This window comes from candidate division WOR-3 bacterium (genome assembly GCA_016934535.1).
Lineage (GTDB): Bacteria > SDB-A > SDB-A > SDB-A > SDB-A > JAFGIG01.
In genome coordinates, this window is the sequence record JAFGSQ010000024.1 from 57,672 (window position 1) to 115,342 (window position 57,671).

Here is a 57,671-nt window from a genome sequence, read left to right on the forward strand (position 1 = left end):
GCTCTTTTTCGGCTGATCTCTCCGGTGTGGGTAAGCTATTTCTAGTGGCGACAATGATAATGGGCAGACTCGGTCCTCTGACTTTCGGAGCCGCTCTCGTCAAAAGAACGAAATCGAAGAACATAAATTTCGTTAAAGGATTCATGCCGATAGGCTGAACCGGATTTTTTATCTATCAAAAAATTATGTGTTGAAATTGATATATCTTGCTATTAGAATAGACGCTATGGATAATGCAGGGAATTACAAGTATTTCGGTGTAATTGGAATAGGGCGTTTCGGATTTTCAATTGCCGAAAGCCTTGTTCGCAATGGCGCGAGGGTTATCGCTCTCGACAAAAGCGAGGAATCGTTGACTCCTCTTCAGAATCTCGCCGAAGCCGTAGTCATCGGCGACGCCACCGACCAGAAAACGCTCATGGAATCGGGATTTCAATACACGGACATAGTCATCGTCAGTTTCGCGCAGGAACTGGCCACCAGCATTTTAACGACCATGCTTTTGAAAGAAATTGGCGTCAAAAAAATAATCGCAAAAGCAAGAAACTTCACTCACGAAAAAATACTCAAGAAAATCGGTGCCGACGAAGTGGTTCTTCCGGAAATAGATTCCGGCCGGAGACTCGCGAACAAACTATCATCTCCGGGTTTTCAGGAGATCATAGAATTCACTCCGGGTTACTCCATTGTAGACGTAAGGACACCTAAATCTTTCATCGGCAAAACCATAAAAGAACTAGGTCTTCGAAACAATTACAACGTCAATGTCCTGGCGGTCAAAAAACCCGACAAATCGACAAACATTTCGCCGGATCCCGAAACCGTCTTCGATAAAAACGATACCGTGACGCTTTTGGGCAAGGACGAAGATTTACAGAGCTTCTCGAGGATATAATGCCGAAAACAAACAAAGTTCTTGTTGTAGACGACGAAGAAACACTGGCATCTTTCCTTTCAAAGATAATCGAAAACGACCCTCTTCTCGATTGCCAGGTCAAAACCGTCTTTACGGGAGAAGACGCTCTTGAAGTGATAAAAACATTCAAACCCGATATAGTCGTTTGCGACATAAAACTTCCTAAAATGAACGGTATAGAAGTCCTTTCAAAAGCCAAATCAATAGATCCCCAGATTTATTTTGTCATGATGACGGGTTTCACGTCAGTGGATTCAGCCATTGCTTCCCTCCGGGAAGGAGCTTACGATTACATAAACAAACCTTTCGACGCAAACGAAATGAAAGTCGTTGTCAGAAACGCCCTCGATCAGCGAAGATTCAAGGCCGAAAAAGAATGGCTCCTGAAGGAACTGCAGGAACGCAACGAAACACTGGTCAGGCAGAAGAATCTTCTCGAAACAAATCTCGAAATCAGAATAGAAGAGCTGAATAAACTACAGAAACTCTCCAACATCCTCAGTGAAAGCTTCGGTATCGCTTCGCTGATAAAGGTCATTCCTAAAATCCTCGCCATGACCCTAGACGCCGACGGAGCTTTTCTTTCCTGGTTCAGTGAATTCGACAACACTCTGACGGTCAGAAACGCCCATCAAACCGAAGAAGCGTTCCCAAAAGGCATGAATCTGGACCTTTCTTCTCCTCCTTTCGACATCATTTTTAAGGAAAAACAGTCCCCCGTGGTTGTTTTTGACTACTCTCCCGGATCCGGCAGAAAAATTTCAGTTCTCGCCGTCGCTCAGCTTCTTGGCGCGGACAAACCCTTCGGACTCGTCGGCGTCTTATACAACGAAAAGAAGGTCGATACGGACATGAAATTTATTTCTCTCGTATCCACGGCATCGAGCATTATATCTCTCTCAATAAAGAATTCTCAGTTCTTTGAGACGATCAAGAAAAAAGATCTCGAAATCATGTCCTTTGTTCTGTCGCTGACGGAGACTTTCGGCATCAGTAAAAACTTTCAGCAGAAATCGGCAAACATTGCCGTAGACATAGCGCGAGAACTTTCGGTCGACGAAAAATGTCTCCGTCAGCTCAGATACGCAACGCTTTTCATGCTGTTCGGCATTTCCATTCCGGGTCTTTCAAATCTCAATCAGGCGACAGACAAATTAATAGGCCTGATATCCAATCTTGAATTTCTGTCCGAACCTCTCAGCTACATACTTCTCTGCCAGGAAAACTTCGACGGAACCGGAAAAAATAAAATTAAAGGGAGTTCCATACCGGAGACTGGAAGAATATTGCGTGTGGTTTCCGATTTCGTCCTCTACATGAAAAGATACACTATGGAAAAATCAATTTCGGCAATCAAAGACGGTGCCGGAAGATTTTACGACCCGAAAATTGTAAACATGTTCGTATCGCAAATATCCAATACAAAGTTATCCGAAAATCTCAATGCATAAAAAAATCAGGGAACCATCCGTCGCCGGCCAGTTTTACCCTGGTGACAAACCGTCGCTGGAAAAAACTCTCTCCGAGATTTTCTCCGGCGCAGGCTCCTCCAGACAAAAGGGCAAAGTTTTGGGTCTCGTCCTGCCGCACGCGGGTTATCCTTTTTCAGGTTCGACAACGGCCAAGGCAGTAGACGAGATAAATCCCAAGGAATACAAAAATCCTTCCGTTATCATTCTCGCTCCTTGCCACCGATTCGCATCCAAAAAAGCTTCCGTGTTCAGCTCCGGCTCGTGGAAAACTCCGTTAGGTCTGGTATCCGTGGACGAAACGCTCGCTCAATCTCTTCTGGAAAACGCTTCAATTTTTGACGACAGTGAACTCCCGCATCTTACCGAACACAGCATAGAAGTCCAATTGCCTTTTTTTCAGCACATATTTAAAAATCAATTCAGCTTGGTTCCTGTCGCCGTTGGTAATCAATCTCCTGAATTCTGCGCGGCTTTAGGTGAAACGTTGCAGCCTTTCGCCGGAGAGGACAGAATATTGGTAGCCAGCAGTGACCTTTATCACGGCTATTCGCTTTCTGAATGCCTGAACAGCGATTCAGAACTGATCCAGGCAATTTCAGAATACAATCTGACTCTCGTCTCTGAAATACTGGCGAGGGGCACAAAAGCTTCCGAGCACGCCGGTTGCGGCATAGGCCCGATTTTAGCTGTGATGAAAGCTCTCGAAAGCTCAAAACAAGAGATATTTCTTGCCGGAAAGGCAAATTCGGCAGAATCGCCTTTTTCTTCGGCGGGATACGTCGTCGGCTACTCCTCTTTTGTAATAAAATGAACGAATACAGTTTTCTCTGTTCCAAAGAACAGACAATTCTTCTGAAAGCGGCGAGAGCCACGCTGGAAGCTTCCGCGCAGGGTGAATCAATACCCGCCTTTCCCGAACCGTTGGGGGAGCTTTCTGAAAAGAGGGGCATTTTCGTCACTTTACGCAAAAATGGCGAACTCAGGGGCTGTATAGGATACGTAATCGGCGTCGCTCCTCTCAATAAGGCAGTTGTTGAAATGACTTTGGCAGCATCGCGGGAAGACCCCAGATTTCATCCTGTTACTAAAGAGGAGACAGACTCCATTGAAATTGAAATATCAGTTTTGACCCCGCCTGAAATAATCTCAGACCCCGGCGATGTGACTGTCGGCAAAGACGGATTGATAATAAAAAAAGGACTTCGTCAGGGGCTGCTTCTCCCTCAAGTAGCCGTAGAATGGTGCTGGGACAGAGAAACCTTCCTCGATCACGCCTGTATGAAAGCCGGACTCCCTGCCAAATCATGGAAATCTCCCGGCGTCGAAATTTTCAAATTCAGCGCTCAGGTTTTCAGTGAATCCGGTAATTGACAGGAGAAACCAAAAATGCATCGTCCGGGTTCGTTTTGATGCCTTCTGAAATCATACGGCGAACCAGCTCGCTGTTACCTGTCCTTTGAGCAATATAAGCTCCGAGCAACCATGCGCTCGAAGATCCAACGTTTACTTCACGGTATTTTTTCAGGTAAAAGACTGCCATATCCACCTTCTCCTCCTGAAGAAAAAGGCGTGATTTTTCATAACACGTCAAATCGTAGCTGTCGTTTCCTGTTAAATAAAGCGTGTAGCAGTCGCCTCCAACCACAAATGGTCTCAGCACGAGAGCGCTGCGCGAAAGATAATCCGAAAGACCAGATGAATCAAAACTGCCGACAATCACGTGTGTCACTCCGTATTCTTCGATAAGACCGCTGTCGATCATCCATTCAAACGCGGCCAAAGATTTAATCTCTGTTCCAAGTGTGAGAGCCGGCGCCAGAGAACCGGCAATGAGAGCTTTTTCTCCGGTTATGGATTCAATTTCAAATGACGCGCCTTTTGCAGATCGCATCGGAGACAACAGCCACGAAAAGAGCCGGCAGTTGTCGCAGAAAATATGAAGAAGGCATATCAATGCTATCAAATACGGCATGAACCTAACAGACTTTCTGTTTGAATAGCGCGTCAAAATAACAATTGCCCCCGACATGGCTATTGACACTATCAGAAGAGGTAATTTTACAATCCTGAGAGAAAAGGCCATGAACTGATACGAAAAAAAAAGTGAAAACAGTAAAACAGGAACCGTGCATAGTTTACCTTTCGATATCCCCTCTTCCCGATGCTCCCCGAATGAGGAAACCAGAATAGCCGCAACATAAACGAAATAGAGAAGAAATCTCGCCGGCCTGTACGAGCTGAATACGGCGTAAAACGATATGAGAGATGCTATCCAGCACAAGGTCAGAAACTGCATGTCACCTATCCGTTTTTGTCGGGAAATGAAAGCAGCCGCCAAAAATCCCGAAAATATGACGAACGGAGTTGAAAAAGTCAGGTCGGGCATTCCCGTCCCCAAAAGTCTGTAAAAAAACAGATAAACGTCCGTTTTTTGATTTTCGGCGACGGATCTCAATCCTGACAGAAAATATGAATTGAACATTTCTTTAAACGGTAAATACAGGAAAACAAACCAAAGAGCTGCGACGACAGTCAGGCCTGCTGAATAATTTATGAGCGATTTTTTGTCTTTAACAGCTAAATAAACAAGCGCGGCGGGCAAAAAACTTACGGCGTGTATTTTAGCAAATAAAAAAGCGGCGGAGGTGAAAATTCCCGCCAATAAATATTTTTTATTTACCAGAAAAAGTACTGCAAACATCAAAACACAAGTTGAAGCATTTTCGGCCACCGGCGTCCTGCCGTATATTGCCAGAGGGTATGAAAACAATACGAAACAGGACGCGACGAAGCCCCTCATCGTCTTTCTGAAAGTAAGAAATATTGCAAGCGCTGACAGCAGACTGAAAGACAAACCCGGTAAAACTGCTGAAAAAGAGTTTGTACCTGCTATTTTGTATAATAAAAATGATACAAACCCGTTAACCGGCGAAAAAAGAAATCCTGAAAAAGGCGGTTTTTCAACGTAAGGATAAATTCGTCCGAACTGCGCCAAATTCCGCGAGTCCAGAGTATAAGCCTGCCCGTCCGAGTATACAGCCCTGCTTTCGTGGGGTATCCCGGGAGCCAGGAAAGGCGGAGGGTCGGCGTCCGCCTTGAATGTTTTAGGAAAAACCGATATGACGGACACCGCCAAAAAAAGGAAACACGGCAGTGCCCGGTCGATGTTTTTTCCGCCGAAAAACCTCAATAAGAATTTCTTCTATTTAAGTTCAAAAGAGACGGATATACTTGAATAGACACTTACCTGACCCGGGGCTATCGGGCTCTGATCTGCCCTTACATCGTTGCCGTAATAAGCATAATTTTGCGAATTCGACGCCCAGTTCATACCCCATGAATTTGCAGCGTTCCACGACCAGTAGTTCGTCTGGTTTTCATAAATATATATAGCGTCACCGATTTGACATCCAAGTTCTCTCGCTATCAATTCAGCTTTTTCCTTCGCCGCTCTGATTGCTTCTGTCCTCGCCTGATTTCTCAGTTCTATAATCCTTGAAGTCTGGAAATCGATGCCGTGAATGTAATTCACTTCAGCTTCGAGTGCCAGAGATAACACCGCGTCGAGTTTTGAAACGTCTTTGAGAGTGGCAACTATCGTTTTTCTCGCGAAATATCCGTAAACGGTTTGTTGGTCGTAATAATCATAGTTCGGTTCAACGCTGAGATAGTTGGTCTGAATGTCTCTTTCGCTGATGCCTGAGTTTTTGAGTGCACTTATCAGGTTTCTGACAACGGCGTCATTTTCGTTTTTTGCCGACCTGAGATTTTCTCCCTGAGTCTCAACTCCGAAAGTTATCACCACTTCATCGGGTTCGACGTCTATCTGGGCGTTGCCCGTGACTGTTATCGTTCTCTGATATTGATTTTCCTGAGCCGTCAACGAAACGGCCGCAATCAGAAAGACTGCAAGAATCATTTTTTTCATTTTTCCTCCTTTTTTTCTACTTCTGCATCGCTTTTTGAATACTGTTTAAAGCATTCTCCAAAATCCCGGCGGAACACGCAAAGTTCAAACGCTTGAATTTTCCGCATCGCGAACTGAATTTTCTTCCCGGATCGAGAGCGACTTTTGCTTTGTTTATGAGCAGATCGTCGAGCTCCGATTCCGAAAAACCTGTCTTTTCGAAATCTATCCACGCCAGATAAGTTGCCTCCGGGGAATAGACAAAAGCATTATCCATTTTTGTGTTGACGAAATCCACGACCTTTTCTCTGTTTGCCGAAAGGTACTTTCTGGCGTAATTGTACCAGCCGTCCGATCGTGAATAAGCCGCTTCAAATGCGGTCGTTCCGAAAATGCTCGAGATGTTGAGACCCAAAGTATAAATCTGTTTTGCCAATCTTTCTCTGAAATCCGGATTTTCAGTAATCGCGGCGGATTCCTGAAGACCAGCGATGTTGAAAGTCTTTGCCGGTGAAATAAGAGTCACAGAATTCATCGAGTGTTCCTGCGACAATGAAGCCAGCGGAATGTGCCGGAAACCTTCGTAAACGAGATCACAATGTATTTCGTCTGATAATATTATGACGCCGTATTTCCGGCACATTTTCGACATTTCCCGAAGTTCGTTTTCCGTCCAGACCCTTCCGACAGGATTGTGGGGGCTGCAAAGAATGAATATCTTCGCTCCCTCCCTGCATAATCTTTCAAAACCTATAAAATCGGGCGTGTATCTGCCGTCTTCTCCCCTCTCAAGATCGTTTGTCAGCAGTTTTCTTCCGTTTAGTTCTACGACTTCGTAGAACGGATGGTAAACGGGAGGCTGAATAATCACTCCGTCTCCCGGTTCAGAAAATTCTCTTATGCAAAGACTCAACGTGGTTATCAGAGAAGGACTGCGCAGGCACCATCCGGGATCGGGCGCCCAGTTGTGCCTTCTTTCAAGCCAGTTGCAAAGAGATATAAAATGACTTTCAGATCTTAATGTGTATCCGTAAACAGGATGTTTAGCTCTTTCGGTCAAGGATTTAGCAATTTCGTCACAGCACGGCAGATCCATGTCGGCTACCCAGAGAGGCAAAAGCCCCGGTTTTCCGAACAGCTTTTCGGCGTAATCCCACTTGTATGAGCCCGTGTTGCTTCTTTCAACAGGTTCGTCGAAATTGATCATCTGATCTCTATTCCGTCCAGGTATTCGTCGTAATACATAATTGTATTTCCGTTTCCGTTTATGTTTCCGAGGTCGATTCTGAAAATGGATAAAGCGCCGCCCAGATCCATTATGCCGAACGACCCTTGACCAGGATTGATAACCACTTCTGTTTCGAGCCAGTCGTCCTTACCGACAGATTTTGCGGCGTATATCATGGCTTCGTCAATCCCTCCTATCTCGTCAGCTAGTCCTATATCCACGGCGTCTTGTCCCGACCATACCCTCCCCCTGGCAATGACGTTCAGTGAATCAAAAGACAGCTCTCTCTCGGCGGCGACTTTGAGAACGAAATTTTCGTAAAAATCTCTGACCTCTTCCTTGTGTAACATCTTTTGCTCTTCGGTCATCGGAACTAATCCCGACCACATGAAGGCGTTTTCCGACGTGGAAACAGTGTCAAAAGTGACGCCTATGTTTTCCAGCATTCCTCCGAACGATACTTTGAGGCTTACTACGCCAATTGATCCGGTCAGTGTTCCGGCATCGCAGAATATCCTGTCGGCTCCGCAGGATATATAATATCCTCCGCTGCCGGCGACACCTCCCATGGAAATTATGAACGGTTTTTCCCGAGCGCACAAATAAACTTCTCTCCAAATCAGATCGGAAGCGAGAGCGTCTCCTCCGGGTGAATTCACTCTCATAACAACCGCTTTAATATCATCGTTCAATCTTGCCGATCTGATGATTCTGACAAGGGTTTCCGATCCGAGAACTTTCCCTCCTATAACAGGCAGCGGATTCACGCCGCTTTCACCCGTATTGATGGCTCCGTCAGCGATTATCAAAGCTATTCTCGGTTTGTATTCCCAACTTTCTTCTCTGTATTGAATACCCGCAAGACATACAGCGTCGACGAATCTCCCTCCGAAATCATCTTTCAACATTTCGGTAAATTCGTCTTCGTATAAAAGACCGTCTACAAGACCAGCCTCCAAAGCCTTTCTCGCGCTGAACGATCCCCTTTCAACAATAGAAAGAACTGAATCAGAAATAATGTTCCTTGATGTCACGATTGCTGTTTCGTACAGCCCCCAATTGTCGTTGATGATTTCAGTGTACTGTTCCCTGCAGGCTTCTGACATCCTTTCGTTGACGAAGACTTCGCCTGCGGATTTGTATTCTCCTATGTATTCTACGTCGGCCGTCAAATGATATTTCTCGAAACCCCTCGCTAAAAACGGAAAAGCTATGCCTAATCCGTTTATCTGTATGTAGCCTTCCGGATATATGTATACCTGGTCCGCCGCACATGCCATGTAATAACTCAGATCGTCATAATACCTCGCGTAGGCAATAACCTTGGTCCCTTTCATTTTGTAAAGCTCAACCAAAGCTATTATCTCCTCTGTCTGGGCAATATCGAGCGTATAGCCGTCGAGTTTCATGACAATGCAGGAAGGCGGTTTTCCTTCGAGCCCTTTTCTGAGGGATTCAACCAGCGTCCAGAACCTCTCTTTTTTCGGCATGAAAAACAAAAAAGATACCGGGTCTTCCGGGTATTCTCTCCCCAGGTCAAGTCTTATATTTGGCGCCGGCAGAGGGAGAATCGAGTACTGATTCCTCGAGTCGAGTCTGACGTATGAGAATCCGCCTGAAATCCTCTCATCCTCGTCCATTAATTGCGAAGTCCCCGCAGTGACGTTTCCGAAAGAAGTTTCAAAACCCAGCGAAAATGTTTCGTCGCGATCGTAAAAAGCGGACAATCTCAATCCCCTGACAGGCTCGACGAGAATTCCCGCTGAAAACGGGATGCTGTCCGATTCGGTATCTTTTTCATAAATGCCTCCGGCCGCAAGGGTGAATCTTTCATTGCCTCCGAAAGGCCTTAGCGCCGCTCCGAACCTGTAAGAAGGATCATATTGATCTTCCGTGGAAAAGACGTCATTCACTGTCGCTCCCAGGGAAATCCATTTTTGCGGTCTCGACAGGAACCCAATGTCTATGTGGTTTTCTCCCTCGCTGTTCCGGAAAGTGGTTCCGGCCATGAGTCTGTAACGGCTCAATATTCCGGTTCCGTATGAGACATGGTATTCTCTGCCGACGTCACCCCAGCAGCCGCCACCTGAAAGGCTTCCGGCTCTCAGATAGAAATCACCGTAATTCTTGACTGCAGAATCTGTGTTCGCGACGTCGAACCTGAAAGTCGCCCCTTTTTGGGCGGCGAGTCCGGCAGGATTAACAAGACCTGCGTCGGGACCGTCCGGAACAGCTGTGAAAGGCAGATAAAAATTCTCCCCGAACAACGATGCCACAATCATAATAAACGTCAAAAGCATTTTTTCTCCTTAATCATTGGTTTGTTTCTGCGGCGCCGATCTGTTTTCTCCGATCTCAGAAATATCGAGACGACCCCAGTGCTTTTCGTGCAGTTTCTTCGCTTCATCCATTTCATATTCTGAATTGCCGTAAAGGTATATGTGTGAGCAGATTTTTTCGCTGATTTTTTCAATTCTGATGTTGAATTTTTCGAAAATTTCTTTCCGTAAATAAAGGGTGCTGAGCGACCTGAAAAGACCGGTGAATATCTCATCCCCGGAAATAACAAGCCTATCACCTCTTTTAAGATTGAAATGAATCTTATCGACGGCTTTGAGTACCGACTTGACGAAATTTTTCACATCTTTGAATTTCTCCTGCGCGATTGTCTTGTCTGCTTCGAGGTTTTTTAGGATTTCTATGAGAAGAGCGAGCTCATCTCCTGAAAATTCAATGTCCTTCTCGTTCAACGTGACCTTTATTGGCATTTTTGGATTTTCCTTTCACTGTTGACTCTGTGTACCATTCAACTTCAGTTTATTTTTATCATTTTTGACGTCGCATAAAAAGTCCCGGCTTCGAATCTGTAAAAGTAAAGACCGGGGGCAAGTTTCCATCCGTCGTACACAACTGTATGCCTGCCAGGGGACATATTTTCCCGCGAAATCACTTCGTCCACTTTCTGGCCCGTTGCATTGAAAATCTCTATACTGACCAAAGACTCCTGCGGCAAATCGAAGGAAAAAGATGTGAAGGAGCAAAAAGGATCCGGATAATTCCGGAAGACTTTGAATTGAGAGAAAGGAACAGGAACCGGGTTTTCTACTTGAGTTGGTCCTTCGCCGGTCGAAAAGCAGAAAACCTGTCCGTTGTCGAGGCCGACGAGTATTTCGTCGCCCGGTATTCCGTCTATGGAACCCATGTTTTCTACAGTGTAAATCCTGCTTGGAAGATCATCGTAATATATCAGTGAATCCCCTGCTCCGGAGTAAATGTAGATCCTTCCCGACTGGTCGCCTGCAAGAGCTTCGTGGATTCCGTCGCCGTCTATGTCGGATATAGCAACGACTCCGTAACTCCTGTAATCCTGAGTCGGCATGAACCAGACAGTCGAACCGTCCTTGCCTTCGAGGCAGAATATTCCGGAAGCTGAAGAAAAATTCGCGACGAGTATGTCGTCATAGCCGTTTTGATTGACGTCAGGTATCATTTCGATCTGGATCACTCCTGCCGTTCCGGCTCCAATTGACTGGTGCCACACCAGCGCTCCCGTTTCGCCGTCTATCCTGTAAATGTCGCTCCAGTAATTCGCTACGATCACGTCAGGTGTGCTGTCGGGAATACCGAGTTCGAGCAGTTCTTTGGCGCCGGATGCAGTTTGATTGAATTCCCACAAAAATGAACCGTCCGCGCCGTTGAGAGCTCTTACAAATTTTGTCGAACCATCACCTCCAAATCCGGCTACAACTTCAGGCAAGCTGTCTCCGTTCACATCATCTATGGATATTACCGAATATCCCGAAGACAATCCCGCTATGTTAATGTAATGGCGCCACAAACTGTCACCCGTGCTGCCATTAAAAAGGAAGACAGATTTATATCCGTTGCCGTCCTGATTAGAGCTCGCCACTGCGGCCACGTCCGTAATTCCGTCGCCGTTAAAATCCCTCCTCGCGTCGACGGCGCCGAATCCTCCCAGGTAAGGATTGTAATCGTCGCCGAACGACCAAATAACACTGCCGTCGTCGCCCGATAAGGCGTAGACGTGTTCGTTGCCGCCGTCCGTGCATATTACGACATCACAGATGCCGTCGCTGTTGAGGTCTCCCGTCATCCGGACGGCTTTTTGAGCCGAGAACATTCCGTTCAGGCTGATGGATCCGGTGTTGTTGTCGTCAACTCCGGTGTTAAAAGACCACAATGTGTCTGCGTAACCTGAGCTTGCGCCGTTTAGGCAAATGGTCCAGTAATTCTCCGTGCAGGCTATTACGTCAGAAACCCCGTCCCCGTTTACGTCGTCTATCCTTTTCAATCCTTCGACCTTTTTGTCGTTATAACTCGTGTATGGATTGTCTGGTATTAGAAACTGCCAGAACATGTAGCCCAGTAAGTAATTTTCTGACAGACATTCTCCGTCAAAGGCTAAACCGTAAGGATAGTCGGGGGCCGGGATTGTTTTAACAACTCCTCTGCCGCCGTTTAATGATAAAAGTACTAAAAACGCCAGTAACATGATTCCTCCTTGCGTTTATTTTGCATATAATATAAAACATTTTACATCATAAACAGCTCATTTCAAAATGCGGTAAAGGTAGAAATTGAAAATTCTTGCGGTAAGGACCGATGGGCTCGGCGATCTCATACTTACTCTGCCGGCTTTCGAAGCGCTTAAAAAAGCGTTTCCATGCTCCAAAATCGACGCTCTCGTAAGAGACGATTTATGCGTGTTAACAGAAAATTTCCCTTTCCTGGATAAAACTGTTCCTCTTTCCTCAGCATTCGACAGATCTTTAAAAGAAACAAAATACGACTTTTCCGTCATGTTCCACTTTGACGCAAAAACAGCCTTTCGAATATTTAAAACATCAAAAAAAAGATACGGCAGATTTTCCAAGCCATTTTCTTTCATCATTTTGAACAAAGGGCTCAGGCAGAAACGATCGCACGCAGAAAAAAATGAAGTCCAGTACAACATTGACCTGGTAAGACACGCCCTCGATTCCCCTTTCGACGAAGAACCGAAGCCGCGCGTTTATTTCAATTTGAAAGAGACGCCTCTCCCTTTTGACGATTATGTTGTGATTTCGCCTCAGATGAAAGGCAGCGCCAGGAATTTCGACGATTCAGTATATGAAAAAGCTGCCTTGATTCTGCGGGACATGGACGAAAATGTCGTTTTGACAGGCTCTGAATCCTGCGGGACATCCGATAATCTTAAAAAAATTCTAGGAAAAAAATGCTGCGATCTGACCGGAAAAACATGCCTGCGCGAGCTCGGATATGTCCTTGCAAAATCAAAACTCGTCATTGCCCCGAGCACAGGCACATTGCATCTTGCAAACAGTCTCGGAAAAAATGTTTTTTCTGTCTACCCAAGCTTCGGTTCCACCTCTTTCAAGAGATGGCACCCGTGGAAATACAACGGGATAATTCTGACGTGCGATAAAAATAATTGTCCCACGCTTACGGTTCCGGAAAAAACACTGACGGAATCTCTGAAAAGGCTGTTAGAATAAAAAACGGCCGCCTCAAACAGGCGGCCATTTCATTTCACGCCAGATTATTATTTTAATCTGTCTGCCAGAGTATCAAAATGTGCTTATGTTTTCCGGGATCTTCCCAAACCACCGGTTTGCCGTCTGCCCCGAAAGAAATCATGCAATATCTCGGAGGCAGGATGAAAACAGCCACATCGCCAGGATTTGACGTTCTGTTAGCGATCCAAGAAGTGTCGCTGTCGTCATCTTTATCAATGAAAGAAGGCTTGAAACTGTTCTCAGGGTATTCGTAATATGTATATTGCAAGTAGGGCTTCTCTACGTCAGCGCTGTCTCTCTGCGTCGGTCTTCTTTGTCCTCTGCGCGTCTCGAGTTCGGGTGGATTGGGCCATACATACTTTAACAATATTGTCCCGGTTATGTCGAAATTGCCCGGAATCTCAGGTTGATTTGACAGCACATAACTGGCCACAGTGTAATTGTAAAGCCATCCGGAGAACTGGTCTTCGGCTTCGGGAGGAATTGTGTCCATGTGAACGATCTTTTTGTCCGGGGTCATGGAAAACAGAAGAGAGGGGGTTTTGTCTCCGCTTTCCCAGGCGTCGTACCTTACTCTTCCTGAGGAAGGGTCAATTGAAACGACTGTAGAATCGTCGAGAAATCTGGGAACATTTGTTTCCAAACCCGCTCTTTCCCACATTGAAATTATTTCCTGAGGTGTTTCAATCACCCACATTCCTCCATCTGCCGTGTCCCACACAACAGGCAGAGGCAGTCTCTTTTCCACGCCGGAAGATTCCGCTTTATAAAGCATGATTTCGGAGGTTCCCTGATGGAAAGGATTCTGAATTCCACCGTTTATGTATTGGCTGAAATCATCGACGGATTCAGGCAGTTCGGAAGTATATATCCAGCTTTTTTTCTCTTCGTCCCAAAACGAAACTGATTTAGCATACATGAAATGTTCGACAGCCTTCCTAACTGTGTACAGATTCGTTCTCGACTCACGGAATTTCATTTCCGCCCGGAGAGCTTTTTGCTGGGGAAATACGAGGACTAAAACGAGCATCACACCTAAAATTACGATGGCTAAATCAAGCAGCAACTTATAAGCTTTTCCCATTTTCCCTCCATTTCTCAGACCAAAACCAAGAGTTTGCACTAAGCGAACTGATATTTTTTAGCAGTTTTTACTGATTCAAAGAAAAGTATAGCTCATTTATTCCCGAAAATCCATACAGCCCACCCCATATCTGTCATTCCGTGAAATTTATCGGAATAACCGTCTGCGATTCGACCGGGGTGCCGTCTTCCGTAGCCGGTTGAAATCTCGCGCCCATGGCGGCGTTTCTCGCCTCGGCGTCGGCAACCGGATTTCCCGAAGAACCGACCACTTCAGCTGAGATAACCGATCCGTCGGCTCCGATGTTCACCCTGACAAAAGCTCTCGTTATACCCATGCCCTGAACTGCCGCGGGCAAAGTCGCAACAGGAAGTCTGACCGGCGTGGGATTCGTTCTCACTATCTCTCTTGCCGGCTGAGTGTCAACCGGCGCCGTTACAGAAACCGTTGTATCCTCGACGTTTGTTTCAATAAGTGCTCCTGCGACTGTCACGGTTGAAACCGTGTCTATAATTTCGGCGGTTTCCGTGGTGTCTTCCGGTTCGGGTGTTGTCGCCGTGTCAACGACGGCCTCTTCTCCAGCAGCTAAAGCTTCTTCCAGCGCTTCTCCGGCGGCCTCGAGTTCCAGAATCCCCGAGTCAATAACCGACAGATTTCCGGACGAACCCAACGAAGCCAAGGCTGAAGAGTCGGCAAGTGTAAGGGCTGTTGTAGAAGAAACGCCTCCGGAGTAATACATTTCCTGAATAGACAGCGCAGCAATTTTATCGCCGCTTTCAATACCTTTCAGGTTATTTTCCGCTACGTTCAATTCATAAGGCGCAAAAAGAAACGTGTAGGGCTGTTCGTCCAGTAATATTTTCTGAAATTTATCCCATGCTTTTTTCGCCTGTCTTCTGTCCAGTATCACTGTCGCTTCGCTCAGAAGAGAATCAACTTCCGGGGAAGAGAAAGAAGAGAAGTTGATAGACCCTCCGCTGCCAAAAGCTTCTTTGGGGTGTATGACTCCTTCGTCTACAAAAGCATAGTCGAGGATATATCCGCTATATCCGCCGAACCGCAGTTGCGATCTCAGATAATTCTGTGTGTAGCTGAGGTTTATGCCCGTTGTGACGTAAACCGAACAGACAAGTCCGACACTGCCGAGATCTTCGGCCACCCTTTCGAGAATTGTCTTTCCGGATTGGTCAAAAGCCATGAGTCTTATGACAAATATTTCTCCGCTGTATTTTCTGGCAAAAACAGAATCTGAAGGAACAATCCGGGTCTCGAATCTTCCAGGTCTCACTTCGAATTCCTTTGCGGCGTAAGAAGTATATATCCATTGCCTCTCTTTAAGTCCTAGTGAATCAAGTATCGTGTTTGCCAACGCTTCGTCATAAGGCACCGGATCCAAACTGGAATTAAGAGCCCAAAATTTTGTAGAAAGAGGAGTCGCCGGAACTCTGCCCTGCCCTCCCAGAAACTCGTCAATTATTTTTTCCCTGTCTATGGCGGCCGTTAAGGCATACCTGAAGCGGGGCAGATTGAAAGGTTCGGCGCTGGTCGACCATCCTATGGCATAATACCTTTTTCCCGTCTGGTCAATTTGCAGAGACACTCCTTCGTAAGCGTTCAGCCTCGAAGCGTATGAAGGATAGACGTTCATGGCAAGGTTGATGTCGCCTCTTTCGAACGCTCTGACCATTTCTCCCGAGGTCCTGAAAAAAAGGAAATCGATGGAATCGAAAGCAGGTCTTCCTCTGTAATAATCTTCGTAATACGCCAGGACTACACCTGAGCCGGCAGTTCTCTCTATCAACAGGAAAGGTCCGTTTGTCACAGTCGCATCAGGGTTCAACCCGAATTCTGTATTTTGAAAATCAGCCCAGGTCTTCACTCCTGAAAACAGGTGTGAAGGAAGCGGATAAATATCGCTGTCTATGAGCTCGTTGGCGTAGGGCTGTTTGAAATTAACTTTTACGACATATTTGCCGAGGACTTCAACGGACGAGATGTTTTCGAGAAATACCCTGTAGGGAGTTTCAATGTCTTTGTTGTCTTTAATAAAATCGTAGGTAAACTTGATGTCCAGGGCGGTGACTTCCTCTCCGTCCGACCATTTGATCCCTTTTCTTATGTAATAAACTATCGCGCCCAGGTCTTCAGAAAACTCCCATCTTTCGGCGAGAGCCGGTATGAGCTTTCCGTCAGGATTTCTCGTAATTAAAGGAAGGTAAAGCTGTTCGGACACCGGATTTCTGCCCGTGAACATAGGATGCAGGGGCTGATTTGGCCTCGGTATGTCACTGCCGGTTAGTCCTATTTTCAATGTGCCGCCTTTGTCGCCCGTGAGGTTTTTCACGGGACTTTTTGTGCATCCAGCCGTCACAGTCACGGCTAACAAAACAGCGCATAAAACCGGGAAACAAACTAATCGGAAGTTTTTCATGCCTCCCCCTTGAAAGCGTTATGATTTTTTTTGTTTAGAACTATATTTTTTCATAAATCTTTCAACTCTTCCTGCGGTATCAACAAACTTCTGTTTGCCTGTGAAATACGGATGACACGCCGAACAAATTTCAACGCCGAAAGAAGGTCTGGTTGAGAAAGTCTCTATTATGTTTCCGCATGCACATGTTATCGTACATTTCTGATATTTCGGATGAATCCCTTTTTTCATCTCTCCTCCTGATCTTTATACCAATTCCGATACATTATTTATTCCAAACAATTCAAAAATATTTGGCTCATTTCAAAGCTTATACCTTTTTTTTTGATAAATCAAACGGCAAAAATCAGCCGTTCATGGAACCCAGAAACTCGTCGTTGGTTTTTGTTTTTCTTATTTCTTTTATCAAAGTTTCCATCGCTTCAACGGGTGTCAGGTCGTTGAGGAACTTTCTGATGACCCAGACTCTCTTGAGTTCTTTCTCGGAAAGCAGCAGTTCCTCTTTCCTGGTTCCCGATTTGTTAAGATCTACGGCGGGAAAAATCCTTTTGTCGGCTATTTTTCTGTCCAGGACTATTTCCATGTTACCCGTTCCCTTAAACTCTTCGAAAATCACTTCATCCATTCTGCTTCCGGTGTCTATCAACGCCGTGGCAAGAATCGTCAGGCTTCCTCCCTCCTCCACGTTTCTCGCGGCTCCGAAAAACCTTTTCGGTTTGTGCAGGGCCAGAGAATCTACTCCTCCGGAGAGAGTTTTCCCGGAATGGGGAATTACGGCGTTGTGAGCCCTTGCGAGCCTCGTTATTGAATCGAGGAGAATTACCACATCATGTTTCATCTCGACGAGTCTTCTCGCTTTTTCGAGGACTATATTGGCGACCTGAGTGTGATGTTCTGAAGGTTCGTCGAAAGTCGAACTTATCACTTCGGCATTGACCGACCTTTTCATGTCCGTAACTTCTTCGGGTCTTTCATCAATAAGAAGGACGATGAGTATGCATTCTGGCTGATTGGCGAGTATGGAGTTTGCTATCTGCTGTAAAAATATTGTTTTTCCGGCTTTCGGAGGAGATACTATCAGTCCTCTCTGCCCTTTTCCGATAGGCGCGAGAAGGTCTATTATTCTCATGGAGACATTGTCTTCGGATTCATCATTCCTTTCGAGGACAAGTCTTTTTGTAGGGTACAAAGGAGTCAGATCGTCGAACATCGTTCTGTCGCGGGACACCGTGGGTTCTTTGAAATTAATGAGTTCGACGGATACCAGGGCGTCATTCTTTTCGTTAGTTTTTGGAGGACGGGCATATCCGAGGACTGTGTCCCCGATTTTGAGGTTGTATTTGTCTATTATATTCCGCGTCACATAGACATCGTAGGGGCTGAGTGTATAATTGTATCTGGAAAACCTTATAAAACCGTACCCGTTAATTACGTCGAGTACGCCTTCGACTTTTCTAAGAGTGTCTTTAAGGATCATTCTCGGTTTTTCTTTCTGATACTCTACCGCGGGTTCTTCTTCCTGCGCCTGATATAAAGTTGGTTCAGTCACGGCATTTATACTCACCTGTTCGCAATCTGCCGACGCAGTGTTGGACCCGCCGTTTTTTTGTTCTTGGGGATCTTTCTCCTGCGATATCTTAAGGGATTCGTTATTTTGCGGCGCTTGATCATCCGTCTCGCTTTCGGGCAGCGAATCCTGTGCTTTTTCTTCTGTCAAGACTGCGGTTTTCTTCGTAGTTCGGGGTCTTCTTTTTTTTACCTTAATTTCTTCCGCGGCTGCCGTTCCGGCGGTTTCTTGAGTGTTATCCGCTGTATTCATAATTCTGCGTTGTCTCCTTTTTTTGTGAAAATTTCAAATATTGAAAAAAAATCAGTTATAAGAAATAAAACTCGAGAACGGGATTTTCAAAGTTTTGATAATACATTTTTTATGATTATCATCCGCTTGTCAATAAATATTTTTTTGGATGTTAATTTCCTTCGAGAATTTCAATTATTTTTGACGCCATGCCGTATATAGTTGAAAGTTCCGCAAAATAAGGCGAATCCCTGTCTATGTCTCTTTGAAGGGATTCGGCATGTTTCTTTATGAAAGCGGCTTTTTCGGCGATTTCATTATCGCAGTCAATTTTACCCGGGCTGATTTTTTTTCCGTATGCTTCTTCGCACGGCAAAAGAAAAGGGCTTTCTATTTTTTTCATGCTTTTTTGTTCACGGGAAAAATCCTCGGCGGACAGGTCCAGAAAACGAGCTGTTTCCTGGGCGTTCCCTTTTATTACAGCAGGAATCTCATCAGCCAAAACCACTACGTCGTATTCTGAAGCTCTTATTATCTCCCGTCTGTAGAGAAAAAGCATTTTGTAGAAAAAGGACATCGTCTGCCACATTCCCTTGTTATCGTTGACATTATTAAGAAGTATCAACGCGTGCGGGATCAAAGGTTCATCACAAAGCAAATAGAAATAAAACGGCGGATTTTCAAAGAAAAAAACCCCTTCGCACAGTTTTCTTGAAAGTTCCCTCAAAGAAGTGTTGGGTAAGAGCTTTCTGGGGACCGAGTCGGTGTTTGATTTGCACAGATAAAGGCTTCCGTTCAAGGTCATGAGATATATGCCGAATTTTTCTGAAGACGAATTAAGCAGAAACTCAGAAAAATATCCGTTCACCGCGAACGGTTTTTCGTTAATTTGGGCTGAGCTCTTCAAAGCGACATCAATGTAGTTCAAAATTCTCTTTCCTTAATTTGCATTTACTTATATTATTTCCTAATGCGATAACGTGTCAAGACAGTACTTGTTTTTTTCAATAAGGAGGAAATATGAGCGATCTCGGCAACACAATAAGAAATGCCGGAGACTGGCTGGCAAAACATATACCCGGATTCGCCGGCTACATAAAAAGAGAGGAACGAAGAGGAGCCGACAAATTGTACAGAGACTATCTCGCCTCTCAGCTCATCCAAAGCCGCGCTCATTTGTCCAGGGCAACGGTAACTCTCACAGATTCTCAGGATTTCGCATCTTTGAAAACGTTGTCGAGAATAGACGCCAAACTGGAAACCAACACCGACAGGATAAGGCTCGCCGATTACGGTTATACCGGGTGGTTCGACCTCGTTCAGATAGACCAGGAACAGCTGGCCCAGCTCTATGAATACGACGTCAATCTGGCGAGATTCGTCGATGATATTTCCGAATCCGCCAAAAAAATGGAAACTGCGGGCCCCGAAGAAGTATCGTCCATACTTGTGCAGTTGAACCTGTCCATTGACGCGCTCGAAGCTAAACTCAAAGAAAGAGACAATCTTTTCATAAACGGCATTAACAGAGGAGAATGATAATGGCTCTAAAACTGATGGACATAATCGAATACCACGACTCTACGGGTGAGATTATGGTACACAGGGTCCCTGAATCGGGATCCGCTGAAACAAAACTCGGCAGTCAGCTCATAGTCAGAGAAGACCAAAAAGCAGTCTTCTTCAGGGACGGACAAGCTCTGGACGTTTTCGGTCCCGGTAAGCACACGCTGACTGCGGCGAATCTTCCGGTACTGACAAATTTTATAGGCAAGCTTTTCGACGGCAGAAGCCCATTCAGGACAGAAGTAGTATTTGTAAACACAAAAACATTCACTAATTCCAAGTGGGGGACTCCTGAACCTATTCCTTTCAGGGACAAAGAACTTAAATTCGTAAGGATAAGAGCTTTCGGGGCTTATTCGATGCGGATAATTGAATCTCAGCTTTTTGTCAACAAAGTTGTCGGATCTCAGGGAAGATATTCCAGAGAGCAAATAGAAGATTTCCTGAGGAACATAATTATTGCGAGATTTGCCGATTTTCTGGGAGAAGTAGCTTCCAAAGGAGTTTCCATATTCGACCTTGCGAGCAACTATGATGAAGTTGCTATAGGAGCGAAATCAAGAGTACAGGGAGATTTTGAAAAATACGGCCTTGAACTGACTGATTTTCTCATTAACGCAATAAGCCTGCCTGAAGCCGTCCAGAAAATGATAGACGAAAGAGCTTCCGTGGAGGCGATGGGAGGCCTTGGAGGTTTCACACAGTATCAGGCGGCCAGCGCCATGAGAGACGCCGCAAAGAATGAAGGCGGAGGAGCTGGAACCGGAATGGGTATGGGAGCCGGCCTCGGCATGGGAATGATGATGCCGGGTATGATAAGCCAGGCCATGCAGGGAAACATGCAATCTCAACAGACCAAACCCTGCCCTCACTGCAACGCGGCCATACCGGCCACAGCGGCTTTCTGTCCCAATTGCGGAAAACCGACTCAGACTACGAAGGCCTGCCCTCACTGCAGCAATCAGATTCCTGCCGATGCCAAATTCTGTCCTAATTGCGGCAAAGAAACGACTCCTCAAAAAGTCAACTGCCCTCATTGTAAAAAACCGATACAGGCGGGCGTTAAATTCTGTCCTGAATGCGGAAAACAGATATCGGAATAATTTTAAAACAGGATAAATGATGAGAAAAATAAAATTGCTGACGATAGCTATTGCGTTGTTTTTAGCTGCAGGACTCGATGCTTACTCGGTATCGCTTTCACCGGGGATATCGGTCCTGTCTTCAAAATATTTCGACAACGGAAGAGTTCTGACAGTAGGAACGGAAAGCGGGAAAAAATTCGCCGGTTTCTCTCCTTTTGCTGACTTTTCCCTGATTCAGGCCAGGGGCAGCAGCAGAGACGATCTGACTTTGAGCGTCTTTCTTCTCAAAACCGGTTTAAGAAGACGCCTTTTCAATGTCACACCGAGAAACGAGATTTCGTTTTCTTTATCTTACGGAACTTCCATGACTGAAATATCTACCGACAACACTTCAGAAAGTTCTTACATATCCTGGATTTTTCCTTCCGCGAAAATGACTTTTGAACTTACACAATCTCTGGGTCTGACTGGAGATTTTTCTTACGGTTATTCATTAGACGAATCACATTCTTCCATGATAATGCTCGGTTTGGGCATTGAGATAGTGAGGTAAAAAGTGAAAAACTCGATAATCCTTATTTTGACAGTTCTGATATCGGGATGTTCGGGAGATTCCAACCTTTCGCGCATTTCAAACGAGTATTTTCCTCTTCCTGACACGGGAAGTTTTTGGACGTTTTCCGACACCCTTAACAATACAGCTTCGATTTCCGTATCTTCAGTTAATTATCTGCATCAGGGCAGATATTGTTCGGTTTGGGATTTTAACGGCACATACTTTTACGTTTGGAAAGATGACGGAAGCGTCAAAACCTACAGAACTTTCACCAGAAATTTCGGAGGCTCATCCTATGTCGTTGAAAACCGCTGGGCGGATTTAATAAAACTGCCGCTCATAGACGGAGACAGATGGTCTGAACGGTACACGAACAGCATCAATATTGCGGGTGTTCCATATGCAATAGAAATCACGACTGACGTATCGGTAACAAAGAAAGATGTTTTTACCGTACCTTTGGGCTCCTTCTCTGATTGCTACCGAGTTGAGATAACAGAGAACGTAAAGGAGACTTCGTCTCTGATGGGGAATCAGAGTTCGACGACACGCATGTCTTACGTCCTGGCTCCTTCGAAAGGTATTGTCTTTTTTAAAGATTCCACGGGTGAATACTATCTGACGGCCATTGAACTCAATTAGCTTATTCTATGCCCTTTTTCTCAGTTGCGCTTCTGACGGTCTGGGAATTTTTATATTTTTTTTCCGTTTTCCTCGCGCGTAAAAAAAACAGACGTATATTTCTGATCTTATCAGGCGCTTTTTTAATTGTTGTTTCTTTCTTTCTCAGCCGCGCGGGTACCAGCGCCGTTCTCTTTTCTTCCTTCGTTTTTCTCAACATCTACTTTTATTTCGTTATGTTCGATAAGAACAGAGCCGCCGCGTCGTGGACAGGTGTCGCCTCTCTTTTATCGTTCGGCATTTTAGATCTTAAGTCGTCTTTCGGCTTTGTGCTTAACGAAAGCGAGATATCATACAATGGTGTCAATTGGAACATAGTCGGAATTTTCGCTGGAACGATGATACTTGCCGATCTTTTCATGAAATCCCGCGCTCCCGAGTTTATATCTGAAAAAATCACTAAAAAAGCCAGTACCGCAGGGGTGGCGATAGTCCTCGTTTCTGTTTTTTCAGGGGCGATTTCGATTGTCTGTGAAAATGTCGCGGCTCTGCTGATAGTCGCTCCTGTAGCTTTCAGTGTGGCTGACAAACTGAAGATATCCCCTGTGCCCTTTCTCGTTTCTTCGGCAATATTTTCCAATCTCGAAGGGGCTTCGACTCTCATCGGCGATCCGCCGAGCATCATCCTGGCAGCAAACACCGGAATGAATTTTAACGACTTTTTTTTCTATCACGGCAGACCCGGTATGTTCTTTGCCATACAGGCTGGAGCTCTGGCGGGATTCGCTTTCTTGTTTTTTTATTTCAGAAAACTCAGACAGCCCATTGAGACCGTCGAAGTTACAAAAGTTTTGTCCTGGTTCCCCGCTTTCCTGCTTTCTTTTCTGACTCTGGGTCTGGCTCTTTTGTCGGTTTTCAAACTCGGCTTCGATTTCACGGGCGGTATTTTCTGTTTGCTGACAGCAGCCTTTGGTCTCTTTTGGTGGAAGTTAAAACAAAAAAAAGGGGGCACGTTCAGAAAGACGCTGGGTGAATTCGACTTTGAAACGGTTTTTCTGCTGATGGGTATATTTATTTTGGTCGCCGGTTTGAGCAAAACCGGCGTAATAGACAAACTTGCCGCCTTTCTGGGAGAAAAAACAGCCGGAAATTTCCCCGCTTCCTTTCTTTTTTTCACTATCACCAGCGTAATATTCTCGGCCTTCATTGACAATGTCCCGTTTGTTACGGCTATGGTTCCGATCTGTCTTTCGATGGCCTTAAAAACCGGCCTTGGAGAAGTTCAGACTCTGTCACTCGCTTTCGCAGTGACACTGGGAGCGTCCATCGGAGGAAACATCACGCCTATCGGAGCGTCTTCCAACATAGTCGCGGTGGGACTTTTGAAAAAAAAAGGTCTCAAAGTTACGTTTTTCGACTTTCTTAAAATCGGCCTGCCATTCACTTTATTTTCAACTGCCGCAGCTGCGGGATTTATTTTTTTTTTCTGGCGTTAATCATTAACATGGTCAAATAATCACGAATCTTTTTATTGCTATACTTCAGTTAATATCTTAAAATCCTGAATATCGGAATTTGCTACAAACTTTATAAACCAGGAGGGTGCATGAAGAGCAAATCAGTATTGTTATTGTTGGTTGCGGCGGCTTTTCTGATTCCGCTCTCGACGCTCAGCGGAAGAGTGAGCCTCGACGGATCAGGCGGTTGGTTCAGAATCCCGTCAGCTTACAACCTCGGCAAAGGAACTTTCACGATTGGCTCAAGGTTAATGCTCAATTATTACGCGTTCGAGGATTCTTTTCCGACTACCCTGATTTACTACGACACGACTTGGGTGGGACCGGTTTTCACTGTCGACACGACGACCAGAGACACGGTGGTCAGTACTGGAGACGCTCTTATGTGTATTACAGTTCCATTCGGAATCTCTTACGCGATTACAGATTTCGACGAATTCGGGATTTCGGGCGTTTTTTATTATGACCGTTTCATCGCCCAGCACATACACATAAGACCTGACAATCCAGGAATAATCGAAAACGACTCACTCGGCACTTTCCAATATTTCGGAAGGAACAGTATTGTCAGCTCCGCTATTGGCGATATTTCTGTGTTCTACAAAAGAACCATTCCAGTCAACGAAAAATTTACAATGGGCGGATTAATTCAGATAATATTCCCTACCGGTCCTGAGAGAGAGGATTCTTTCGTCAGAAGGACGACCCCGGACAGTCTCAGGGTCAGCGAGGACGACATAACATGGAACGGAGGCCTGTTCAGGACTTTCAGACAGGGATTCGGCGGCGGAGTCAGCCTGATAGGCTCTTTCAAACCTATCCCTGAATCTCCGTTCTCTCTCGGAGGAATAGTCGGTTACAATTACTTGGGCTACAATGAATATCAGACATTGCTCGTCGGCATTGGCGCTTCTTTCAAAGGAAAGTATTTCGAGCCTTTCGTAGAAGCGACAGGAACTTTCGTACTTTCTCCCGACAGCATTGCAAGCCCTCTGAGACTGACTCCCGGACTCCGCTTCACATCTCTGCCGGGGCTTTATCTTGACATAGCTTACGATTTCAGGCTGACTTCGAACGACAAGTACAACGTCGAAAGTTACGCATTCAGCCCGGACTGGCTCGCTTCAGTTGGATTCGGCTGGTCATACGATTTCATCCCGGACCGCCCGAAACTCGCCTGGATTGCCGGAACAGTGATGGACTCCAAAACAATGACAGGCATATACGGAGCGAGCGTCGCGTTTGAAGACACAACGGCCGACGGATTTCTCTTCCCCACGCTGGCCACGGACGATTACGGTGCATGGTTCGTAGCCGACATACCTGCTCCCAGGTATATCGAGGTAACGGCAACTGCTCCCGGTTATTCATCAGTAAGTCCCAGACCCGTTTACGTTTCTCCGGGCGATTCTGTGACCGGCCTCGATTTCGTTCTCGAGCAGAATCTCGGCATTATAAAGGGCGTAGTCTATGAGATCAAAACCGACGCTTCAACGGCGCCCATAGCCGCCAACATTAACATTACGGGAGACACGACCCTGTCGATTTCGACTGACGAAAACGGCAGATTTGAAATCACTCTTCTTCCCGGTACATTCAATTTTGAAGCTTACGTAGCCGGATATATTCCGTCGAAAAAGGAATTCAGTCTCGAAAGCAAACAGGTTTTGGTCGCGGAGTTCAATCTTCTCAAAGAGAAAGCCGAACTGGTGTTCCACAACATAAACTTCGAAGTCAACAAAGCTGAACTTCTGCCGGAATCCTATCCCATCCTCGACCAGCTCGCGAGACTTCTCAAAGAAAATCCCGACGTAAAGATAGAAATACAGGGACACACTGACAGCGACGGAAGCAACGCTCACAACCAGCAGCTTTCCGAAGCGAGAGCCGGTTCTGTTCGGAACTACCTGATCAACTCTCACGGAATCTCCCCTGAAAAACTCATCGCCATAGGTTACGGCGAGTCGAGGCTCATGATTTCACCCGAGAGATCGAGAGAAGACAAGAGAATGAACAGAAGAGTGGAATTCCACGTCATAGATAACTAAGCGAGGTGAAAGATGAAAAAATATTCGATCGCACTTATATTTCTCCTCGTCTCTACGGCTCTGTCAGCTGTTCTTCCCACGAGGACTCTCAGCGTCGAGACGGGCTACATACTGCCGCACAGAGATTCTAAAATCGGCATCGGCGACGTTGCGGTAGGACTTTACGATTACACTCAAATAGGCTCGAACTCTCTGCTTGACGTTTTCCTTATACCGAACGTCAAGATCAAAGGCGGCGGTTTCATAGGAGAGCTTCCTATTTCAGTTTCTGCGGGAGCATACTACTGGGATTTTCTGGGATACTCTCCTATTCTCTCTCAGTCAACCAATGAAGTTCTCACCGATGAACTCACCGGCACCCTGACGGGCAAGCTCTACGGTTACGGTTTCTTCTTCGGTGCAAGCTATTTGATATCCGAAAAACTCGGTTCCATTCACATTGGATACGAAATTGACAAAGTGATAACCGACATCCGCGGTATCGGCGATTTCTCAATTGACCCCAGAGAGTACGTTGAAAACACGGACATTTATCTCATAAGCCCGAGAGTCTGGGGCGAAGTCGATTCCTGGCATCAGACGGTGACGGCCGCCAACGATTTTTCGTTCGGAGTTGTGAAACTTTACACCGAGTTGGGTTACGACTTCCAACTTGAAAAAATGAAGTGGGGCGCCGGATTCGGCATTAACGCCGCTTCGAACTGCGAAATCATACTCGGAGTCCTCGGCCCAGGCGTAGAGATGGATGACGTCAACACAGGCGTAGTACCGGTTGTTCAGGCAATATGGAACTTCGACTTCAGGGAGGAAGAATGAACAGGAAATTGATTTTTATCGCGATCGCGCTTGCCGCCGTCACTGTTATCGGCTGCAACACGATAGTTCACATCACCAGCCGTTCCGACCCGAAAAGTCTCGACACCAGTGTCGGCGGCAGAATAAACAAACCGTACGATTACGAAAAAGTCTCCGGCCTCGACATCCCGGAAGACATCTCCATGAAACTGGTTCGCGCCCATTTTTACGGGCACGTTGCTCTCAGCGTTGACTCAGGAGCAGTCGATTCACTGAGACCGAGCAAAATTTATGTCTTCCTGAGCAAAACCGAACCCACGGACGTCCCCATGGACACTACTTTATCAGTCCCTCCTGTCAATCCGGTTTACAACAGGGACAACCACAGATTGATAGTGACCATAGAATTTGAACCTCTCAGTCCTCTCGGTGATTCCGCGGACTTCACTTTCAACGCCGAACTTAACAAAGACGATCTTTTGTGGGCAGACGCGATATTCAAATCGAGAACAGACTTTTACGTCAAAGCCATACTGATACCGCCCATCACAAATGTATCAGTTAACACGGACGTCACCGCGTTTGTAGACGATGCTTATTTCGAAGTTGATTTCGAAAAAGAAACAGGGGGACTTTTCCCTCTTCTTTTCTGGTTCTGATTAACTTTGAGGGGAGGCTTTTATTAGCTTCCCCTCTTCAAAAAACCGATGAAATATTCCGATTCCGGCGTTGACATAGAGAAAGCCGAAAGAGCGCTCGGAAGAATTAAAGAACTCGTTAAATCCACTTTCAACGAAAGAGTCGTGCAGGACATCGGCAATTTCGGAGCGGTCTTCTCATACCGGGAAAACAGATACCTGGTGTCATCCGCCGACGGTGTCGGAACCAAGCTCAAGATAGCTTTCGCCACGGGAGTTCACAGCACTATCGGTCAGGATCTTGTAAACCACTGCGTCAACGACATATTTGTTCTCGGAGCAAGCCCGATGTTTTTTCTCGACTACATAGCGTCGGGAAAAATCGTGGAAGACACTTACGAGAGAATAATTGACGGCCTCTCTCGGGCATGCAAAACCAATTCATGTTGTCTGATAGGCGGCGAGACGGCCGAAATGCCCGGCTTTTACATGGAAGGCGAATACGACATAGCAGGTTTCATTGTGGGCGAAGTAGGAAAGGAAGACATCCTCGGGTCACAAAGAGTATCTGCAACTGACATAATATACGGAATAGAATCCTCAGGTCTTCACACAAACGGATATTCTCTGGCGAGAAAGATACTCGAAAACAAAAAAATAGATTTGTCGGACTACCAGCAGGATATCTCTTCTTCGTGGGGCGAGGCTCTTTTGAAAATTCACAGGACTTACTACCCTCTTCTCAGGGAAGCCGTTCAGGAAAAAAAACTCGTTTCGGCAATGGCTCACATCACGGGCGGCGGTATAGGAAAGAATCTGAAAAGATCAATTCCGGCAGATTTGAACGCCGTCATTGAAATGAACTGGCAGATACCGGCCGTTTTCAGCGCTCTGAAATCTCTCGGAAATGTTGACGAATCGGAAATGATGCTGGCATTCAACATGGGGATGGGAATGATTTGTTCGGTTCCGCAGAACAAATGCCGGGAATTCGAAACCTACCTCGGTTTAAAAGGCGAACCCGTCCACAGAATAGGTTTCTTCGAAAAAGGGTCGGGAGATGTCAGGTTTGCGGGATCTTAAAAAAGACAATCGCTCGGAATTTTTTTTGTTTCTGTTAAAAAAAAGAAAACCTCACGACGCACTTTCTCTTATCAAAGCGACTGTAAAAGAAGCCGGAACTCAGTGGGGATTCGCCTCACCGGCTGTATTCAGGCATTGGAACATGAGCTCTTTAAAAGACATCTTCGATTTCACAGGATCTCTTCCCGAATACTCAGAAATGGATTTTTCATATCCCCCCTCGCTAGGCATCATCAGAATTAATGATATTTTTTCTTTTTGACTTGTAAAATTTCATAAAACTCTTATATTTTCTTTAGACCTCACGATTAACGCCTTCCGTCTTTACCTTAAGTGTTTTATGCGTTAATATTGTTGTTAATCTTTTTACAACGTCGTTGAGAATAGTCAAAACAGCGTGTTTTAGGCAAATAAAACAATAGAGTTTTGGGAGAAAACTTCAATGTACAAGATTCACGATGAAAGCCCTTTGATGGATATTATCGTAAAAAAAACGTCAGTGGTTTTGACGGTGGAAGTTCCCGGTCTCAAAGCCGAAGACATAATAATTCAGCTGAACGAGGACAAGATCACGCTGATTTCAAAGATTCCTCCGGCCTTAACAGTCGAGGGTAAATACGTTTTAATGGAAAGATGTCACAGACCGTTTAACAGGACAATTTCTCTTCCTCATAAAATCGATCCTGATTCTATTAAGACAAATCTATCGGGAGGAATTCTCACGATTCATCTGTCAATATTAAAGGAGGTTCGTTCTGCAAGGACAATCCAGCTACTCTGAAAAAAAACCGCTGCCCGCGATCCCTCCGGTAATTTTACCTCTTTTGGTGCTTGACAAGCAGATAATTTACCCAAATCTCCCGTTAGTTGTAATTGTGTCGGGTCAAAAAGACATTGACATGATTAACGAAATCCTCAAATCCAGAGACAAAACGCTGGTCGCGGTTTTGAAAAAGGAAAACAACGAAGAAGGATTGCCCCTCGAAAACTACGTATACGAAACCGGAGTCATTTCTCTAGTGACAAAACTCATGAATTACGACGACAATTACAGGATCATAATTCAGGGAAGAAAAAGAGTCAGACTTCAGAAAATATTCGACAAAGACACATACTCAAAAGCGGAAGTCGTATCGATTGATGACACAAACGAAACGGGCGTGGAAACAGACGCCTTGCACAGATCCCTTCAAAACACTTTTATAGATCTGATAGAAGAAACTCCCGCAATACCCCAGGAGCTGAAAATCGTCATCAAAGAGATAGACAAACCCGGAAGCCTTGCGGACTTTGTATCCATGCACATAAACATGGACATAACAGACAGGCAGAAAATACTGGAAACCCCTGACGTCAGAGAGAGAATAAGATTCGTTCTCGAAAAAGTAATAGATGAACTGGAGATTGCAAAAGTTGCATCAAAAATAAGGAAAGACGTTGAAGAAAAAGCCGAAGACAGCAGAAAAGAATATTTTTTAAGAGAACAGATGAAAGCCATAAAAAAAGAACTCGGTGAAAAAGACGATTCTGCGAGAGAGATCGGCGAAATTCAGGAGAAGATGCAAAAAACGCTTCTCACTGAAGAGGCAAAAAAAGCCTGTGAGAAGGAGATTGAAAGAATAAATCAGATGCCTCCTGCCTCCGCAGAATACTCTGTTTCGAGGACATACATTGACTGGATACTCGATCTTCCATGGGGAGTTTACACCAAGGACAAAGCAAACATACGCAATGCAAAAAGCATTCTCGATTCCGACCATTACGACCTGAAAGACGTAAAAGAAAGAATACTGGAATTCATAGCAGTCAGAAAACTAAAGAACGACGTCAAAAGTCCGATAATTTGCTTTTTAGGTCCTCCCGGAGTCGGAAAGACTTCACTCGGTCAGTCAATAGCCAAAACCCTGGGAAGAAAATTTGTCAGGTTTTCTCTTGGAGGGATCAGGGACGAAGCGGAAATAAGGGGTCACAGAAGAACATACGTAGGCGCGATGCCGGGAAGGATAGTCCAGGGAATCAGAAGGGCTGAGTCTGCTAATCCGCTGTTCATGCTCGATGAGATAGACAAGCTCGGCGTCGATTTCCGGGGTGATCCCGCTTCGGCTCTTTTAGAGGTGCTGGACCCCGAGCAGAATTCAGGTTTCAGGGATCATTACCTGGATCTGTCATTCGATTTGTCGAAAGTCCTTTTCATCATGACCGCCAACACAACTGCAACCATACCGCCTGCGCTGTTAGACAGAATGGAGATAATAGAACTCTCTGGTTACACCACCGAGGAAAAAATTGAAATAGCCAGGATACACCTGCTCCCCCGGCAATTGAAAGAAAACGGATTAGACGGTAAAAATATAAGTTTCAGTAATGAGGCGATTGAAACCATAATATCCAACTACACTTTCGAAGCAGGGGTCAGAAATCTTGAGAGGAACATTTCAAGAATATGCAGAAAAATAGCGAAAAAAATAGCTTCCTCATCCGCTCTCGAAACAACCGCTTCTGAAATTACAAAGCAATCAATCACGAAATTCCTCGGTCCTCCTAGGCAGATTCATGAGAAAAAACTGCCCGTTCCCCAGGTAGGCATTTCCACAGGCCTGGCTTGGACGCCAAACGGCGGGGAGATTCTTTTCATCGAATCAATATTCATGCCCGGGAAAGGCAATCTCATTCTCACCGGCCAGCTCGGAGACGTCATGAAAGAATCCGCTATGGCGGCTCTGACATATCTGAAAGCGACCGTCGTAAAAAAAGACGGAAGTCAGGACTTTTTTAAAGACAAAGATTTCCACATTCATGTTCCGGCCGGAGCCATACCTAAAGACGGACCGTCTGCCGGAGTGGCTATTGTTTCAGCTTTGTACAGCAGAATCAACAACATCAAATTGAAAAATGAAGTAGCCATGACGGGAGAGATTACGCTTTCCGGAAGAGTTTTGCCCGTCGGCGGAATAGAGAACAAAGTGTTGGCTGCGAAAAGGTCCGGTGTTAAAACAGTAATACTCCCGAAAGACAACGCCGCTGATTTTTCTCAAATACCGGCAGAAAAGAAAAAGGGGATAAAACCCATTTTCGTCGAAAGCATTGATAAAGTCCTGAAATACGTAATTCATACAAAGGGAGAATGAATTGATAAGCGATTTGTTGAAACCCGAAAGCGTTATTATTAGCAATGAAAAATTTAACTTCGAGAATGCTCTCGAAGCACTAATCGAAGTCATCGAAATAAATCCCGAATCCAAACCCGCTCTCAAAGATCTGCTCATAAAACGGGAAGAACTCATTTCCTCAAGACTCGGAAAAGGAGTCATGATTTTCAGAGCCTGGCCTGTCGAAGCCGACAACGCATATTTTTCTCTCGGAATTTTTCCCGAAGGCCTCGACGTAGAGACTTTCGACGGAGAAGACATAAAAATCGCCGGGCTTTTGGCCGCGCCTAAAAACAGGGAACACGATTACCACGAAAATCTCGTCTCTGTTTTGAGGCTTTTCAACGAAAATTCACTCAGGGACGATCTGCTGCTTTGCGAAGACGCTTCAAAAATCATTGAGTTGATAAAGGAAGAGGAGACAGAATTTGAAAAGTCAGTCTGATATGACAAAATTCGCGACCTCTTACAGGACTTCTCTTTGCGGGGAAATCCGCGGCTCCATGACCGGCAACAATGTAAGGCTTTGCGGCTGGATAAACAGCCTCAGAAAACACGGAGGCATTACATTCATTGATCTTCGCGACAGATCCGGGATCGTTCAGATAGTAGTTCATCCTGAAAATATCACGGAGACCTCCTTCAGGCTCGAATCAGCGATATCAATTGAAGGATCTGTAAGAAAAAGACCCGAAGACATGGTCAACAGGGATATCTCTACCGGCGAAATCGAGATAGAAGCCGCGTCAGTTTCTCTTGTCTCCGACACCATTCCATTACCCTTTCTGCCTGAAGAAGAAGTTAAAGCTTCAACCGAGCTCCGACTCAAACACAGATACCTGGACCTTAGAAGGAACGTCATGTTCAGAAATCTTTGGACCCGCCATCTCACAGTTCAGGCCATAAGGGATTTCCTTGCGAAAAACGGCTTCATCGAAATCGAAACACCATACATGACGGCTCCGACACCCGAAGGCGCGAGAGATTACCTGGTCCCCAGCCGGATTCACCCGGGGAAATTTTACGCTCTGGCACAGTCCCCTCAGCTCTACAAACAACTGCTAATGGTGTCCGGCGTTGATAGATATTTCCAGTTCGCAAGATGTTTCAGGGACGAAGATATGAGAGCTGACAGACAGCCCGAACACACTCAGATAGACATTGAGATGAGTTTTGTCTCCCAGGAGGACGTACTTGCAACGGCCGAAAACCTTTTCAGCCACATTTTCAAGACCGTCCTTGGAAAAGACATACCTGTTCCGTTTACGAGGCTCACCTACGAAGAAGCTCAGTCGAGGTTCGGTTCAGACAAACCTGACAACCGTTTCGGCACCGAGCTTTTTGAAATCACTGACGCAGTACGGGATTGCGGCATGCGCATTTTAGACGGCTCTCCTTTCACCGTCAGCTTATTCGCGGAAAATTTCCTTCCTTCCCGAAAAGAAATCGAAGAACTCGAAAAAACAGCCAAAGATAATTCTGCCGGTGGACTGCTGTGGGTGAAATTTGAAGGATCAAGCGAAAGCGGCCCCATGTCAAAATACCTGAATCCCCGGCTCAGATCCGCGATCAATCCCGATAATAAAAATGGATGCGCATTAATCGTTGCGGGAGAGAAAGACCGGAGCAGAAAAGCTCTCGGCGCCGTAAGACTTGATGTTGGCAAAAGGACCGGAGCAATAAAAGATTCTTTCAATTTTCTCTGGGTAACAGATTTTCCTCTATTCGAAAAGGACGAAAACGGGGTATGGACGCCGTGTCATCACATATTCACCATGCCTAATCCCGAAGATATAAATCTCCTAGAAGAAGACCCGGGAAAAGTTAGAGGCCTGCAATATGACCTGGTGTTAAACGGGGTCGAACTCGCTTCCGGAAGCATAAGAAATCACAATCCCCGACTTCAGGAAAAGTGCTTTTCCATATTGGGATTTACTCCGGAACAGATTGAAAAAAGATTCGGATTCCTGATTCACGCTTTTGAATACGCGCCTCCGCCTCACGGAGGAATAGCGCCGGGTATTGACAGGCTGGTCATGATGATGACAGGTTCGAAAAGCATCTCCGACGTCATTGCTTTTCCGAAAACCCTTCAGGCGACAGGTCTCATGGAAGACTGCCCTCGCGAAATTGAACAGGAACAATTAAAAGAACTCGGGCTCAAAAAAGAGCAACAATGAAAATTCTTCATTATCCGGACCCCGTTCTGAAAACCAAAACACCCGACGTCGAATCGTTCGATTCGGACCTGAAAGAGATCATTGAAAATATGGTTCCGGTGATGAAAGAACTCGACGGAGTAGGCCTCGCTGCAAATCAGGTAGGAATCTTGAAAAACATCTTCATAGTCCAGATACCAAAAAAAGAACTGCTCGTTGCCGTCAATCCCAGAATAATATCTTTCTCGGACGAGGAGTTTTTGATGGAAGAAGGATGCCTGAGTTTACCGGGCGTATACATCGAGATCGCCAGACCCAAAACCGTAACCCTCGAGGCTTATGATGCCGAGGGAAATAAATTTGTTTTAGAAGGCAAAAATCTGCTCGCACGGGCTTTCTGCCATGAAACCGAGCACCTGAAAGGCAAAGTCATTCTCGATCATCTCGATTTTGACGAAAGGCTTAAATTCGAGACCCAGTTGAGCTCGAGAAAGATTTTCTAAAAATCCATATATAAAATTTAATATTTTTCTGCCTGAATCATCCTCGGATAAATTACAGTAATATTATAATCACCAATAATGAAAGTTGTTCCATGGCTGGTCAGAATTTAATTGTTTTTTAATACTCTTCCCATATAATTTAGATCATGTGAGAAAAATAATAATAGAAAAGGAGGTTCCATGCCTTGTTTGTTGATTTTCATCGCGTTTTGGGCTGTATTCTTTTTCTTTTACATTCTCAGGGGAATCAGGATCATTTATCAATACGAAAGAGGCGTTGTATTCACTCTCGGCAAATACAGCCACATCAAAGAACCTGGCATCCGCTGGGTCTTTCCCATTATTCAGACGATGAGAAGAGTTGACATTAGAATCAAAACCGTAGACGTTCCCAGGCAGGAAGTCATAACCAAAGACAACATTCCCATTTTAGCCAACACGGTCGTATATTTCAAAGTTGAAAATCCTGTCAATGCCATAATAAAGATTGACGATTACGTTTACGCAGTCAGGCAGTTCACTCAAGCAGCCCTCAGAGACATAGTCGGAAACAACGAACTTGACTTCGTCCTGACAGAAAGAGTCCAGGTAGCCGAGAGCATCCAGAAGATCGTGGACACGGAAACAGCGGAATGGGGTGTAGACATTGAGTCAATTAAAATCCAGGAAATTGAACTCCCCGCGGAAATGAAGAGAGCAATGGCAAAACAGGCAGAAGCCGAAAGAGAAAGAAGAGCCGTCATAATCGCATCAGACGGTGAATTGAAAGCTTCTGAAAACCTCCGCCAGGCCGCCGAAACTTTGTCTAAAAATCCCGCCGCTCTGCATTTGAGAACTCTCCAGACTATAAGGGACATAGCCGCGGATCCCTCTGAAAAGATAATCCTTTACCTTCCTTCGGACATTGCCGACATAATAAAAAAAATCACCCCGTAACGGACACGAACTAAAATGCTCAACAGCAGGAAAAGATATCTTCAAATAGCTTTCAATTACGACTCCGATCAGGTTTCGAGAATCCTTCCTCACATTCCGAAAAACGGCAGAATTCTCATTGAAGCCGGAACGCCCTACATAAAGAAAGAAGGACTGAACGGAATAAAGCTGATAAGGCAGATGTGGACGGGTATAATCGTCGCTGATCTCAAGACCCTCGACGGAGGGTCTTCCGAGGTCAGGTTCGCTTTTGGCGCAGGCGCAAACGCAGTCACCGTACTCGGAAGCGCCCCTGTGGAAACGCTCAATTACTTTGTCGAGATGTGTTCAAAACTTAGGGTATATTCGATGATAGACATGCTCGGCGTCGAAGACCCTCTGAAGGTAATGCTCAAGCTGAGAACGCCCCCGGACGTAGTAGTAATACATAGAGGAAGAGACGAGGAAACTACTCGCGGAAAGGTCATCAAATACAAACAGATAAACAAGATACGCAGTAAGTACGACGTCTTCATCTCTGCGGCCGGCGGCATAGACCTGAGAGAAGCCAGAAGCGCGATTTTCAACGGAGCGGACATTGTCGTCGCGAACATAGTCACGCCGAACGATCCATGGGTCGGTATAAGCACTTCCGCCGACGTCAGCCGAATGGCCCGTGAATTTTTGACGACAATAGAATAACGGCCTGAAGACTGATCTGATTAAAGGTAATAACAATAAGGGATCGGCGCGATCAAAGACACATAGCTCGTAAGAAAAATCGAATTCATTGTATGCTGATTTACAATTCAGTCGAAGACAATGAATCCGCAGGTGCTGAATTCTGGTACGAGCTGGTATCCCTCAGTAAGTTTGATCCCAATTTTTTCTGCCTCAAGCAGTTTTAATATCTTGTACTGCTGCAACAAATCAGGACAACCCCTGTATCCTAACCCGTAACGCCTGCTTTTGGGGACTCTGCACTCACTCTCAACTCTTCTGCTGACGTACTTAGCACAAGCCTCCGTCAACTCACAGGCAAAACCGTTTAGTAGAAAATACTCAAGATACATGTCGTCGTTCAAAAGATTTTTAAGTTCACCCGAGAACGAATCTCCCGCTGTAACTGCGAACAGGCACCCGTTATCTTTCCCGAATTTATTTCTGAAAAAAAAACCGATTTCCGGGTCTTTTTGAGATTTTTTCGTTGGAAATACCAGTTCTTCTCTTTTTTCTCCGTTTACATCTATTAAATCGACCTTGTTCCCTCTTTTTCCAAACTTGAAATAAGCAAAGGAGCATCGCATGTCAGCGAGGTTTTTATCAGAGACGGTTCTGACAATTTTCTCGAAGCTTTTTTCCGCATCGAAACCGAATCTTTCTCTTGTCCCTGCGTTTTTAAGATCCCACCTGACGTTGAAAAGTGCGTCCTTATCGAGGTGCTTGAGAATTTCACCCAAATGTAAGCTTTTTATTATTGTCAGTCGATCTGCAAACTGTTCTTGCGATTCAGCTCTTTTCGAACCGCCCACGTCTTTCCTCCATAATCTTCATAGCCGCAAAAGCATCCCTGGCATAAAAGACCTCACTTTGAACGGCTTCTTTCACTTCTTTGACGTAACTTTCGCTAAGTGCTGCTCCTCCGCAGATGACAGCTACCCCCGGAGATGAATTTTTTAGTTCTTCGATCACTTTTTTCATGTACTGTGCAGAACTGATCAAGAGACCGCTCAAACCAACGAAATCCGGCTTCATCCCTTTTACTGATGCCGCTATCTCTTCGGCAGATTTGTCGACCCCAATATCTACGACTTCTATCCCGCTGTTCTCCAAAATTACTCTTACTATGTTTTTGCCTATGTCGTGAATGTCACCTTTAACGGTTGCGAGGATTATTTTTATTTTTTCTCCGTTGTTTTGCGCGCATTTTAAATGAGGTCTGAGCTTTTCTAACGCCTTGTGCATCGTCTGAGAAGAGCACAAGACGAAAGGTAGATGGGTTTCTCCCCTTTCAAACCTATCACCGACGCTTTTCATCGCAGGAAGAAGGATATTCACGAGTATATCTTCGGCCCCAACTTTTTTAAGCAAATGGGATAAAACATCTTCTAATCCCTCTTCTCTCCCTCCAATTATATGAAACGTCAATTTATCTTCGTCGCTTTCAAAATCATTTTCAGTCGCTTTTGTGAAATGTTTTTTTTCATTTTTCCGCTCACCGAGGAACTCGGCCAATACATCACCCGGATCCTTCGTGCCGGAAAATATAAGCTCTTCAGCGCTAATCCTCGCTTTTTCCGGTATTTCATGTATCGGTCTGACTGAGGTGGTGTCTATTATTGCCGCATCGAGACCCGCCTTCAAAGCGTGATACAAATATACGGAGTTCAGCGCCGTCCGATGATTTTTGTCAAATCCGTGGGACACATTGCTGATGCCGAGAATAGACTTGGTCCCGGGAAACATTTCCTTTAATAATTTCAGGGATTTTATGGCGGATTCTGCGCTTTTTCGCGTGAGGCAATCCGCCGAAGCGAGAGAAAAGGTTAAAGGATCGAAGAAAATATCCTGAACCTTTATTCCGTGTTCGACAACGGCGAAGTCGAAAATTTTTCGGGCAATCTCGATTTTTTGTTTTAAATCAATGGCGTAACCTTTTTCATCGGCAAGAATACAGACCACAGCCGCACCGAATTCTCTGACTGTCTTCAGGATTCCTGAAGCTTTTTCCATGTTTTCAAGGCTGACTGAATTTACAAGCGTTTTTCCCGGATACGCCTTGAGGAATTCATTTACGGATTTTTCATCTGTAGTGTCCGCGCAGACAGGAACCTCCAATATTTTTCCCATCGATTTTCCGATTTCGGCGAAATCTCTGCTCTCGTTCCTTCCTGTAACAGCAAGGCTCAGATCCAAACAATGCACGCCATTTTTTTGCTCGGCGAGAGCTAGGTCCAACACTTTCTTGATATCACCTCCGACAACAGCTTTTTTGAACTCCCTGCTTCCGGAAGCATTGGTTTTTTCAGAGATGATCAGCGGTTTCGGGAACATATCAGTCGACACGGACGAGTACAATGAGGCGAGTGAAGGTACGAATATTTTTTTGTTTTCACAGAAAGTCAGGCTCTCCGTCCTAATCACCAGTTGGCGTATATGTTCAAAAGAAACTCCGCAGCAGCCGCCCATCATCCTGAATCCGTGTTTCTTCGCCTGATTCACTACTGTTTCGGCGAACTCTTCCGGACCGCAGTCGTAAGTAATGCTGTTTCTAACAACTCTCGGCATGCCGGCATTTGGCAGATACAGGAAATCGAAAGGTGAACTTTTCAGGAAATCTCCTATGGGGGCGTCAAATTGTTTCGGTCCGAATCCGCAATTCAGTCCGGCTGCGAGAAAGTCATAGGACTGAAACGTCCCGAGGAATGATTTGCACGACATACCCGCAACTGTCCTTCCTTTCTCTCCTATTGTTATAAGAACCGAAACGGGAATTTTTACCTGCCTCTGTTCAGCCACTTTGGCGGCGGCAGCAAGAGCGGCTTTTACCTGAATCGGATCCTGGCACGTCTCTATCTGAAGCATGTCCACCCCTCCCTCGGCAAGCCCCTGTATCTGCATTTCGAAAGATTTGAATAATTCGTCAAAAGTGATCTGACCCAGAACCGGAAATCTTCTTCCTGGACCTATGGAGCCTGAGACGTATCTTTTCTTTTTCCCTTTAGAATGTTTTTTTGCAGCCTTTTTTGCTATCCTTGCACCTTCAGCGTTGATCCTGCGGCAGAAGTCTTCCGCCCCCTCATCGTCAAGCGTCAGAAAATCCCCTCCAAAAGTGTTGGTTTCTATAACATCGCATCCTGCCTCGAGGAATCCCTCATGTATACCCGTTACCATATCGGGATTGTTCAGATTGAGCATTTCGTATATTTCTCCGTCTTTTTTCGCAATACCGCGTTCGCTGGCGACAGACGCCAGTGAAGTGCCCATTCCGCCGTCAAAAATAACGGCGTTTCTTTTTATAAAATCATCAAAATGTATCGCCATGATTCATACCACTTTCACGAAAAACATCCCCGGAATCTTTCAAGTAAAAGATTCGTCGAAAGGGCTTTTCCCATAGTAAAAAGATGAACGCACGGAACCTCAAAGTCCAACAGTTTTTCTATCAACCCTGCCATGTATTTCGCGGCGGTTTCTCTTTCCTTTTCAGGAGTTTTCGCTTCTTCCATCCGCTTCAAAAATACATGGGGAACGGTCGCTGAAAAAATCCTCGGCACTGCTTCGAGTCCTCTTCTGCTCAACAGAGGTTTCAATCCGGGTATGACAGGTACGCATATCCCTTTTACCCTCATTATTTCGACGAATCTCTTATAGACTCCGAAACCGAAAAATGCCTGGGTAATTGTGAATGATGCGCCTGCCGATATTTTTTTTACGAAATTCTTTATATCCTCTTCGCGGTTCAAAGACTCGCGGTGCTTTTCTGGATAGCCTGCCGCACCAATACAGAAATCTGTACTCACTGTCTCTCTGCCTCCTGCAGGCTCGGTGTAAATTCCCCTGTTGAGTCCGGATATCTGCTTTATCAGCTGAAACGCATATTTGTGCCCCTCTTCTTCATATTTGAAGGCTCCTCGAGCGTCCATCGGGTCTCCTCTCACAGCAAAGACATTGTCGAAACCGAGAAAACTCAGATCTATAAGAAGATCTTCTGTTTTAAAACGATCGAGTCCGGCGCAGACAACATGCGGAACGGTTTCTACGCCGAATTCCTTCCTTATGGCGGAGCATACGCCTATCGTTCCAGGTTTCCTGTTGTTGCTGGCCACGGAAATCTTTCCGTCTTTGCATGTGTACTCGAGGGAACATCCCTTGTTGGTAACGCTGACGAATCTGGGATTGTGAGCGATTATTTTGTCCATTGTCTTAAAAATTGAATCGATAGACGATCCCCTCTCGGGCGGTACAACTTCAAAAGACAGAGCAGGTTTCGCTCCTGGTTTCAGACAATCTGTAATTTTCATCTTGTAGATGCTCCTGACAGCGACAAGTCAATACCTTCAAGGCTTTTTATGCACAGCTTGTTTTCAAAAACACCGACGGCGCAGAGTATTTCCTCATCTCTTTCAGCTAAGGCTATCGCTTTTTCGAGGCCCTCAAAGCTTTTTACTTCATTGCTCAAAGCTGTGGCGTACATGTCAGCCAGAACAGGATCACGGCATACGACCGTGAAAGAATCAGCCCAGCCAAAATTAAGTGAATGTCCGATTTTTCCCGATGAAGTGCAAATCCCGCAGGGAGTCAAATAAGGCTCCAGAGACAACACCAGATCAGAACCGAAGCGGGCGCTTCCTGTTTCAATTATGACATTTACAGGTTTATTTGTTTTAAGATATATGTCTCCTCCGTTTTCTATAATGAATTCCTTGACCGAATATCCGCTTTCAAGCAAGTTACCGATGATATTGGTAAAATATCCGGCAATGCCGGCCATAGGTCCGACTCCGGTTTTTTTTGAGTGTTCATAAAGTATCCTGAATTTGTCGATGCATTTATCGGGGTATTCAAGTGCGCTCAACGAGCTTAGAAAAATCGGGTTTTCAGATATGTGCTCATCAAACAGTTTTCTTGTTTCAATTATCTCCCCCAAAACGGCCTCAGGAAGAGACAGATCATAACTCAACGGATCTAATCCTATCCAAACGTCAGTGTCCAAAAATCCTGCTTCGAAATACCAGAATCTGTCCTCTCTGATTTTTTTTCTGTATGACCTCAGGGTAAACATATTTCCTCCAAAAAAAACTTGTCCGTCCGTTTCGTATTTTTTCTTGTTTCGTCTCCGACAAAACTTTCAGGCCTGAGTGATTTCAATTTTCCGCCTTCCGGAAGGGGAGCAGAATATCCGGTTACTTCGAATTCTCCTGTAAGTATTCTGTCTTTCAAAACGCAAGCGATGTTTCTCGATTTGTGTATGCCGGATATGAGAAAAGTTCGCACTGTTCTGCCGAAGAGTTCAACTTTTCCTGAGGCGAGTTCGGAATAAGTGAAAAAGCAAAGTCTTTCTTTGTCCTTTGTCGAAAAATCCGCGATAGGCACTTCGATGTCTCTGTTTCTCACCGATGCGTAAAAAGCACTATCTTCGTCTGTTATCGGGACAGGCACTCCTATACCGACAAAAAGGCTCACTCCATAATTCCTGAAATAAGCAGGGCCGATGAATTCCGTGTCCATTTTTTTCAAGTCGCCGATGACTGATATTGACGCAGCGTTTTTCAGCGGTATTCCACGGGAATTCCTCTCGGTGACTGTCTCGTGCTGAGTTCCGTTCCAGCAGATAAATCCCTGAGCGCCGCATAGAAATATTTTTGTACCTATACCTATATTTTTGAGATAAGGGTCGTTTATAAGAGGGCTAAGTTCCCCCGTCGTGCAAAAATTAATATTGCCGGCTTTTTTCCGAAGAGTGCCCATGTATGTGTGTATGTCTTTTTCTGAAAGATTGAGCGCTGCAGGATAGTTTTGATAGGCGTTTCTCGGATTGAAAAGAAATGCTTCGTTTATTTCATATTTGGAAACTTGCGTCGCAAGTTCTTTTTTCGGATAACAATCCGTCCCCTTCGCTTTCGCTTCTAGTAAAATCTTTTCACCCTTGACTAGAGAAAAGATCACGTTTGCCCCTCCGTATTTAGGATCTTCCTCAGATGTTTGTGCGGCTCCTATGTAAGCGTCTGCGGCGGCTATTCCTCCGTGCGCTCTGACTTTGTTCAAAAATATCTCTTCCATTCTTATCGGCGGAGAACAGTTCCCGAAATTCAAAAAAGCTCCGCTGGAACACATTGGAGAAAAAGTGGCTGTCGTGACAACGTCAACTTTCTCCGCGAGCTCCTTAGGTGATTTTTCGCATGCCATTTTTTTGAATTCTTCGGCTGTAAGCACTACCCCTTTTCTGTTTTTTATTTTTTCACGGATTTCTTCCAATGATTTGTTCATTGTTTACCTCTTTACGCGCGCGAAAACGCGCAGAAATAAATTTTGTGTGTAACTTTGTTTTGAAAAAAAAGACTTACACGCGCATTCGCATGTAATGGGAGGGCATAATGCTTTTGGATGACTGCGTGCTGAAATCCGGCGATTCGACAGCACCGCAGAAGATCACGCCGGCCTCGCTTGTCTGGGCGAAGATATTTTTCATCCTGACCTCCTTATTAAGATTTCGGAATGATAAGACTTTTTTAAAAAAAAGCAAGCCGTTTTTTAAAGCATGCTACTTCAAAAAAAAATCACGAAAAAGAGACGTCTTTTATCAGCACGTAAGGGGATCTCGCATTTCCGTAATCTGTCGTCTCTTTTGAGACCGCATCTATGTTCAATAGCATTTCAGCGGTGTTCGCCGTCATCATGATTTCTTTTACCGGACATTTTATTCTGCCGTTTTCTATGTAATAACTGTTTTTACACACGCCGGATATCTCTCCGCCGACGCTGGGAGAGCCGCCTGAAAATCTATCGAGAAATATTCCTTTTTTAACGTTTTGAATCATAGACTGTAAATCTTGATCCCCGGGAAGTATTTCGGTGTGATTGCCGCTCAGATTTTTGGATCTTGGAAGTCCCGTCTTCCTCGATCCGTAGTAAGAAATAAAATAACTCTTTAAAATACCATCTTTAATTACGTCCATATCTTCAGTCAAAAATCCGTCAAAAGTAAAATAATCCCTGAAAACAGACTTGTCTGAGAGGGGCGAGATTTTAATATTCAGGAGAGGCGAAGCTATTTTTTCCCCGAGTTTGTCGCTGTAAATACTCGTTCCGGTTATTAGTCTGTTTTCGTGCAGGGGATACAATAAATCATCCGACATTTCGAGCATTGCTTTGGGAGTGACTATGAGATCTCCTTTGAATTTTTCATTCAAAGCTATGCTTTCGATGTGTTCCACCGAGTTTTTAAGCAATGAATCCAGTCCGCATTTGTCAACAATATGTCCATTGATCTGATCTAAATCGAGTGAAAAATAATTGAAAGAAGAAATATTTTTGTCTCTTTTTGCAGTAAAGAAAAGCCATACATTGTAAAACGAACGATCTTGGGTGAAATAACATCCGTTGGTGTTTGCGTATGCTATTTCGCTTTTTTTGTGAGAAAAAAAACTGTCTGAAAAAATCACTTCGGGATATCTTGACTTTGCTTCGTCTAAAAACTCCTGGAAGGCGTCATTCATTTTTTCTATGTCGGGTTCGCTCGAATTTCCCATAAATCTTCTTACTGAATTTTCGGGACTGATGTCGTTTGCTTCATCAGGAACTGCAGACATACACATATCAAGAAGAAGTTCTGCGGTATTCTTTATGTCTTCATTTGAAAAGTTATTAAGCGTAATATCGGCTTTTCTGTTATCGCAATATGCTTCTATCTGAATTTCGTTATTCTGAGTTGACCTGAAAAAATTTATTTTATCCTTCTCGACGTTCAATTCGGCTATTTCTCTTTTGAAACTTAACAACGCGCTTTTTTGAGCGCCTTTCTTGACGACCTCATTTAATATTTCTCTCGACTTTTTCTCATCCATCTTAATTTCCTCCGATGTTCACTCTGCATTTTATAGCGGGGCCTCCCATTCCGACCGGCATTGGCTGTTTTTTCCCGCACATGCCGGAGCTTTCCCATCTCAATTCGTCCGAAATCATAGTTACAGTTTTCAATAGCTCAATAGCCACACCTGATATAGTAGTGTCTTTGATAGCGTTTCGGAGCTTGCCTCCTTTAATTTCATAACCGTAAGTGACGGAGAACATAAACTCACTCGTCGAGTCCGCCTGGCCGTTTCCGGGATTTTCTAAAAAATAACCGTCTTCGATAGACGCTATCAAGTTTTCCAGTTTTTCATTGCCGGGCAAAATGCACGTATTTCTCATTCTTATAAGAGGCTCGTCGTCAAATTTATAAGCTCTCGCGTTACCAGTCGGTTCAATCTGGAAATATTCCGCAGACCTTCTGTTGTGCATGTAACTTTTTAGTATTCCGTTTTCTATCACGACTGCGTCCTTCGCCTTGATGCCTTCGTCATCGTAATAAACCGGCGAAGGACAGGTCTTTCCGAACGCTGTGTTGGCGAAATCAGTAAGATTTACGATTTCGGAAGCGACCTTTTGATCAAGAAGATCAGCCGCAACCGAACCACCAAAGACAAAATCTGCTTCAGTTGTATGCCCCATCGCCTCGTGCGCCAGTATACCGGCTAAGTCAGCGCCGAGAATAACTTCTTTTACACCTGCATCGGGGACTAATCCGTTGCATTTTTTAATCAGTTTATCATAAAGCATGTCTATACCGCTGAAAACATCATCAGGGGAACCGTAAATATCCTCTATGTCACCTAAGCCTCCGAAAGAATCGCTGAGGTTTATCGGGTGTGAATCTGTTCCTGATGACAGAGTTATCCTAAGTAAAGATCTCGGTATAATTTGACTCACGTGAGCTCCTTCTGAAGTCAGAAGTTCTTTGTTCATTTTCAAATGATAATATGTGATTTGTCTGCTCTTGAGATCGGGATATTTTTCCGCAACGTAAGTGTCAATTTCTTTGACGAATTCCATTTTCTGTTTTCTCGTGAGTTTTTGCTTTTTTGTCGAAAGATTTATTTCGAAATCTTCATGTTTCGGATCTGTGAAAATTTTATCGCTGCTTTTTACGCGTGAAGAAATGAAAGCGGCATTTTCTTCTGCTTTTTTTAGAATTTTTCGAATGTTTTCTTCATCTTGTTCGGGACAAGACGCGAAACCCCAGAGGCCATTTTTGAAAACTCTTGCACTGACTCCGCTCTCTCTTTTTTCATAGTTTGTCACGCAGTCACCGTTTATGAGAACAATTATTTCGTTTTTGTTTTCCTGAAGCCGCAATTCAGTATAATTTTTGAAACACTCATTAAATTTTTCAAGTTCAGTCATAATTCCTCCTGTTGAAAAATGATACTATCATAAATTATTAAATTTTGCAATGTTCATTGGGGTCGTGCTGAAAGATGGAAATAAAATACAATAATCCGTCAAACATCTATAAACTTCATAACATCATATTTTAAGAAAAAATATACATATTACTGCGACGATTTTTACCAATTATCTGGGAAAAATATGAATTTTAAGACGAATCTTATTTTTTTTTATAATAATTTCATTGATTTTGTGCTATAATCATACATTAAAATATGAAAAGATACTCAGACAACAAAAAAGAATACATCTCCAGAATAAACAGGGCGATGGATTTCATACAAAGCAATCTGCAAAATTCTCTCACTCTAAAAGAGATAGCAGGGGTTTCAAATTTCTCTCCGTATCATTTCCACAGAATTTTCAGTTCAATTGTCGGCGAAACTCTCAACAACTTCATAAACAGATTGAGAATTGAAAAAGCCGCCTCGCTGCTTTTATCAAAAAAAGACAAATCCGTGACAGAAATCGCATACGACTGCGGATTTTCTAGCTCATCTTCTTTCGCCAGAGCTTTCAAGGAGATGTACAAAATGAGCGCCAGCGATTGGCGAGGAGGCGGACACGCCGTCAACAGCAATATTCGCAAATCAAACAGCAAAAACTGTAAAACGGAAAGCAAGAACGGGAAAGAAAATAATTCCTCATTGTCATACAATGACGAAGCGATGAACTCCGTAGAAAAAAAATCGCTTCAACTTCAAACAATGAGGAGGAAAAAAATGCCGAAAGTAAAAGCGAACAAAATCAGCGTCGAAGAACTTCCAGAAATGTGCCTGGCTTACGTCAGACACATAGGACCTTATAAAGGCGACGACGCTCTTTTCAGAAGCCTTTTCGAAAAAATAATCCGATGGGCTGGTCCAAGAGACATTCTCTCAGGTCCTGACGTAAAATTTCTTTCTGTTTATCACGATGATCCTGAAATAACTGAATCAGATAAACTTAGAGTCAGCGTAGGCCTGACGGTTTCTCCCGAAACAGAAGTGGCGGGAGAGATAGGAAAAATGACAATACCTTCGGGCAAATACGTCCTGGCTAATTTCGAAATTGAACAAAACCAGTACCAGGATGCATGGGACACAGTTTTCGCCGACTGGTTCCCTAAAAGCGGTTACGTATGCGACGACAGACCTTGTTTCGAATGGGCGCTAAACGACCCTGATGAGCATCCTGAAAAAAAACATATAATCAATATTTGCGTTCCTGTAAAACCTTTATAACATTTCGGAGGTCGGGCTGAAAAATCGGAATAGATCAAATTTGTTCTCGAAGCCTCCATTTGAGAAAATCGATCATCCCGCGCACAGCAAACCGGTGATTCCGTTTTTCGGCCCGACTCTGAAGTTTTTTCCCATTTACAATTTCTGAACTATTGAGCGTTGCATTTCTTTGGGGTAATATAACTTCATGAAATGCAGTTCGTGCGGTTTTGAAAATTCGGAAAAATCTAATTATTGCTGTAATTGCGGCTCAATACTTTTCAAATCGACGACTCAGGAGGAAAGAAAGCTTTCGTCGATATTATTCGCCGACTTGTCTGGTTTTACCGGACTTTCACACGATCTGGAACCGGAAGAAGTCGCGGAAATAGTAACCGCATATTCAGGCATCATCAATCCAATAATCATCCGAAACGGCGGTTTTATACGTGGTTATCAAGGTGATTCTGTAATCGCGCTGTTCGGAATTCCAAAGGCGGCGGAAGATGATCCAGAAAGATCAGTCAAGTGTGCCAATGAAATATTACAAGCCGTCCCGTCGATAAATGCAAAAATATTCGAAATAACCGGTAAGTCCTTTAACATCGGAATTCACGCAGGGATTAACAGCGGAATAATCGCCTTGAGCGAAACCCGCAGTCCGATTAAAAAGGAACAAACTGTACTTGGAGATGCCGTAAACATAGCTTCGAGAATAATGAACCTTGCCCAGAAAAACGAAATTTATGTTGCAGAACATGTTTTCAGGCAGACCAAGCATTTTGCCGAATACGGAATTTTAGAAGACTTCTTTGTCAAAGGTTTAAAAGACAAAATTCGGGTCTGCAAATTTATAGGTTTGAAAGAAAAACCTTCGCAAAAAAGACTTCTCATGGAATCAGATCAGTGCTTTGTCGGAAGAGACGAATCACTCGGGAAATTATTTCAATTCGTTAAAAATGCTCCTGAAAACAAGATATCAGCTCTTTTCATAACGGGAGACGCGGGTATAGGGAAAACCAGGTTGATCATGGAGTTTAATAAAAGCCATATTAATATTAAAAGAGATTTGCTGGTTTTTTCACAGTGCCCGCCCATGGGTGAAAATTTTGTAAACTACACTCTCGTAAAAATTCTGGAAAAAATATTCAGCATTGATAAAAAGGATACGGTTGAAGATAAAAAATCAAAAATTATGTCCAAATACACATTGTCATCCAAGAACAGAGGTCTTGAGGGATTGAGATTTATCTTCTATTTAATGTCTATCGCGCCGGAAAAGGGATTGCCGATTCCTGAATATATAGACCCAAAATCATTAAAACTTGAGATATATTCAGCAATACAGGAAATATTGATCAATTTATGCTCAACAAAACGAGTCTTTTTGATCATCGACGATTTTCATTGGATCGACAGATCATCCGCGGATTTTTTTATTTATCTTTCTGAAATGCAAAAAGATATCCCGCTGATTATGATTTTTTTATCGCGTATGGAAAAAAGAGGCCCTCATAAAGATTTCAGCGACGTCATTCAAAAGAATTGTTACAAGAAATTTTTCGACATTGAACTTCTACCCCTTGATTACTCGCAGAGCAGGGAAATCTTTAACTTCCTTGTTTCAGACAATAGCATAGATGATGAGCTGGCCGACAGAATTCTCATTAAAGCCGGAGGAAACCCTTTCTTTATTGAAGAAATGGCCAGGCATATTATTGAACAGAAAAACATCGAGGGGAAGTTTTCTACAAGTCAAAACAGTGTGAGAACAGAATTTCTTCCTGATTCTGTTATATCACTGATTTACTCGAGAATTGACGCGCTTGAGTCAGTGCAGAAAAAAATCCTGAGAGCTTCCTCGGTAATCGGCCGCGACCTTAACGAGACTATTCTTGCTGAGGTCTCCGGTGAAGATTTACTCAGTGTAAAAAACGAACTTTCAGATCTTTCAGACATGCAGTACTTAATGAAACTCAACGGGGTTTACTCTTTTAAGCATCCGTTGATTCAAGAAGTTGCTTACAAGACAATAACAAAAAAAGAAAAAAAATGGTTTCACGAAAGGACTGCAATATTTATTGAAAAACTTGACGAAAGCGGACAGAAAAACTATCACGAAAACCTTGCCCTGCATTATTTTAAAAGCGAAAACTGGGATAAATCCTTTGAACATTCAATTTTATCCGCCGAAAGCGATATCTCTAAATTTCAGAACGAAGCAGCTTTAAAGTTCTGCGAGCTTGCTGAAATCTGTGCAAATCGCCTGAATGACAAAAACAAGTTAATACGAACTCTTTTAATCAAATCGAGAATTCTCAGTTTCACAGGGAATAATAAAGAAGCGCTCAAGTGGGCAATAAAATGTCTTAAATTGACTGAAAAAAGTAAAATTCCCGCGACAACATCGGCATGCGAGTTGTTGCTTTCCGAGATATATTCAATTTTGGGAAATTATGAAAAAATGAACCGCTATACGACAAGAGCTTTAAAATTTTATAAAAAAAACGGCGACCTCGACGGGCAAGCGAATTGCCACATATTGTCAGGAAGATTGTATTACATGAAAAGCGATTTCAGGAAAAGCCTGTCCAGGTATGTAAAAGCCTTGAATGCTTACAAAATCACAAAAAACACCCGCGGTATTTTCAGAGCTTACAATTTGATAGGACTTATATATTACGAGTTGTCGGATCTGAAGAATTCTCTTTCATACCAGCTTAAAGCATCAAAAATTCTTAAAAAAACAGGAGATAGATTTGACAGGACAAGGGTGCTGACCAGTATCGCTTTCATCTATTATAAACTTCATAAATATTCAAAAGCTCTCGATTTCTATGAACAGTCACTGAAAATCAAGAATGAAATCGGAGACAAACAGGGGCTGTCATTCAACCTCGCCCACATTGGCATACTCTATATGTATAAAAACGACTACCGCGGGGCTCAAAAATATTTCGAGGAATCCCTGAAAATACTCCACAGCGTCGGAGATCTCAGGTCACAATCAAATGTAAAATTCTATCTTGGAATGATATTCCGCATTATCGGAGATATAAACAAAGCGAAAAAAACTTTGTCAGAAGCTTCGAACGTATCAAAGAAAATCGGCGATTGCCAGTGCTATTCTGAATGTCTGTACTCGCTGGGTTTGATTGAATGGGACACAGGGAAATTCAATAACGCTGAAAAACTCTTCGCCGAAGCTTTAAAAATCAACAAATTGGTCGGTGACATTTTTGAAAACGGGAGAATCCTGACGTCGTGGTCCCGTATGAAATTGGAAACCGGCGATATTTCTTCATCAAGAGAAATACTCCGAAAAGCACTGGTGTACATAAAAAAAGCTGATTTTTCTGAAAACAATTTCGTTTATCACAGCATTCAAGTGGGTTTAGCGCTTAAGAGCGGGAATTATTTTTTAGTCAAAAGAAATCTGAAAAAAGCAGAAAGATACATGAAAATCCTCGGAACAGACCACTATCTTGCCGAATTTTCTCAGCTTTCCGCACAAGTCCTGGAATTTAACGGAGATAAGAGAAAAGCCGAGAAATCGTACATCAAGACATTTCAGTTATTCGATAAAATCGGCGAATCGCTGAATTGCGCAAAGTCTTATTACCTATACGGGCTGTTTTTAAAAAAACAGGGAGAGAACGATGAATATACAGATAAAGCGAAAAAAATCTTCAAGGATTTAAAGATTCCTTTCTGGATAAAAGCTCTGAAATGAAATTTGGCCGCGCGGCCGAACCGGTAATGATCCGAGATCTTATTCCGTTACTGTAATTTTACCCGAACCGCTGTATTCGCCTGCAGTCAGTTTGAAAATATAAGTCCCCGCCGGAACCTCCTGTCCCGATCCGTCAGTCTTTTCCCATGTCAAAACGTGAGAGCCCGGTAATACACCGGAAAAATTGACGGTTTTTAACTGCCTCCCTGCCATGTCGTAGATACTGAATCTGACATCAGAGTTCTCTGTTACAGTGAATTTTATTCTGACATCTTCTCTGCTGAAATTTCCTGAGATCAGCGAAAATAAAAATTCGTTTTGCTCAGGAATTACCGGTTCTTCTTCGACGGAGAGGATTACATCAGTATGGAGCATCTCGCAATACGGTCTATAACCCACGGCGTCCATCCCAGCGCATGAGAATAAATTCATTTCGTCATCTTCAACTAACATAACAGGCGCTATCAAACATGTGTGGTTCATGCATAAGGTTGGTTTGTCCGGAATGGCCGACCATCCAGAATCCGATTGATACATGTAACAGGAACTCAAATAATTGTAACTTCCATCCTGTCCTGCGATTATGAAGAGTTTGTCGCCGAAGGAAGCGTATCCGCACCTTCTCCTGCCAACACCCGGAATATTGCCGTCCGCCGTCCATGTTATCACAGAAGGATTTACCGGATCGATGTAGCCTTTATAAACCGCCGCCGACCATTGAGCAGAAGAAGTATAGCCAGTAGCTAATATAAGAGTGTCGTTTCCAAGATAACCTGATGCTCCGCACATATTACCCACGGGCAAAGACGTCGCGTAAAAATAACTGTCCCCCGCTATGTCGTATACCTGAACTGTTGATGAAGCCGTCCAACCGCTGCCTCCACCGATAAGATAAATCATACCTTTGTCTTCGGCAAGAGCTATGTTGGCGTCGTTCAAAGGAGTGAGCATCGTAGGTCCTATGTGATAAGTGTCTGCTAGAATATCGTATATCACGCATGTACCCATACCTGAATAACTGCCGAACATGTATATCTTGTTTTCGCAGGTTGTTGAGCATCCGTATCTCATTTCAACCGGCATAGCTGTGCCGGTTGACCAGGAATTCGAAAAGAGATCGAATATATAATGAGGAGTGGACGGCGCCGCGTTACCTCCGAAAACATGTATCTGCAGAGTCTCCCCGTCGCTCGATCTGTAATATCCCGAGAACATCCCGCATCTTCCCTCCGGCATGTTCGTCAAAACCTGCCAGTATAAAGAATCTGAGTTTAATGTCGTATAACTTACTGATTCGACATAATTCGAAGTCTGTAATATTCTCTGGTCTCCGTCCTCTACAGCTGAATAAACAGGCAGACAAATAAATCCGGTCAGCATTACAGTGAATAAAACTTTCACACAGCCCCCTTTGCTTAAGAATTTCATTGAAAATATTGACAAAACACCTGTCCGTTCTCCTTTCTGTTGAAAGTGCGGCAGATTTTTACTTATTATATACACTTTTTATTTTTTTGAGATAGTTGTTTTCAGATAAATGCATTGATTTTATATTTAAGTCATATCAATTGGAAAAAACTGCTATGTTCTATATAGATCTTGTTTTTCATAAATTTCTGTTTGAATTATCACTTCTTCAATTGCACAATAATCTTGAAATCCGAAAAGGAGGCAAAATGCGTACATTAATTTCACTCGTAATATTTCTGTATACCGGAAATCTGTTTTCTTACACGACTCATTTTGTTTGCAGATGCATAACAGCCCCTGTCATGCTTTCTTACTGCATTACAGATGAATACTCGGTCGAAATCGACACTCTCTGGAGACAGGGTCCGAACTCATGGGGCGGTTCACTTCTTTATTGGAACTACGATCTTAGCGAATGGGTCGCGGCTATATCACGTTCATTGCTGACAAAAGTAGAAAGCGCAGTAATGACAAAAGATTTTGTATCGGAATGGTTCGAGGCTGGAATAAGCAACACCGCTGGTATTCTTGCAGACGGCACGGTGCTGTATTACGGTTCCGATTCAGAAAACGTTTACTATCTGGGAATCGGAGAAAAACTGATTGGACCATATAAAATAGGCGCGGGCGATTTTTACATTTTTGAAAACGGCAGTCACTGGGCCAAGGTAATTGGCAAAGGAAACGGCTACGTTCTATTATACGACGGAGAGGAAATGTCCGGAATTTACGATCAGATAGACAAGGTTCAGTTTGATTATGTGTCGGGTGAAATAATATTCAGGTTCATGAAAGACGATCACTACGGAATCGCAGGTTCAAAAAGAGGCGTCCTTTTTACGTCCGAGTGGATAGGGAACGTAATTTCAATAAAAAACGGAGACATTTACTGTGAAATAGGAAAGAACGGCTCCTGGACTGGAGACAATTGGAGAGGCTTCGAAGCAGTCGCTAAAAACGGCGCCCCTGTCAGCGAATGGCACCAAACACTTGAGTTTTTTAAACTTATTGATATTTCTCCGCTTTATTATTTCATTGACGACGAGGGAGAATGGTGCGGAGTCGGATCTGAATTCTTCGGGCCGTACGAGTCAATTGATGAACCTGTGTTCAGCTCAGGACAGGATTATTATTACGCGGCAAAAAATCAGGATGGCATATATTCAATATACAAAAACGGCGAAAGGTTAATCTTTGATGACTACGTTTATACCGCTATCTTTCCCAATGACTCCAAAACAGGCTTTTCTCCGGCGGTTTGTCCTTCCGGCGTGACTTTTCTCGCTGTAAACGAGATCGGCGATTATTACCTTATGTTCAACGAGAGGATTTTCGGGCCATACGAAAACGCTTCTCCGCCGGTTGTCTCAGAAAACGGAGAGCACATGGCATGGATTATCGAAGACATCAACGGAAGGCTGGTAGTGCTGCTCGACGCCATACCAAAAGGGGACGCCTACGATGAGATATATAATTACTCTCTGAAACTCTCTCCCGGCGGTGATCATATCGGCTTCATCGGCAAAACAGGAAGAAGTTATTACCTTGTCGTAGACGGAAACAAAATTGCCGGACCTTTTGCAGATCCGGCACTGGCAGGGCGGATAGGGACAACTCTTTCGGACATATACATAACAGATGATTCTCTTGTTTTTTTGGGTGACTACCTTCACATTATTAAAGGTGTATCACTGCTAAGAGTCACTATTAAATTCAAATAATGAATCGAACTTTACTTATTTTCTACGACAATCAATATACGTTCTATTTCTTTTCCCACAGATTAATTTCGTAGATGTTAGGCGTTTTCGGCCAGGCCATCCCGGCAAAACCCACCGCGTTCTGAGGCACGTCTCCAAATCTCTGCCACGTGATGACTTCTTCCAGGTTTTTTTCTCTGATCACGTCAGACAGGGCTTCCATCATCTCCTGTTCTCTGTATCTGAAGTATTTCGACGAAAAATTCTGTTCAATACAATACGGCTCTACGGCGAAAAGATATCCTTTCCTTCCGTCGTGTTCGATTTTTTCGACACCTATGGAATTGTCGTTTCTTAAAGGCCGGGGAATATACCATTCCTCTTTTTCTTTCGGAGGAGGATACACCCATATTTTTGAGGACGAGTATTTTTCTCTGAAACTCTTTATTATTCCGTCTTCTATTTCGTACGTCCTGTCATCAGCAGCGACAATCATATTCTGAACAACTCCGTAACAGATCCTCACGCCCGGCACATAAATAGGCATTGTCCTTTCTTCAAACCTCATTCCTTCGGGCAAGCTAAGATCTGTTTTCACACCTATCAGATCAGTTACGGACTCACTCGCGGGACAAGGCGTTTTTTTGTCAAAAACACAATTGAGATATGACGGCAGATCCTCGAACCAGCTTTGACCCGAATCTTGGTCGGGGTGTTTAATTGCGACGCGTTTTTTGTACATGTTGAATTTCAGTTCATCTCCCGGTTCGCAGAGCCTTATAAAGATGACTTCGATCACAGGCAAGCCAATCTCCTTAAATTCTTCAAAAAGAACGGCCAGAGCTTTTTTAGGATTAAAGACACGTGAGGCCAGAAACGAAAGGTTCCAGTTGGATATGAACAATTCGTTTTCCACAAAAATGCTGTCGATTGTAGACAAACCGTTCAGAAGGTATTCCCAGTTGTAAATTATCTGTGTCATTTTTTCGTATTCTTCACCTTCAACCGCCTTTGAAAATCCTACTATGACTCTGAATACGTCGTATTTCCCAATATCGTCGAAAACTTTGCTGGAAAATCCCTCTTTTGGCATGAGGGTCCATTCTCTCCGGTACGAAGGCTCCTCTTGTTCCCACTTTACATGTAAGGCCTGTGCCATTCCGTCCGAAAATTCGCCGATTCTTCCAAATTGAAAGCCGCATATTTTTTTACCTGCGGAATCTATCAGGCCCCACAATCCGCCTTTCATGACGGGTGCTCTGTCTTCGCTGAAAACGCCGACGTAGTCGTATTTCTCGTCGTTTATCTTTCTCCCTTTTTTATCTATGAAAAACCATTCATCCTCGTTGCAGACACCCGCGAATCCTTCTGTGAATCCGTACACTGAAACATACTGCGGCGGAATAATATCCGCCCCATCAAGGTCTATGAATCCCCAGAGTCCGTTTTTCTTTACCCTGGCAAGCCCTTCGTTCGGAAGTAAAATGTCTTCGAACGGCCCTGCCGTAGACGCGTCTTTCTTCATGAAGTACCATCCCCCGTCCAGAAAGAGACCGCATAATCCCTGCCCTGCTCCTTTGAATTGGTCCACCCATACATCTTTTATCATTTTTCCATTTTGATTTATAAACGAATAAAAGCCGTCTTTCTTTACCCAGGCGATCCCGTCCTGAAACAGGGATATGCTCTCGTATCCGTCGGAAATTATCTTTCCGGTTTTGTCGATCAGGTGTATTTGGCCGTTTATTTTCACCGATGCAACGTCGTCGGTGAAATCGTAGGCCATTTCGAAATCCGGTTTTATAACCCATTCTCCCTTTTTATCTACGTACCCGTCCGATCCGCCTTGATTCGCCACGGCTATTTCGCACGAAAATTTCCCCAGAAAATTAAAAACGGGTTTGATCACGACGTTTCCTTTTTTGTCCATCGCTCCACACATACCCCCGGATACAAATCCGCCCAATCCCCCGGAAAAGTCATAACAACTTTCACACTGCATCTGCGGCGTAGCCGCCCCGGAACTGTCCAGGTACCTCCATGTCCCCCCATTTAGCAAACCGTTGCTGTTGTACGCACCGCCTTCGTTCAGCCAAAGCACTCCTTCGGACCACTTGCCGAAATAGTCGAAAGCGTCTTCGAAAAGATATTTACCTTCCCTGTCTATTACGCTGTACTTTCTTTTTCCGAATTTCTTTACAACAGCTGTTTTGTCCCTGAACTGGCTGGTGACGTAAAACTTCGGAGAAATCACTGTTTTCGAATCTTTGTCAATGAAACCGAAACGAAAATTATCCGACACATTAACCTCCTTTTTTTTCGAAAATAATAAATGAAATGAATTAAAATTCTCTTAAAAGAAATTTTGGCAAATTTAAGATTGGTTTTTTTTCACAAAACACAGCAATTCACTTATATAATAATGTTTATTAAAATGCCTTATGCAGAAAAAAGAACTCAGAAAAATGAAAAAATTCCGCTTCCAACTTCTTCACAAATGGATAGTTGAAAATTTTTTACCCTGCCGGATCTGCGACATAGGCGGAGGAAAAGGTCTTCTTTCATTCCTGCTACATAACGCCGGTTTTGACGCCACGGTTATTGACCCTTGCGACCAAATTCTTCCTGACAAATACAAGGATCTTTATAACGTAAAGCACAAAATACCCGATACTTTCAAAATTAAAAGATTGACAAAGGAATACGCTATCGACATGGCAAAAGACTACGATCTGTTAATAGGCCTTCACGCCCACGGTTCTAACATGAAAATTCTTGAAGGAGCCGCCAAATATAAAAAGGATTTCATTCTTTTGCCTTGCTGTGTAATAGACGAACCTATCGAAATAAAACCGGACATTGATTGGTTGAAATCTCTTGAGGAATATGCCATTACACTCGGTCACAAAACGACCAGATTTGAGCTTAATTTCAGGGGTCAGAACATCGGTTTTTACAAAACCGACGGCACTTTTCTCGCAAAAAAATCACGATGAAACAAAAAATCAGCGCACTACTAACAATTATTCTTGTTACACCGATTTTAGCAGGAATATACGGTGTTCTGCACGACCAGTTGACGTACACAATTTCGCCTGAATACTACACAAAATTCAAATTCTACCGGTTCGGATTGGCAGAAGACGGAGGAGTTTATAGATATTCGGAAAGATTAGGAGCGGCTCTGGTCGGATTTTCAGCAACCTGGTGGACGGGCATACCCATAGGTATTATTCTCGGTTTAACAGGAATGATACACAAAGATTGGATTACAATGTCAAAAATAACAGCCAAATCTTTAACACTTGTATTGATAATATCAATAGCCTCGGGACTCTCTGGTTTGTTGATCGGTAAATTTTTCCTGGCAAATTCTGACTTCCCCTGGAATTTCCCTGAAAATATTCTTGATAAAAACAATTTTATAGCCGTGGGTTCAATGCATAATTTCAGTTATGCCGGAGGACTTTTTGGCCTGATATCAGGAATTATTTTCTCATGTTTAAACAAAAACAAGCATAAAAAAACAAATAATAACATTTTGTAATTCCTCCTGCCGAGGAATATAATCATGAAGGATCATTAATTTAAGGAGGAAAGATGAAAAATTTATTATTTTTCGCTGTTCTCTTTCCGATCTCTTTACTTCATGCTGAAACCAAAGGTCCCTCAGGCGATGACTACATTATTCCAGTCATCGAATTGTTCAAGGAAGAATGCGATTCTGACGATGTTCTCGATTTTGAATCACTTTCCGGCAATATATGCGAAACAGAAAGAACCGGCAATTCAACAGAACCCTCTAAATTCTCCTCTTTTTGGGGTCCGAACATACTGGTTACCGATAATTGCAACACTCTCTACAGAGACGACATGGCTTTTGATTACGACGCCGGCGGAAACATATACGCTGCAATCCAGTCTTCCCATGACGGAGTAAACGACACTTTGTTTATTTACCGTTCAACCGACAAAGGATTGACTTGGAATATCTGCTACTGGAACTATGTCGCGAACGGCGGTAAGATTATTGATTTCGATATGAGGCTGGAACCATACACTTCAGTCAATCCGGAGATATACATAGCCTGGGCTGATTCCCAATTCACTTCCGGATACAGAACGTTCTTTGGAGCCGTCAAACCAGGGATTTCCGAAAGATGGGTTCGTCTGGATTCTGCATTTACATCTCAGGACAGTATTTTTTGTGTCGCCATGGACGTCAGTCCCGATTCAAATCCTTTGGTCGCGATTTCCACTCTAAGCTACTCGCCATATCCAGGTGAAACGGAATGGGCTACTTTTTATTCCGCCGATGCCGGAATATCATGGAATCTCGCAAATCATATAACCTCTTACGCTCCGATGGGTCTGTCCGTGGCCTGTAATTCCCGGGAAGTATTTTATGTCGCAACAATTTACACTCAGAACAAACACAGAATGCGCCTGGCAAGATATAACAATGGCACATGGTCGGGAAATTATATTTCAATGGATTATGACACTTTAAGGACCTGTCCCCTTATCGCCACTCAGAAATACCACACCTATCCGGCAAACTATGTCTG

49 protein-coding genes (2 of these 49 cut by a window edge) are annotated in these 57,671 nt (G+C 44.1%); 29 read left to right on the forward strand and 20 right to left on the reverse strand.

Annotation, left to right across the window (positions count from 1 at the left end; genetic code table 11):
- The 5 genes in view from JXL83_04680 to amrA are tightly spaced (at most 32 nt apart) and all read left to right on the forward strand, a layout consistent with a single transcriptional unit that may run on beyond the window.
- Positions 1 to 158 carry the final stretch of a hypothetical protein gene (locus tag JXL83_04680; protein ID MBN2363408.1) on the forward strand. It extends 1,291 nt beyond the left edge of the window, so only the last 158 of its 1,449 coding nucleotides appear in the window; the start codon falls outside the window, past its left edge; it ends in the stop codon at positions 156 to 158.
- Positions 159 to 190: 32 nt separating this feature from the next.
- Positions 191 to 895, forward strand: a complete 705-nt coding sequence (locus JXL83_04685) for a TrkA family potassium uptake protein (GenBank protein ID MBN2363409.1) — start codon at positions 191 to 193, stop codon at positions 893 to 895.
- Positions 895 to 2,367, forward strand: coding sequence for a response regulator (locus JXL83_04690; GenBank protein ID MBN2363410.1), 1,473 nt, complete (start codon positions 895 to 897; stop codon positions 2,365 to 2,367). Before JXL83_04685 ends, JXL83_04690 begins: the two co-directional genes overlap by 1 nt.
- Positions 2,360 to 3,199 carry an AmmeMemoRadiSam system protein B gene (amrB, locus tag JXL83_04695; GenBank protein ID MBN2363411.1) on the forward strand — a complete coding sequence of 280 codons (840 nt, stop codon included), beginning with the start codon at positions 2,360 to 2,362 and terminating at the stop codon, positions 3,197 to 3,199. The genes JXL83_04690 and amrB overlap by 8 nt, the downstream gene beginning before the upstream one ends.
- Complete coding sequence (gene amrA / locus JXL83_04700; GenBank protein ID MBN2363412.1) at positions 3,196 to 3,759, forward strand: AmmeMemoRadiSam system protein A; 564 nt, start codon at positions 3,196 to 3,198, stop codon at positions 3,757 to 3,759. The genes amrB and amrA overlap by 4 nt, the downstream gene beginning before the upstream one ends.
- Here the strand turns inward: amrA and JXL83_04705 are convergent.
- Genes JXL83_04705 through JXL83_04730 form a run of 6 tightly spaced genes read right to left on the reverse strand, consistent with a single transcriptional unit; the run spans position 3,740 to position 12,036 of the window.
- Positions 3,740 to 5,578, reverse strand: a complete 1,839-nt coding sequence (locus JXL83_04705; GenBank protein ID MBN2363413.1) for a hypothetical protein — start codon at positions 5,576 to 5,578, stop codon at positions 3,740 to 3,742. The genes amrA and JXL83_04705 overlap by 20 nt on opposite strands.
- Positions 5,579 to 5,590: 12 nt before the next feature.
- Positions 5,591 to 6,316 (reverse strand): SIMPL domain-containing protein, encoded by a 726-nt coding sequence (locus tag JXL83_04710; protein MBN2363414.1) that lies wholly within the window; start codon positions 6,314 to 6,316, stop codon positions 5,591 to 5,593.
- A gap of 16 nt (positions 6,317 to 6,332) precedes the next feature.
- On the reverse strand, positions 6,333 to 7,502 hold the full coding sequence (locus tag JXL83_04715; GenBank protein MBN2363415.1) for a PatB family C-S lyase: 1,170 nt from the start codon (positions 7,500 to 7,502) through the stop codon (positions 6,333 to 6,335).
- Entirely contained in the window at positions 7,499 to 9,823 is a 2,325-nt protein-coding gene (locus JXL83_04720; GenBank protein MBN2363416.1) for a S49 family peptidase, read from the reverse strand. The genes JXL83_04715 and JXL83_04720 overlap by 4 nt, the downstream gene beginning before the upstream one ends.
- A 9-nt stretch (positions 9,824 to 9,832) precedes the next feature.
- Entirely contained in the window at positions 9,833 to 10,291 is a 459-nt protein-coding gene (locus JXL83_04725; GenBank protein ID MBN2363417.1) for a hypothetical protein, read from the reverse strand.
- 44 nt (positions 10,292 to 10,335) lie between these two features.
- Positions 10,336 to 12,036: a PQQ-binding-like beta-propeller repeat protein gene (locus JXL83_04730; GenBank protein ID MBN2363418.1), complete on the reverse strand. Its 1,701-nt coding sequence runs from the start codon at positions 12,034 to 12,036 to the stop codon at positions 10,336 to 10,338.
- Positions 12,037 to 12,121: 85 nt separating this feature from the next.
- Here JXL83_04730 and JXL83_04735 point away from each other — a divergent pair, with 85 nt between their 5' ends.
- On the forward strand, positions 12,122 to 13,039 hold the full coding sequence (locus JXL83_04735) for a glycosyltransferase family 9 protein (GenBank protein ID MBN2363419.1): 918 nt from the start codon (positions 12,122 to 12,124) through the stop codon (positions 13,037 to 13,039).
- A 52-nt stretch (positions 13,040 to 13,091) separates the two neighbouring features.
- On the opposite strand, the gene JXL83_04740 is transcribed toward JXL83_04735, so the two are convergent.
- From JXL83_04740 to JXL83_04760, 5 genes are all read right to left on the reverse strand, one after another.
- The gene (locus tag JXL83_04740) at positions 13,092 to 14,144 is read right to left on the reverse strand and encodes a hypothetical protein (protein ID MBN2363420.1); all 1,053 of its coding nucleotides are present in this window, start codon (positions 14,142 to 14,144) and stop codon (positions 13,092 to 13,094) included.
- A gap of 133 nt (positions 14,145 to 14,277) precedes the next feature.
- Complete coding sequence (locus tag JXL83_04745) at positions 14,278 to 16,575, reverse strand: TonB family protein (protein MBN2363421.1); 2,298 nt, start codon at positions 16,573 to 16,575, stop codon at positions 14,278 to 14,280.
- 18 nt (positions 16,576 to 16,593) lie between these two features.
- On the reverse strand, positions 16,594 to 16,806 hold the full coding sequence (gene rpmE, locus JXL83_04750; GenBank protein ID MBN2363422.1) for a 50S ribosomal protein L31: 213 nt from the start codon (positions 16,804 to 16,806) through the stop codon (positions 16,594 to 16,596).
- Positions 16,807 to 16,921: 115 nt separating this feature from the next.
- Positions 16,922 to 18,394, reverse strand: coding sequence for a transcription termination factor Rho (gene rho / locus JXL83_04755; GenBank protein MBN2363423.1), 1,473 nt, complete (start codon positions 18,392 to 18,394; stop codon positions 16,922 to 16,924).
- A gap of 151 nt (positions 18,395 to 18,545) precedes the next feature.
- The gene (locus tag JXL83_04760) at positions 18,546 to 19,301 is read right to left on the reverse strand and encodes a hypothetical protein (protein MBN2363424.1); all 756 of its coding nucleotides are present in this window, start codon (positions 19,299 to 19,301) and stop codon (positions 18,546 to 18,548) included.
- 92 nt (positions 19,302 to 19,393) lie between these two features.
- Between JXL83_04760 and JXL83_04765 the strand changes: the two genes are divergently transcribed.
- The 17 genes from JXL83_04765 to JXL83_04845 all read left to right on the forward strand — a co-directional run bounded on the left by JXL83_04765 (position 19,394) and on the right by JXL83_04845 (position 35,710).
- On the forward strand, positions 19,394 to 19,912 hold the full coding sequence (locus tag JXL83_04765; GenBank protein ID MBN2363425.1) for a hypothetical protein: 519 nt from the start codon (positions 19,394 to 19,396) through the stop codon (positions 19,910 to 19,912).
- Between the two features lie 2 nt (positions 19,913 to 19,914).
- Entirely contained in the window at positions 19,915 to 21,042 is a 1,128-nt protein-coding gene (locus JXL83_04770) for an SPFH domain-containing protein (protein ID MBN2363426.1), read from the forward strand.
- 19 nt (positions 21,043 to 21,061) lie between these two features.
- Positions 21,062 to 21,577, forward strand: coding sequence for a hypothetical protein (locus JXL83_04775; protein MBN2363427.1), 516 nt, complete (start codon positions 21,062 to 21,064; stop codon positions 21,575 to 21,577).
- A gap of 3 nt (positions 21,578 to 21,580) precedes the next feature.
- Positions 21,581 to 22,222 (forward strand): hypothetical protein, encoded by a 642-nt coding sequence (locus JXL83_04780; GenBank protein ID MBN2363428.1) that lies wholly within the window; start codon positions 21,581 to 21,583, stop codon positions 22,220 to 22,222.
- 8 nt (positions 22,223 to 22,230) lie between these two features.
- The gene (locus tag JXL83_04785) at positions 22,231 to 23,697 is read left to right on the forward strand and encodes an anion permease (GenBank protein MBN2363429.1); all 1,467 of its coding nucleotides are present in this window, start codon (positions 22,231 to 22,233) and stop codon (positions 23,695 to 23,697) included.
- Positions 23,698 to 23,807: 110 nt separating this feature from the next.
- The gene (locus tag JXL83_04790) at positions 23,808 to 25,766 is read left to right on the forward strand and encodes an OmpA family protein (protein ID MBN2363430.1); all 1,959 of its coding nucleotides are present in this window, start codon (positions 23,808 to 23,810) and stop codon (positions 25,764 to 25,766) included.
- 12 nt (positions 25,767 to 25,778) lie between these two features.
- A complete protein-coding gene (locus JXL83_04795; protein MBN2363431.1) occupies positions 25,779 to 26,582 on the forward strand; it encodes a hypothetical protein in 804 nt (267 codons plus the stop codon).
- Positions 26,579 to 27,220 (forward strand): hypothetical protein, encoded by a 642-nt coding sequence (locus JXL83_04800; protein MBN2363432.1) that lies wholly within the window; start codon positions 26,579 to 26,581, stop codon positions 27,218 to 27,220. Before JXL83_04795 ends, JXL83_04800 begins: the two co-directional genes overlap by 4 nt.
- Before the next feature lie 48 nt (positions 27,221 to 27,268).
- Positions 27,269 to 28,282: a phosphoribosylformylglycinamidine cyclo-ligase gene (locus JXL83_04805; GenBank protein MBN2363433.1), complete on the forward strand. Its 1,014-nt coding sequence runs from the start codon at positions 27,269 to 27,271 to the stop codon at positions 28,280 to 28,282.
- A 25-nt stretch (positions 28,283 to 28,307) separates the two neighbouring features.
- Entirely contained in the window at positions 28,308 to 28,544 is a 237-nt protein-coding gene (locus tag JXL83_04810) for a hypothetical protein (protein MBN2363434.1), read from the forward strand.
- 180 nt (positions 28,545 to 28,724) lie between these two features.
- Complete coding sequence (locus JXL83_04815; protein ID MBN2363435.1) at positions 28,725 to 29,063, forward strand: Hsp20/alpha crystallin family protein; 339 nt, start codon at positions 28,725 to 28,727, stop codon at positions 29,061 to 29,063.
- A 46-nt stretch (positions 29,064 to 29,109) separates the two neighbouring features.
- Positions 29,110 to 31,410 (forward strand): endopeptidase La, encoded by a 2,301-nt coding sequence (lon, locus tag JXL83_04820; GenBank protein MBN2363436.1) that lies wholly within the window; start codon positions 29,110 to 29,112, stop codon positions 31,408 to 31,410.
- 1 nt (position 31,411) lies between these two features.
- On the forward strand, positions 31,412 to 31,876 hold the full coding sequence (locus JXL83_04825; protein ID MBN2363437.1) for a PTS sugar transporter subunit IIA: 465 nt from the start codon (positions 31,412 to 31,414) through the stop codon (positions 31,874 to 31,876).
- Position 31,877: 1 nt separating this feature from the next.
- Entirely contained in the window at positions 31,878 to 33,611 is a 1,734-nt protein-coding gene (gene aspS, locus JXL83_04830; protein ID MBN2363438.1) for an aspartate--tRNA ligase, read from the forward strand.
- Positions 33,608 to 34,093, forward strand: coding sequence for a peptide deformylase (gene def / locus JXL83_04835; protein MBN2363439.1), 486 nt, complete (start codon positions 33,608 to 33,610; stop codon positions 34,091 to 34,093). The genes aspS and def overlap by 4 nt, the downstream gene beginning before the upstream one ends.
- A 180-nt stretch (positions 34,094 to 34,273) precedes the next feature.
- Positions 34,274 to 35,029, forward strand: a complete 756-nt coding sequence (locus JXL83_04840) for a slipin family protein (GenBank protein ID MBN2363440.1) — start codon at positions 34,274 to 34,276, stop codon at positions 35,027 to 35,029.
- A gap of 15 nt (positions 35,030 to 35,044) precedes the next feature.
- The gene (locus JXL83_04845) at positions 35,045 to 35,710 is read left to right on the forward strand and encodes an orotidine 5'-phosphate decarboxylase (protein MBN2363441.1); all 666 of its coding nucleotides are present in this window, start codon (positions 35,045 to 35,047) and stop codon (positions 35,708 to 35,710) included.
- A gap of 107 nt (positions 35,711 to 35,817) precedes the next feature.
- Here JXL83_04845 and JXL83_04850 read toward each other — a convergent pair whose 3' ends face one another.
- The 7 genes from JXL83_04850 to JXL83_04880 all read right to left on the reverse strand — a co-directional run bounded on the left by JXL83_04850 (position 35,818) and on the right by JXL83_04880 (position 44,953).
- Complete coding sequence (locus JXL83_04850) at positions 35,818 to 36,540, reverse strand: hypothetical protein (GenBank protein MBN2363442.1); 723 nt, start codon at positions 36,538 to 36,540, stop codon at positions 35,818 to 35,820.
- On the reverse strand, positions 36,518 to 39,052 hold the full coding sequence (locus tag JXL83_04855) for a homocysteine S-methyltransferase family protein (protein MBN2363443.1): 2,535 nt from the start codon (positions 39,050 to 39,052) through the stop codon (positions 36,518 to 36,520). The genes JXL83_04850 and JXL83_04855 overlap by 23 nt, the downstream gene beginning before the upstream one ends.
- Before the next feature lie 14 nt (positions 39,053 to 39,066).
- Positions 39,067 to 40,032: a methylenetetrahydrofolate reductase gene (locus tag JXL83_04860; GenBank protein ID MBN2363444.1), complete on the reverse strand. Its 966-nt coding sequence runs from the start codon at positions 40,030 to 40,032 to the stop codon at positions 39,067 to 39,069.
- On the reverse strand, positions 40,029 to 40,793 hold the full coding sequence (locus JXL83_04865) for a UPF0280 family protein (protein MBN2363445.1): 765 nt from the start codon (positions 40,791 to 40,793) through the stop codon (positions 40,029 to 40,031). Before JXL83_04865 ends, JXL83_04860 begins: the two co-directional genes overlap by 4 nt.
- Positions 40,781 to 41,998 carry a homocysteine biosynthesis protein gene (locus tag JXL83_04870; GenBank protein ID MBN2363446.1) on the reverse strand — a complete coding sequence of 406 codons (1,218 nt, stop codon included), beginning with the start codon at positions 41,996 to 41,998 and terminating at the stop codon, positions 40,781 to 40,783. The genes JXL83_04865 and JXL83_04870 overlap by 13 nt, the downstream gene beginning before the upstream one ends.
- Positions 41,999 to 42,288: 290 nt before the next feature.
- Positions 42,289 to 43,575 (reverse strand): TldD/PmbA family protein, encoded by a 1,287-nt coding sequence (locus JXL83_04875; protein MBN2363447.1) that lies wholly within the window; start codon positions 43,573 to 43,575, stop codon positions 42,289 to 42,291.
- 1 nt (position 43,576) lies between these two features.
- On the reverse strand, positions 43,577 to 44,953 hold the full coding sequence (locus tag JXL83_04880; protein ID MBN2363448.1) for a TldD/PmbA family protein: 1,377 nt from the start codon (positions 44,951 to 44,953) through the stop codon (positions 43,577 to 43,579).
- A gap of 260 nt (positions 44,954 to 45,213) precedes the next feature.
- Here JXL83_04880 and JXL83_04885 point away from each other — a divergent pair, with 260 nt between their 5' ends.
- Together JXL83_04885 and JXL83_04890 are read left to right on the forward strand one after the other, a co-directional pair.
- Positions 45,214 to 46,221: an AraC family transcriptional regulator gene (locus JXL83_04885; protein MBN2363449.1), complete on the forward strand. Its 1,008-nt coding sequence runs from the start codon at positions 45,214 to 45,216 to the stop codon at positions 46,219 to 46,221.
- 187 nt (positions 46,222 to 46,408) lie between these two features.
- Positions 46,409 to 49,933, forward strand: a complete 3,525-nt coding sequence (locus tag JXL83_04890; GenBank protein ID MBN2363450.1) for a tetratricopeptide repeat protein — start codon at positions 46,409 to 46,411, stop codon at positions 49,931 to 49,933.
- Positions 49,934 to 49,972: 39 nt separating this feature from the next.
- Here the strand turns inward: JXL83_04890 and JXL83_04895 are convergent, their stop codons facing one another.
- Entirely contained in the window at positions 49,973 to 51,334 is a 1,362-nt protein-coding gene (locus tag JXL83_04895; protein ID MBN2363451.1) for a hypothetical protein, read from the reverse strand.
- Between the two features lie 275 nt (positions 51,335 to 51,609).
- On the opposite strand from JXL83_04895, the gene JXL83_04900 reads away from it, so the two are divergent.
- Positions 51,610 to 53,124, forward strand: coding sequence for a hypothetical protein (locus tag JXL83_04900; GenBank protein MBN2363452.1), 1,515 nt, complete (start codon positions 51,610 to 51,612; stop codon positions 53,122 to 53,124).
- A gap of 43 nt (positions 53,125 to 53,167) precedes the next feature.
- On the opposite strand, the gene JXL83_04905 is transcribed toward JXL83_04900, so the two are convergent.
- Complete coding sequence (locus JXL83_04905; protein MBN2363453.1) at positions 53,168 to 55,405, reverse strand: WG repeat-containing protein; 2,238 nt, start codon at positions 55,403 to 55,405, stop codon at positions 53,168 to 53,170.
- A 163-nt stretch (positions 55,406 to 55,568) separates the two neighbouring features.
- Between JXL83_04905 and JXL83_04910 the strand changes: the two genes are divergently transcribed.
- The 3 genes in view from JXL83_04910 to JXL83_04920 are tightly spaced (at most 53 nt apart) and all read left to right on the forward strand, a layout consistent with a single transcriptional unit that may run on beyond the window.
- Complete coding sequence (locus JXL83_04910) at positions 55,569 to 56,099, forward strand: hypothetical protein (protein ID MBN2363454.1); 531 nt, start codon at positions 55,569 to 55,571, stop codon at positions 56,097 to 56,099.
- Entirely contained in the window at positions 56,096 to 56,650 is a 555-nt protein-coding gene (locus JXL83_04915; protein MBN2363455.1) for a hypothetical protein, read from the forward strand. The genes JXL83_04910 and JXL83_04915 overlap by 4 nt, the downstream gene beginning before the upstream one ends.
- Before the next feature lie 53 nt (positions 56,651 to 56,703).
- Positions 56,704 to 57,671, forward strand: partial view of a hypothetical protein gene (locus tag JXL83_04920; GenBank protein MBN2363456.1) — the 5' portion only. The gene runs 694 nt beyond the window's last position; only the first 968 of its 1,662 coding nucleotides appear in the window; the start codon lies at positions 56,704 to 56,706; its stop codon lies beyond the right edge, outside the window.

Coding starts and splice junctions, on each gene's coding strand:
- JXL83_04690 (MBN2363410.1), top strand. CDS start 895: ATGCCGAAAACAAACAAAGTTCTTGTTGTAGACGACGAAGAAACACTG.
- amrB (MBN2363411.1), top strand. CDS start 2,360: ATGCATAAAAAAATCAGGGAACCATCCGTCGCCGGCCAGTTTTACCCT.
- amrA (MBN2363412.1), top strand. CDS start 3,196: ATGAACGAATACAGTTTTCTCTGTTCCAAAGAACAGACAATTCTTCTG.
- JXL83_04710 (MBN2363414.1), bottom strand. CDS start 6,316: ATGAAAAAAATGATTCTTGCAGTCTTTCTGATTGCGGCCGTTTCGTTG.
- JXL83_04715 (MBN2363415.1), bottom strand. CDS start 7,502: ATGATCAATTTCGACGAACCTGTTGAAAGAAGCAACACGGGCTCATAC.
- JXL83_04720 (MBN2363416.1), bottom strand. CDS start 9,823: ATGCTTTTGACGTTTATTATGATTGTGGCATCGTTGTTCGGGGAGAAT.
- JXL83_04725 (MBN2363417.1), bottom strand. CDS start 10,291: ATGCCAATAAAGGTCACGTTGAACGAGAAGGACATTGAATTTTCAGGA.
- JXL83_04730 (MBN2363418.1), bottom strand. CDS start 12,036: ATGTTACTGGCGTTTTTAGTACTTTTATCATTAAACGGCGGCAGAGGA.
- JXL83_04740 (MBN2363420.1), bottom strand. CDS start 14,144: ATGGGAAAAGCTTATAAGTTGCTGCTTGATTTAGCCATCGTAATTTTA.
- JXL83_04745 (MBN2363421.1), bottom strand. CDS start 16,575: ATGAAAAACTTCCGATTAGTTTGTTTCCCGGTTTTATGCGCTGTTTTG.
- rpmE (MBN2363422.1), bottom strand. CDS start 16,806: ATGAAAAAAGGGATTCATCCGAAATATCAGAAATGTACGATAACATGT.
- rho (MBN2363423.1), bottom strand. CDS start 18,394: ATGAATACAGCGGATAACACTCAAGAAACCGCCGGAACGGCAGCCGCG.
- JXL83_04765 (MBN2363425.1), top strand. CDS start 19,394: ATGAGCGATCTCGGCAACACAATAAGAAATGCCGGAGACTGGCTGGCA.
- JXL83_04770 (MBN2363426.1), top strand. CDS start 19,915: ATGGCTCTAAAACTGATGGACATAATCGAATACCACGACTCTACGGGT.
- JXL83_04775 (MBN2363427.1), top strand. CDS start 21,062: ATGAGAAAAATAAAATTGCTGACGATAGCTATTGCGTTGTTTTTAGCT.
- JXL83_04785 (MBN2363429.1), top strand. CDS start 22,231: ATGCCCTTTTTCTCAGTTGCGCTTCTGACGGTCTGGGAATTTTTATAT.
- JXL83_04790 (MBN2363430.1), top strand. CDS start 23,808: ATGAAGAGCAAATCAGTATTGTTATTGTTGGTTGCGGCGGCTTTTCTG.
- JXL83_04795 (MBN2363431.1), top strand. CDS start 25,779: ATGAAAAAATATTCGATCGCACTTATATTTCTCCTCGTCTCTACGGCT.
- JXL83_04800 (MBN2363432.1), top strand. CDS start 26,579: ATGAACAGGAAATTGATTTTTATCGCGATCGCGCTTGCCGCCGTCACT.
- JXL83_04805 (MBN2363433.1), top strand. CDS start 27,269: ATGAAATATTCCGATTCCGGCGTTGACATAGAGAAAGCCGAAAGAGCG.
- JXL83_04815 (MBN2363435.1), top strand. CDS start 28,725: ATGTACAAGATTCACGATGAAAGCCCTTTGATGGATATTATCGTAAAA.
- aspS (MBN2363438.1), top strand. CDS start 31,878: ATGACAAAATTCGCGACCTCTTACAGGACTTCTCTTTGCGGGGAAATC.
- def (MBN2363439.1), top strand. CDS start 33,608: ATGAAAATTCTTCATTATCCGGACCCCGTTCTGAAAACCAAAACACCC.
- JXL83_04840 (MBN2363440.1), top strand. CDS start 34,274: ATGCCTTGTTTGTTGATTTTCATCGCGTTTTGGGCTGTATTCTTTTTC.
- JXL83_04845 (MBN2363441.1), top strand. CDS start 35,045: ATGCTCAACAGCAGGAAAAGATATCTTCAAATAGCTTTCAATTACGAC.
- JXL83_04855 (MBN2363443.1), bottom strand. CDS start 39,052: ATGGCGATACATTTTGATGATTTTATAAAAAGAAACGCCGTTATTTTT.
- JXL83_04860 (MBN2363444.1), bottom strand. CDS start 40,032: ATGAAAATTACAGATTGTCTGAAACCAGGAGCGAAACCTGCTCTGTCT.
- JXL83_04865 (MBN2363445.1), bottom strand. CDS start 40,793: ATGTTTACCCTGAGGTCATACAGAAAAAAAATCAGAGAGGACAGATTC.
- JXL83_04870 (MBN2363446.1), bottom strand. CDS start 41,998: ATGAACAAATCATTGGAAGAAATCCGTGAAAAAATAAAAAACAGAAAA.
- JXL83_04875 (MBN2363447.1), bottom strand. CDS start 43,575: ATGGATGAGAAAAAGTCGAGAGAAATATTAAATGAGGTCGTCAAGAAA.
- JXL83_04880 (MBN2363448.1), bottom strand. CDS start 44,953: ATGACTGAACTTGAAAAATTTAATGAGTGTTTCAAAAATTATACTGAA.
- JXL83_04885 (MBN2363449.1), top strand. CDS start 45,214: ATGAAAAGATACTCAGACAACAAAAAAGAATACATCTCCAGAATAAAC.
- JXL83_04890 (MBN2363450.1), top strand. CDS start 46,409: ATGAAATGCAGTTCGTGCGGTTTTGAAAATTCGGAAAAATCTAATTAT.
- JXL83_04900 (MBN2363452.1), top strand. CDS start 51,610: ATGCGTACATTAATTTCACTCGTAATATTTCTGTATACCGGAAATCTG.
- JXL83_04910 (MBN2363454.1), top strand. CDS start 55,569: ATGAAAAAATTCCGCTTCCAACTTCTTCACAAATGGATAGTTGAAAAT.
- JXL83_04915 (MBN2363455.1), top strand. CDS start 56,096: ATGAAACAAAAAATCAGCGCACTACTAACAATTATTCTTGTTACACCG.